The following is a 55,376-nucleotide window of genomic DNA, read 5'->3' as shown; positions in this document are numbered from 1 at the left end:
CAGACGGACCGACCGCGGCGCAGCTCGTGGCGGCTGGGGCGACCCGGATCTCCTACGGCACCAGCCTGCACGGCCACGTAATGGACAGCTTCCGCAAGCTGCTGCCCGAGCTAACGCTGTAGCAACCGCAGGGTCTCCTTGCGGCAGGCGGCCCAGGCGTCGTGCTTCGGGTCGATCAGCTCGAAGTGCCCGACGCCGGGCAGCTCGGTCAGGGCCACAGCTCCACCTGCCTTCTTCGCGGCAGCCAGGTACCGCTGGCTCTGGTCCAGCGGCACCTGGCCGTCGCGAGTGCCGTGCACCAGAGCCACCGGAACCTTCAACGGCAGCTGCTCGTACGGCGATGCTGAGGCGTACCGCTTCTGGTCCTCGGTCGGTGTGGCGCCCATCAGCTGCACTACCGCGTCACCACCGACCTGGGCGTCGTACGCGTTCACCAGGTCGAGCACTCCGGCCTGGGAGACCGCGCCTTTCAACACCACGCGTCCAGTCCGGCCGGCTGCCCAGACGGCGAGGTGGCCGCCGGCCGAGTGCCCCACCGCGACCACCTGATCGACAGCGACCCGCGGCTGATCGGCCAACGCGTCGATCGCCGCCGCGACGTCGTCGAAGGTCATCGGCCAGCCACCACCGTTGCCCACCCGCCGGTACTCGATCGCGTAGCCCGCGACGCCGCTCTTGGCCAGGTCTTCGGCCAGCGGCGTGGCCAGCTCCTTGCCGTACCCACTCATCCAGAAGCCGCCGTGGATCACCACGACCGCGGGGACCTTCTCAGAGCCCGGCGGAAGGTAGAGGTCAGCGACCTGCGAGTCGTCGTCGCCGTACCGGATCTCCTGCGTCCCGCCGGCCGAACGCGAGGACGGCTCCGAGCAAGCAGCCAGTCCGGCGAGCAAGGCGGAGCCACCCACGAGCACGCCTCGTCTGCTGATCATGACGAGGGCTTCGGTACGGCGGCCGATCGGGATGGGTGAGGATGGGACTCATGTACGTCGAGCTGAACCACGTGATCCACGAAGGCATGGTCACCCTGCCGAACCTGCCCCGCCCGGAACTCGGTCTGCACCTGACCCGTGAGGCGTCGAGGGAGCTCTACGCGCCGGGCACCGAGTTCGAGATCGGCAGCATCTCGATGGTCGCGAACACCGGGACGTACCTGGACAGTCCCTACCACCGCTACCCCGACGGGCACGATCTCACCGGCTTCCCGCTCGACCGGCTCGTCGACCTGCCCGCGGTGCTGGTCCGGGTGGACGGCGACCGGTTCGGTGTCGACGCGGCCGTGCTGGCGCCGTACGACGTCGCCGGCAAGGCGGTGCTGCTGCACACCGGGGACGACGCCCGTTTCGGCACCCCGCAGTACGTGGAGGACGCGCACTTCCTCACCCGGGACGGGGCCGAGCACCTGATCGGCGCGGGCGCCGTGCTGGTCGGGATCGACGCGGCCAACATCGACGACATGACCGACGGCACCCGGCCGTCGCACACGCTGCTGCTCGCGGCCGGGCTGCCGATCGTCGAGCACCTCACGGGCCTGGAGCAACTGCCGCCGACCGGTGCGATCTTCACCGCCGCTCCCCCGCGGATCGCCGGGCTGGCCACTTCTACCGTGCGCGCCTTCGCCAAGCTGCCCTCAGGTCAGGCCTAGGCGCAGCGCGTAGACCAGTGCCCAGTCCTGGTCGTTGGCGAGTGGGTCAGCCACGTGGGCGGGCAGGTTGTTGACCGCGCTCGGGTAGACGAACGCGCAGGTGGCCGTGCCGTCGGGGTGGAAGTTGGCCAGGTTGGCCCGGAGGATCGCCTCCCCTGCAGGGCGCAGCTCGTCGGTCGGCCAGGTCAGGTAGACCGCCGCGCTGAGCACGGACCAGTAGTGCGGGAACACGTCACCCCACAGCCTCAGCAGACCGAACCAGTAGCCGTCCCAGTGGCGGATGGGGACGTGCCGCAGGCGTACGTCGGGCTGGTCGGCGGCGAACGCGGTCAGCCAGGGCAGCCGAAGAGTCAGCTCTTCCAGCGGCACCATGCCTTCCTCGTACGCCGCCAGCAGCAGCTCCAGCAGCGGTGCGACCATCGACTGCTCGTAGTTGACCTCGTGCGGCGGCAGGTCGTCGCCGTACTCGATGAAGGCGGCCGCGTGCCGGCGCAGGTGCTCCCGCATCCGCGACGCGGTCTCCGCAGAGGTCACAGCGGCCAACGCACGCAGCAGCGGGCCGAGGTCGAAGGCGAGGAAGTGGTCGCCTCCGAGCGCGTAGTACCGGTCGAGGATGCGGACCGCGCCGTCGACGTCGCCCTGGCCGAGCAGGAAGCGGGCGAACCACGGGAAGTTGTAGAGGCGGGTCCGGCTCTCGTGCAGGCTGTCGTCGGCGACCGTGCCGTCCGCCGCGACCAGGTGCTCGGCAACGAACTCCTGATAGCCGGCGAGAGCCTCGTCCAGCTCGGCGCGCGAGCCCCACCCGCGGTCACGCGCCTCCTGTAGAAGCAGCGCGGTGCCGATCCGCTCCCGCGCGTCGGACCAGTCGCGCCAGCCGCCGGACAGCAGGCGCAGACCCGTGCGTGCGTCGTACGGGACGAAGGAGAAGCGCCGGCTGTCGCTCAGCTCGACCGGACGCTGGTGGTCGAGGACGAACCGGATCCGGCGCTCGACGATCTCGCGCAACGGGTCGTGGAAGAGCAGGCCGACGCGAGAGCGGACCTTGCCGTCGGTGACCTCGGCGTAGACGACCCCCGGCGCGTCACCAACGACAGCTGGAGGCCCGGTGACCCCATCAGCAAGCGACAGCGCCAGCGACGAGCCGACCAGGCCGGCCAGCTCAGGTGCGGAGACCAGCGGCTGCCAGCTCGTCCGGAAGTCGGCCAGTGAGTCGAACCACTCCAGCTGCCAGGTCCACCGGTAGGACTCACCAGGCGCGAGCACCACAGGCTCTTGCCCGCCCAGAGCATGCGGCGCCCGAGCGTGGTCCGTGACGTGCAGGTAGAGGTGCCCGCGACTGTTGCTGCTGGTCTCGGCGTCGCGCGACTCGACCGAGTACGCCCACAGCTCGCCCTCGATCAGCCGCAGGCCCAGACCGGGCCCACTGCCGTCCATCGGCTGCGCCCAGACCCAGGAGTCGGCACCACCGGTCCACACATGAGCGTGTACGGCGCCGCGCAGGCTCTCGCGGCTGGAGCTGTAGAGGTCGCGCCACGGCGTACTGACTGCAATAGAACCAAGGTCCAAGGAGGACGCACCGGTGTTGCGCAGCTCGTACGTCTCGGTCCACCGCTCCCCGAACCGCCTGCCGACCCGCAGCTCCAGCGGCCCGAAGCGGTACAGCAGGTCGATCCCACTCGACCGCCAGCGAGTAAACGAAGGAGCGTCGAAGCGAAAGCTCCCGGCCGACGTGATCACGAACCCCTTGCCCCAGTGGTGCGTCGGGTCGTGCCACGCACCGTCCGAGAGCAGCATCGAGTGCCCGCGCACCGGGTGCTGCACGGCCGAGACCGCCCCGTCGTCGCCGACTTCGACCTGTCCGGCCCCGAGCGCAAAAGTTTCCGGCATTTCCCCAACCTAGCGATGTCGAGAGCCGCCGAGCAGCCTCGTCCCCCTCGTACAAGCGCCGAACAACAGACAAGGAACCACCACGATGAACCAGCAAGAGATCGCCGAGATCCTGGCCAAGCCGTACGCGCAGCAACTGCTGTTCGGCGACCAGCCGGCCCGGTTCTCCTACGTCGCCCTCAACGGCGAGCCGCGGGTGATCCCGATCGGCTTCCACTTCGACGGCGAGAAGCTGCAGAGCTTCACCATCCCGAAGTCCGCCAAGGTCAAGGCGCTGCGCAAGAACCCGCGGGTCGCCCTCACCATCGACAAGGCGGCCTTCCCACCGAAGGTGCTGCTGATCCGCGGCAGCGTCGAGCTGCAGCTCGAGGACGGCGTACCGGAGGAGTACGTCGTCTCCGGCAAGAAGGTGATGACGGACGAGCAGCACGTCGACTGGACCGCCGGCGTGAAGGACCTCTACGACCAGATGGTCCGCATCACCTTGACGCCGGGCTGGGTCAAGCTGCTCGACTTCGAGACCACGCTCCCGAAGGACGTCGAGGACCTGATCAGGGCCAAGCAGGCCCAGGGCTAGAGACCGTGCGCGCGGCGGATGACGTCGACGACGTCGGCCATCATGCCGGTCAGGTCGTAGTCCTTCGGGGTGTAGACGGCGGCGACGCCGGCTGACTTCAGCGCGCGGGCGTCGCCGTCGGGCACGATGCCACCGACCACGACCGGTACGTCGGACAGGCCCGCCGCGCACAGCCCGGCGACCACCTGCGGGACCAGTTCCATGTGGGAGCCGGACAGGATCGACAGGCCGACGCAGTGCACGTCCTCGGCGACCGCGGCGGCCACGATCTGCTCGGGCGTCAGCCGGATGCCCTGGTAGATCACCTCGAACCCGACGTCACGAGCCCGTACGGCGACCTGCTCCGCGCCGTTCGAGTGCCCGTCCAGCCCGGGCTTGCCGACCAGGAACCGCAGCCGCCCGCCGAGCTCCTCGGCCGTCGCCGCGACCTTGGTCCGTACGGCGGCGATCTCGGCTCCCGCACCGGACACCCCGACCGAGCCCGACACCCCGGTCGGCGCCCGGTACTCGCCGAACATCTCCCGCAGTACGCCGGACCACTCGCCCGTCGTCACCCCGGCCCGGACACAGGTCAGCGTCGCCTGCATCAGGTTGTCCGTCCCCTTGGCCGCCTCGCGCAACGACGAGAGCGCCTCGTCGACAGCCGAGGGGTCACGCGAGGAGCGCCACTGCTCCAACGACTTCAGCGCCGCCGCCTCGGCGCCCGGGTCAGCGGTCTGGATCGCGGCGTCCAGGTCGGCGGTCAGCGGCGACGGCTCGGTGTTCTCGAACTTGTTGACCCCGACGACCACGTGCTCGCCGGACTCGATCCGCTGCCGCCGCTCGGCGTGCGACGCGACCAGCGCCTGCTTCAGGTAGCCGCTCTCGACCGCGGCGACCGCACCGCCCATCGCCTGCACGCGGTCGATCTCCTCGCGGGCGCCCTCGACCAGCTCGGCGACCTTCGCCTCGATCACGTGCGAGCCGTCGAAGATGTCCTCGTACTCCAGCAGGTCCGACTCGTACGCGAGCACCTGCTGCATCCGCAGCGACCACTGCTGGTCCCACGGGCGCGGCAGGCCGAGCGCCTCGTTCCAGGCCGGCAGCTGGACGGCGCGGGCGCGCGCGTTCTTCGACAGCGTCACGCCGAGCATCTCCAGCACGATCCGCTGCACGTTGTTCTCGGGCTGCGCCTCGGTCAGGCCGAGCGAGTTCACCTGGACGCCGTACCGCAGCCGCCGGGCCTTCGCGTCGGTCACGCCGTACCGGTTCCGGCAGATCTCGTCCCACAGCCGCACGAAGGCCCGCATCTTGCAGGTCTCCTCGATGAACCGGACGCCGGCGTTGACGAAGAACGAGATCCGCTGCACCACGTCGCCGAACCGCTCCGGCGGCACCTGGCCGCCGTCGCGGACGCGATCCAGGACGGCGATCGCCGTCGACAGCGCGAAGGCCAGCTCCTGCACCGGCGTCGCGCCGGCCTCCTGGAGGTGGTAGCTGCAGATGTTGATCGGGTTCCACTGCGGGACGTCGGTCACCGTGTAGGCGATCAGGTCGGTGGTCAGCCGCAGCGACGCGTCCGGCGGGAACGCGTAGGTCCCGCGGGACAGGTACTCCTTGACGATGTCGTTCTGCGTGGTCCCGGTCAGCTCGTCCGGCGTCGCGCCCTGCTCCTGCGCGGCGACCTGGTAGAGCGCGAGCAGCCACATCGCCGTCGCGTTGATCGTCATCGAGGTGTTCATCCGCGCGAGCGGGATCTGGTCGAACAGCGCCCGGACGTCGCCCAGGTGCGCGACCGGTACGCCGACCTTGCCGACCTCGCCCTTGGCCAGCACGTGGTCCGGGTCGTAGCCGGTCTGCGTGGGCAGGTCGAAGGCGACCGAGAGCCCGGTCTGGCCCTTGGCCAGGTTGCGCCGGAACAGCGCGTTGGACTCGGCCGCCGACGAGTGGCCGGCGTACGTGCGCATCACCCAGGGTCGGTCCTTCGCGGTCATGTACCCGAGAGTAGGACTGTGTGACCTTGTGAGTCCGCAGCTCGTGACGGGTGTCACGGGCGGCTTAGATCACAGCGGTGAGGCCTAGGCAGAGATCGGGAGGGGGGTCCTCTCGACCGCGAGAATCCGGTGCAGCCGGGTGACCGCGAGGATGCGGACCACCGACGGCACCGGGTGCCGCAGGACGAGCCGGCGCCCGAGCAGCTGGGTCCGGCGGTGGGTGGCGACCAGCAGGCCGAGCCCGGTGGCGTCGACCGCGTCGACCGCCTCCAGGTCCACCACGACGTCGCCGTCGGTGCGGTCTATCAGGTCGTTGAGCAGTTGACGAACGACGCCCACCGAGCGGACGTCCAGCAGTCCGGCCAGGCGGACCACGTTGTCGTTGACGGAACCTGCGCTTGGGGTCGGTGCGATCATGTCCGTGCCCTCCGCTCTACCGGCAGCCCCCGAGGCCGCACTGCAGCGTGTGTTGGTAAAGACTCCCCGGCGACCCCGGAGGTTGCCAAGACCTCACGATCTTTTTCTTCGGGAGACACTGTGAGGGTGTTCGCCGACCGGTACTTTCTCTTCCCCGTGGTCGCCATCGCCCTCACCGGCGGGGTGGTGCTGCTGTGCCGCTGGGCGTTCTCACGCCCCAAGGGCGGCTCGCTGGTGCGCCGTACTGACTACTCCCCGGCCGAAAAGGACAAGTTCGGACTGCTCGTCGACGTCCGGACCACGACGTCGTACAACGAGGCCCGGGTCGCGGTGTCGAAGCTGAAGGAGCTCGGCATCAAGGCGACCGCCGCCCGGACCAAGGACGGCTGGTCGGTCTACGTCTGGCCCAAGGACGAGGCGGCCGCCCGGGGGTTCCTCGGCCGGTAGCCCACCGGTTTCCCTCGGCTGTCCTCCGGCCGGCCCGCCCGCGCGTCAACGTCGCGGCAGGCTGTCGGGGTACGAGAAGGGTTCTGGGGACATCGGACAAGAACAGGGTGAGCCGAACGGCAGCACCGCTGCCACGGGTCCCGCAGCGGGACCTGCCCAGGCCGGTCGAGTGAGGAGCTCGATGACCCCCGACCTCGCGCTGGCAACGGTCGCGTTGCCGGCCCGTCCGGCCGCCGTACGAGCTGTGGTGCCCGACGAGGACGCACGTCTGCTGGAGTCGACGGTGCGCAACCCCGACCGGTTCACGCTGATCTTCGACAAGTACTTCCCGCAGGTGCACGCGTACGTCGCCCGCCGGCTCGGGCCGGATCTCGCCGACGACCTGTCCTCGGAGACCTTCCTGATCGCGTTCCGGCAGCGGGACCGGTTCGACAGCCGCAGTGGCGTGGTCCGGGCCTGGCTGTACGGGATCGCCACCAACCTGATCCGCCGGCACCGGCGTGACGAGGTCCGGGCCTGGCGGGCGACCGCCAAGCTGCCCCTCCCCCTGCCGTCCGGCGGGCACGAGGAGCGGGTCGCCGCGCAGGTCACTGCCGAGGGCGCCAGGCGCCAGCTCGCCGCCGGGCTGGCGAAGGTGTCCGGCAAGGACCGTGAGGTGCTCATGCTGGTCGCACTCGGCGGACTGAGCTACGACGAGGTCGCGGCGGCACTGGGGATCGCGTACGGCACGGTCTGCTCGCGGCTGTCGCGCGCCAGACGCGTCGTACGGGAGCATCTGGGCGACACCGACCCGACCAAGCTGGAGGAGGACTGAGATGGACGACCTCGACAAGCTCCGCTCGGCCTTCCCCGAGCCGCCCGGGCCGACGCCTGAGGCGACGGCGAAGGCCCGGCGCGAACTGGAGGCACTGGTCAGGGCTGAGGAGACTCCGCCGAGCCGGGCCAGCCGCTGGTACGCCGCGACGCGTTCTGGCCGGGTGGGGATCGTGCTGACCGCTGCTGCGGCGACGGTGGCGCTGGTTGCGTTGGCGACGCCTGTGCTGCTCTCCCCCGGCTCTGGGCCGGACGCTGCCCCAGTGCCTGGTACGACGTCGGTGCCGCAGCTCAGGACGGCTAGCCAGGTGCTGCTGGACCTCGCGGTGAAGCAGGAGCAGAACGAGAAGGTCTCCGGCAAGTACTTCCGGGTGCGGAGCCTGCAGCTGCGGGGGACGACCACGGTCGGCAAGCCGGCGTACAAGCTGGAGCGGCGGAACATCACCGAGAGTTGGATGCCGATGCAGACCGGTGTCGAGTCCTGGTTCGGCTGGGTCGACCTGGGGGCGCGGCCTGCCACGCCGGCCGACACGGCGCAGTGGAAGGCGCAGGGGTCGCCGCGGTCGTGGCAGCTGTCGTACGAGGTCGACCCGGTGACGATGGCGGCGGGTGAGCCGGTCGTGCGCGAGATGACCTTCGACGAGGTGCCGCCGGGGTACTACCTGAGCGGGATCAAGCCGGTCACGGCGCAGCAGATCCAGGCGCTGCCGACCGACCCGGACAAGCTGCGGGCGGTGCTGGCCGCGGGGGCTGATCCGAGAGCGACCGACAGCGAGATCGACTACCAGATGTTCAGCGCGGCCGGGCGGTTGCTGTTCGAGATGCCGTCGCCGCCGAAGCTGCGCGGCGCGGCGCTGCGGGTGCTGTCGATGCTGCCCGGGACCAAGTACGAGCTGAACGTGAAGGATCCGATCGGCCGGACCGGCACAGCCTTCACCTATGACTGGGCGGGCCCCGGCGGCAAGCCGGGCGCCGAGCCCACCCTGTTCAACGACGGCCGCACCCGGTACGTCGTCGACACCACCACCGGGCGGCTCCTCAGCTCCGAGTCCATCGGCCCCAAGCAGGGCGCGAGCGTGGTCCTCGCCTCGGGCTGGACCGACGAGAACCCCGCTGCCCCGTCAAAAGCAATCCGCTGACCTGGCTCCCTTCTGAACGGATCGATGCCGCGGGCAACAAGCTGGAGCAGACCGTGCAGCGGGCCTACGCGCCGTACTGAAGGCCCCTGGCGGTCCGGAGTCGAGGGGCCCCGGACCGCCGGGCGCGCGGAAAGAAGAGGCGAAGTCCGCCCGGGTTCGGGAGAATGCGTTGCATGCTGCTGGTACCCGGGGACCCGCTGAATCCGCGGCGCGACGATCCGCACTTCGCCGCGCAGGCGGCGGCCGCGCGCGCTCTGGGAATCGCAGTGGCGAGAGTCGATCATGATGCCCTGGTCAGAGGTGACGCGGTTCTCCGCTTGCCTGCTGCCGAGGACGCCGTCTACCGCGGATGGATGCTATCGGCCGATCAGTACGACTCCATGGCCAGTGGTCTCGAAGCCTGCGGTGTTCAGCTGCGGACGGCACCTGACGAGTACAAGGCAGCGCACGAGCTGCCCGGCTGGTACGAGGGCCTGCGCACCGTCACCCCGGAGTCCGTGTGGACCGAGGGCGACGACCTGATCGAGCTGCTGAAGGCGACGCGTGCCCTCGGCGGCGGCGCCGGCGTCCTGCGGGACTACGTGAAGTCGATGAAGCACTACTGGCCCGGGGCCTGCTACCTGCCCGACCTCACCGACGAGGCCGCGGTCGAGCGGATCGGCGCGCGCTTCCTGGAGTTGCGCGACGACGCGTTCACCGGCGGTTTCGTCGTACGGCGGTACGAGCAGTTCACCGGCTCCGAGGCCCGCACCTGGTGGGTCGGTGGCCGCTGCGTCCTGACGACGCCGCACCCGGACACTCCCGACGACCTTCCCACCGGCCTCGACCTGATCGAGATCGAGCCGCTGGTCGCCGAGCTGGCCCTCCCGTTCGTCACCGTCGACGTCATCCGGCGTACGGACGGCGCCTGGCGGGTCGTCGAGCTGGGCGACGGTCAGGTCAGCGACTGGCCCGCGACCGCGGACCCGGCCGACCTCATCTCCGCGCTGTTCCCACAGCTCTGACGACGATCAGCCGCGACTCCGCCGTGAGCGGCTCGCCGTGCCACCCGCCGCTCAGAGCGATCTCCTCGAAGCCCGTCGCCGCCAGGTCGGCCGCGAGCTCCTCGGCCTCCCGGAAGTACAGGACGCTGGTGTAGACCTCCTGGCGCCCGTCCTCGAACACGTTGTACGCGTCGAACGTCACCCGGCCCTGATCGACCGAGGTGACCTCCATCCACTCCCGCAGCGGCCCGAACGCTGTCTCCCGCTCGGTCACCCCGGTGGTCCAGTGCTCCCACGCCCGCCGGGCGGGGTTGCGGGTCTCGAAGCTGATCATCCCGCCCGGGCGCAGCACCGCGGTCAGCCGGTTCAGCGTCGCGCGCAGGTCCTCGACGTGCATGATCGCGTTCCCGCTGCTGATCACGAGGTCCGCCGTCGCGTCGCCGGGCAGCGCCGTGGCGTCGCCGTCGATCCAGGTGACCGCGTCGGCGCCCGGTTGCCGCCGGGCGAACCCGAGCATCGTCGGACTCGGGTCGACGCCGACCACCTGGCGGCCCGGGGTGGCCAGCGCCCGCGTCAGCAGACCGGTGCCGCACCCGAGGTCGATGATCGTCGTCGCCCCGACCTGGTCGGCGAGCGACCGGTAGTACGCATGGTCGTCGCGGGGTTCGTTGTCGGCGTCGTACAGCTCGACGAGCTGCTCGTCACCGTAGGGATCGTCCGGCATGCGCTGCACCGTACGAGGCCCGATTGCCTCCTGCAACGGGTTTAGCTCTCGGTCAAGGAGATCTTCGGGATCGTCAGGGCGACGATCCCACTGACGACGAGCCCGCACGCGACGGCCAGCGTGCCCGCGGTGACCGCGGCCCGAGGACCACCCGAGTCCAGCGCGGCGAAGTAGATCGCGCCGATCCCGGCCACGCCGAGCGCGCCGCCGAACTGCTGGCCGGTGTTGAAGACCCCCGAGCCGGCCCCGGCCAGCTCGGCCGGGACTCCGGCCAGGAACAAGGTCGCCAGGGTCGGTACGACGAGGTTCATGCTGAGGCCCATCACGAACAACCCGGGCACCAACGTCCAGGCACCGACCGGCCCGTCCGCCGCCCGGGCCGCCAGCAGGACGACCAGCGCACCCGCACCCGCCAGCGAGCACCCGACCAGGATGAGCGTTCGGCCGAAGCGGACCAGCAGGCGCCCGGTGAACGGCGACATGGCCACACCACCCACCGCGAACGCAGCCATCAGGACGCCGGCGTCCAACGGCGAGTACTCCTGACTCCCCTGCAGCCACAGGGTGAGGATCAGCAGGAACCCGGAGAAGCTCGCGAAGATCAGCAGCAGGACCGTCAGCCCGCGGGAGACCACCGGAACCCTGAACAGATCGAGCGGGAGCAGCGCGCCGGCGGGGTTCTTCCGGTGCTCGACAAGAGCCAGGCCGGCGAGCGCCACGATGCCGGCGACCAGGCAGAACCAGATCCACACCGGCCAGCCGTAGGTCCGGCCGTCCAGGAGCGGGAAGACGATCGCGACCAGACCCACCGTCAGGAAGGCGGTGGCGAGCCACTTCGGCCGGAGACCACCGACCACCCTGCTCTCGGGCACCAGCCACGCTCCGGCCGCCAGCAGTACGACGGCCATCGGCACGGTCACCAGGAAGATGGCCCGCCAGCCCAGCCCGGCGATGTCCGCGGTCACCACCACGCCACCGAGCAGCAGGCCGCCCGCCTGGGAGACACCGCCCATGATGCCGAAGATCCCGAACACGGCGGCCCGCTCCCGGCCCTGGAACAACGTGTAGAGAATGCTCATCACCTGCGGCGCGAGCGCGGCGGCGGCCAGCCCCTGAGCGGCCCGGGCGATGATCAGCACCTCCACGCTCCCGGCCAGCCCGGACCACACCCCGGTGATCGCGAACACCGCGATCCCGGCCAGGAAGACCCGCTTGCGGCCGGCCAGGTCCCCGAGCCGGGCGAAGGTGATCAGCGCGGCCGCGAACGCGAGCAGGTACGCGGCCGAGATCCACTCCAGCTGGGCCGGCGTCGCGCCGAGATCATGCTGGATCGCCGGCAGGCCGACGTTCACGATCGTGACGTTCACCAGGTCGAGCATGAAGGCCAGGATCAGTACGGCCATCGCGATCCAGCGACGGGGGTACGGCGCCTGGCCGGTGGCGGGTGGGACTGAGGTCTCTGCGGTCACTGCCGTACTCCCGAGGGTCGCGCCGTAAACTGACAGGTGAGCGACAAGGTCGCCGTGACGAGTATGTCGTTGGGACGACACACTCGTTCGGGCGACAGACTAGTGAAGGGATCCGCCGATGACAAGCGAGCCGTCTCCGCTGTGCCGCACGCTCCTGGCCGCCACCGTCCGCCACGCCGCCGCGGCCGCCCGGTTCGACCACGAGGTCGGCGTACAGGCAGGGCTGCCGCTCAGCACGTACGAGGCGAGCTTCGTCAACCTGCTGCGGTTGCACGGTCCGCTCAGCCCGGGCGAGCTCGGCAAGCTGACCGGGCTCAGCTCGTCCGGCACCATCACCGGCGTGATCGACCGGCTGGAGCGCGCCGGGTACGTCGTCCGGGAGCGCTGCATCGAGGACCGCCGCCGCGTCACCATCTCGCTCAACACCGAGTGGCTCGACCAGGAGAACAACCCGCGCCTGCGGGCGCTCGGGGCCCTGATGGAGAGCTACACGGCGGCCGAGCTGGAGACGATCGCGGACTTCGTCACCAAGCTGGCCGACATCGAGGCCGGCATCCTCGACGGGACGACCGCAACGATGCGGGACAATGGAACCGATGACGCTGACCGAGAACCTGCCGGACTCCACCGAACCTGACGCCCTGTACGACGCCTTCGCCACCTGGGTGGGCGCGCAGGGCATCACGCTGTACCCCGCGCAGGAGGAAGCGCTGATCGAGGTGATGACCGGGTCGAACGTGATCCTGTCCACCCCGACCGGGTCCGGGAAGAGCCTGGTCGCGACCGGCTCGCACTTCGCCGCCCTGGCGCACGGCAAGCGCAGCTTCTACACCGCGCCGATCAAGGCGCTGGTCTCGGAGAAGTTCTTCGCGCTCTGCGACGTCTTCGGCGCCGACAAGGTCGGCATGCTGACCGGCGACGCCTCGGTCAACCCCGGCGCCCCGATCATCTGCTGCACCGCCGAGGTGCTGGCCAACGTCGCGCTGCGCGAGGGCTCGGCCGCCGACGTCGGCCAGGTCGTGATGGACGAGTTCCACTTCTACTCCGAGCCCGACCGCGGCTGGGCCTGGCAGGTCCCGCTGCTCGAGCTGCCGAACGCCCAGTTCATCCTGATGTCGGCGACGCTCGGCGACGTCGAGCGGTTCAAGGTCGACCTCAGCCGTCGTACGAGCCGGCCGACCGCCATCGTCTCCTCGGCCGAGCGCCCGGTCCCGCTGGTCTACAAGTACGTCACCACTCCCCTGCACGAGACGCTCCAGGAGCTGCTGGTCACGCACCAGTCGCCGGTGTACGTCGTGCACTTCACCCAGGCCTCGGCGCTGGAACGCGCACAGGCGCTGACCAGCATCAACGTCTGCACGAAGGAGGAGAAGGACAAGATCAAGGAGCTGATCGGGCACTTCCGGTTCAGCTCCGGCTTCGGCAAGACGCTGCAGCGCCTCGTCATGCACGGCATCGGCGTGCACCACGCGGGCATGCTGCCGAAGTACCGGCGGCTGGTCGAGCAGCTCGCCCAGGCCGGGCTGCTGAAGGTGATCTGCGGGACCGACACCCTCGGCGTCGGCATCAACGTGCCCATTCGCACCGTCGTACTGACGGCTCTGAGCAAGTACGACGGCCGCCGGCAGCGCATCCTCAAGGCCCGCGAGTTCCACCAGATCGCCGGCCGCGCGGGCCGGGCGGGGTACGACACCTCCGGCACCGTCGTCGTCGAGGCACCCGACCACGTGATCGAGAACGTCCGGGCGATGTCGAAGGCCGGTGACGACCCGAAGAAGCAGCGCCGGGTGCAGAAGAAGAAGCCGCCGGAGGGTTTCGTCACCTGGGGCGAGGACACCTTCGACCGGCTGGTCGCGGCCGAGCCCGAGCCGCTGCAGTCGAAGATGCGGGTCAGCCACGCGATGCTGCTGAACGTGATCGCCCGCGACGGCGACGCGTTCGCGAGCATGCGGCACCTGCTGCAGGACAACCACGAGGACGCCCGGGCGCAGGTCCGGCTGATCCGGCGCGCGATCCAGATCTACCGCACGCTGCTCACCGCCGGCGTCGTCGAGCGGCTGGACGAGCCCGACGAGTTCGGCCGGTCGCTGCGGCTGACGGTCGACCTGCAGAAGGACTTCTCGCTGAACCAGCCGCTGTCGACGTTCGCGCTGGCGGCGCTGGACCTGCTCGATCCCGAGGATCCCCTGTACGCGCTGGACGTCGTGTCGGTGGTCGAGGCGACGCTGGAGGACCCGCGCGCGGTGCTGATGGCGCAGCTGCACCACGCCAAGGGCGAGGCCGTGCAGTCGATGAAGGCCGACGGCATCGAGTACGAGGAGCGGATGGAGCTGCTCGACGAGATCAGCTGGCCGAAACCGCTCGAAGAGTTGCTCGAGGCAACTTTGGACATCTACCGGCAGACCCACCCGTGGATCGCCGAGGCCGGACTGTCGCCGAAGTCGGTGGTCCGGGACATGTTCGAGCGGGCGATGACGTTCGGCGAGTTCGTCCAGTACTACGGGCTCGCGCGCTCCGAGGGCATCATGCTGCGCTACCTCAGCGACGCGTACAAGGCGCTGCGCCAGACCGTGCCGACGGACAAGGCGAACGAGGACCTCACCGACCTGATCGAGTGGCTCGGCGAGGTCGTCCGGCAGACCGACTCCAGCCTGCTCGACGAGTGGGAGGAGCTGACCAACCCGACGACGTCAGAGATCGTGGCCGCGCCGGTCCCGCTCGGCCCGCGCCGGATCACCTTGAACACCAGGGCTTTCCGCGTCCTGGTCCGCAACGCGATGTTCCGCCGCGTCGAGCTCGTCGCCCTGCACCGCTGGGCCGAGCTCGGCCAGCTCGACACCGAGTCCGGCTGGGACGCGGGCCGCTGGGCAGAGGCCGGTACGACGTACTACGCCGAGCACGAGGTCATCGGCACGGGCCCGGCCGCGCGGGGGCCAGCGTTGTTCATGGTCGAGGAGCACCCGGGCTACTGGGAGGTCCAGCAGATCATCGACGACCCCGAGGGCAACCACGACTGGCGCATCTCGGCGACCGTCGACCTGGGCGCCTCCGACGAAGCCGGCGAGCTCGTCCTCGAAATGGTGTCGTTCAAGCCGCTCTAGGGCCGCAGCAGGTTGTCGACCTCGGCGGCGAACAGCAGGGCGGGGTCGAGCTTCATGCCGGTGAAGTGGCCGGCGAGCTCGAGGGACAGTACGCCGTGCATGCGGGTCCAGAAGGACAGCGCCCGGTGCAGGACCGGGGTTGGCGCGGGATGGTCGCCGATCCAGTCGCGGTGGGTCTCGAGATGGCGGTCGAACGCTGTCTCGGGCCCGGTCGGTAGTGCGCCGGAGGCGTCGAGCAGCGTCGTCATGATCTCGTTCGCGATCTCGGTGACGTCGTCCGGCGCGTGGTAGCCGGGGACCGGCGTGCCGTACATGAGGAAGTACCGCTGGGGGTCGGCGATCGCCCACTCCCGGACGGCGAGCGCCAGACCGGCGAGGTCGGCTCCGCCGTCGTACGCCGTCCGCAGGGTGTCGGCGAGGCTGCGGTACGCGTCGCGGATCAGCTCGGTGATCAGGTCGTCGCGTCCGGCGTAGTACCGGTAGAGGGCCGGTCCGCTCATGCCCATCAGCTTGGCGATCGCGTTGAGCGACAGCGCGGACGGGCCGGCGGTGGCGATCTGCTCGCGGGCGCGTTGCTTGATCTCGTCGCGGACCTGCGTGCGGTAGCGCTCGCGCGGGCTGCTGGTCTCCGGCATCGACCCTCCTTCGTTCTGGTGAGAACCTATCACGAACCCTATTGACCTTCACTCCTTTTGGTTATACCTTCTAACCAGAACGAGATGCCATAACAAACCGAGGAGCAACCGATGATCCGCACCGCCCTGATCGCCCTTCCGCTCGCCGTCGCCGGTCTGCTCGGCGCCACCGCCGTACCGGCGCAGGCGGCAACGCCGCAGCCCGCCCCGCTCACCTGCCAGGGCCAGGGCGTCGATCCGGCCGCGAAGATCCGCTACCGGACCGAGGCCGTCATCGAGGCGCCACTGAGCACGATCTGGAAGCTCCAGACCAAGGTCGAGCGCTGGTCGGCCTGGCAGGCTCCCGTCACCAGCATCCGGCGGCTCGACCACCGCCCGCTCCGGAAGGGTTCGCAGTTCCGCTGGACCACGCCGGCACCGGCGACGCCCAGCACTCCGGCGACGACGCTGAGCATCACGTCGACCGTCCAGCAACTCCGGCACCAGTCCTGCCTGCGCTGGACCGGACCGGCCGTCGGCGAGGGACTGCGGATCGACAACGGCACCCACGTCTGGAACTTCACCAAGGTCCGCGACGGCGTCCTCGTCCGCACCGAGGAGACCTGGACCGGCGCCCAGGTCGAGGCCGACCCGGCCCTGGCCACCCAGATGCTCGGCTACGGCCTCGAAGCCTGGCTCGCCGACCTCAAGAAGGCCGCGGAGAGCCGCGGCTGCTGAACCGCCCGGGCCCGGCCTGGGTCTACCGCCTGGGTCTACGGCCTAGGCCTGGGGCCACTCCACGTCGACCTCGGTCTCGGCGTCGTAGTCGACGCCGTCCACGTCGAAGCCGTACAACCGGCGGACCTCGGCGAAGAACCAGGCCGCGTCGGCGACGGTCGCGATGTTGTCCTGGGTGACGGCGTCCCACTGCTCCTTCACCGCGGCCTGCACGGCCGGGTCGAGCTCCCAGCGGTCGAGGCGCAGACGACCCTCGTCGTCCAGGTCGGGCGTGGTCTCGCCGGTCAGCTGGTCCCACAGCGCGATCGACTGCTGCATCGGGGTCTGCATCTTCTCGCCGAGCACCTTGTGCAGCAGGCTGACGTACAGGCCAATGCCGGGAATGGCCGAGCTCGCCTGCGTGACGGCCGCGCCGTTGACCGAGGTGAAGGCGCGCACGCCGTCGCGCCCGGACAGCGTCTTGGCCGTCTCCTCCAGGTGCGCCTTGGCCGCACCGATCGAGCCCTGCCGGTAGATCGGCCCGGTCAGCTCGCTGCCGATGTAGGTCAGCGCGACCGTGCTGAACCCGTCGTTCAGCAGCTTGCGCTCGGCCAGCGCGTCGACCCAGCGGGTCCAGTCCTCGCCGCCCATCACCTGGACGGTCTCGGCGATCTCCTCGTCGGTCGCGACGTCGAGGCTCGCCTCGGTCAGCAACGGTTCGCCGTCCTCGAACGCGATGCTCTTGGTCGTGTACGGCGCACCGATCGTCTTCAGCGCCGACTGGTACGTCGTACCGGTGCGCGGGTCGACGCGGCGCGGCGCGGCGACGCTGTAGATCAGGTAGTCGACCGCGCCGAACTCCTTGGCGACCAGGTCCAGCACCTCGTCCTTGGTGGTGTCCGCGAACGCGTCGGCGTTGAGGAAGTGGAACTTCCGGCCGACGCTGTCCGCGTACGCGGCGGTCGCCGCCGTGCGGTACCAGCCGGCAGTGGCCGTACGCCGGGCCGGCCCCTTCTCGAAGCTCACGCCGACGCCGTCGACGCCGTACCGCGCGAGCCCGGCGATCGTCGCCGCGAGTCCGTAGCCGGAGCTCGAGCCGATCACCAGGGCTGTCGGGTTCTTGCTCGGCGTCCGGGCCTCGACCTGCGCGGTGAGGTCCCGCACCAGCTGCTCACAACCCGCAGGGTGCGAGTCGAGGAACAGGAACCCACGGCCCACAGGCTTGATCACGCGCTCAGTCATGCGCACGACCCTAACCTGCCCCGGCAGCTACCCGCCGGTCACCGGCAGCTCGTCCGGCGAAGCCGCTTCGGGGGCGCGGGCTCCTCTTTCAGTTCCAGTACAGCTCTGCGTCGTCCGGCTCCACGGTGACGTCCGCACCCAGCCTGCGCAGGTTCCCCGCGAAGTCCGTGTAGCCACGGTGCACGTGGTGCGCTGCCGAGACCAACGTCTCACCCTCAGCCGCCAGACCCGCGATCACCAGCGCGGCACCCGCGCGGATGTCACTCGCGACGACCGGCGCACCCGACAGCCTCGGCACGCCACGGATCACCGCGTGGTGCCCGTCGGTCTGCACCTGCGCGCCGAGCCGCGTCAGCTCCTGCGCGAACGTGAACCGGCCCTCGAACAGGTTCTCCGTCACCATCGCGGAGCCCTCGCTGACCGCGTTCATCGCGATGCAGAACGCCTGCAGGTCGGTCGGGAACCCCGGGTACGGCAGCGTGACGACGTCGACCGACCTCGGCCGGTCGTTCATCTGGATCCGGAAGCCCTGCTCGAGCACGCTGATCTCCGCGCCCGCCTTGTGCAGCTTGTCCAGCGGCAGCTCGAGGTGCTCCGCGTGCCCGTTGGTGATCGTCACGTCGCCCTTGGTGATAGCAGCCGCGAACGCCCAGCTCCCGGTGACGATGCGGTCCGGTACGACGACGTGGTCGACCGGCTGCAGCAGCCCGTCCACGCCGTTGATCTCGATCCGCGGCGACCCGGCGCCGTCGATCTGCGCGCCCATCTCGACCAGCATCGCGGCGATGTCCTGGATCTCCGGCTCACGCGCCGCGTTCTCGATCACGGTCGTGCCCTTGGCCAGGACGGCGGCCATCATGATCGTCTCGGTCGCGCCGACGCTCGGGAAGTCCAGCCAGACCTCCGCGCCGTGCAGGCCCTGCGGCGCCTCGGCGATCACGAACCCGTGCTCGATGTGCACCTTCGCGCCCATCGACTCCAGGCCGGCCACGTGCATGTTCAGCCCGCGGGATCCGATGTTGTCGCCGCCCGGCAGCGCGACCTCGGCCTGACCGCACCGGCCGAGCAGCGGGCCGAGCACCGAGATCGAGGCGCGCAGCTTGCGCACCAGCTCGTAGTCGCACTGGTGCCCGATCTCACCGGGCACCGCGATCGTCGCCGTACCGGCGTCGCCGTCGACCTTGACCGAGCAGCCGAGCGTGTCCAGCAGTTGGGCCATGAAGGTGACGTCGAGGATGCCCGGCACCTGCCGCAGCGTCGTCGTCCCCTCGGCCAGCAGCGCCGCCGCCATCAGCTTCAGCACACTGTTCTTCGCGCCTGCCACCTCGACCGAGCCGTCGAGCCTTGCCTCACCCGAGATCCGAAACCGTTCCACCCGCCGACTGTAGCGTCCTCGTGTTCCGGCCTTGCGTAGAGTGCCTGGACATGGCTGTGAACTTGACGCGGATCTACACCAGGACCGGGGACGCCGGCGAGACCCGCCTGGGCGACATGAGTACGACGACCAAGACCGACCCGCGGCTCGCGGCGTACGGCGAGGTGGACGAGGCGAACTCCACGATCGGTGTCGCGATCGCCGCCGGCCACCTCAACTCGGCGATCGTCGTCCTGCTGACCAGGATCCAGAACGACCTCTTCGACGTGGGCGCCGACCTGTGCAACCCGATCCAGCCGGACCCCGAGTACCCGCCGCTGCGCATCACCCAGGACTACGTCGACCGCCTCGAGTCCTGGTGCGACGACTACAACAGCCGCCTCACCAAGCTGCGCTCGTTCATCCTCCCCGGGGGCACCCCCGGCGCGGCCTACCTCAACGTCGCCCGCACCGTGGTCCGCCGCGCGGAACGCGCCGGCTGGTCGGCCGTGGAAGCCCACGGCCCGTCGGTCAACCTGCTGGCCCTCACGTACCTCAACCGCCTGTCGGACCTCCTCTTCATCCTCGGCCGCGTCGCCAACCTCTCGTCCGGCGGCGACGTCCTCTGGGTCCCCGGCGGAGACCGCGAGAACCAGTAATCACTGCATAGCCCGGCCGTCCACTCAGCGGCCGGGCTACTCGATCCAGGTGTCGATCCGCAGGATCACCCCCAACTGTCCCGCCGCCGACGCCTCGCCTGCGACCTAGAACCGGGCCGGACCCAATGTCGCCGGAAGCCTCCCGGAGCGCTTAGAGCCGGATGGCCTCGGGATCGATCTGATCGGCGGACCACAGCACACCATCGCCGTCCAGGACCCAAAGCGGTGACTTGATCTCAAGAGCCAAGCGTCCAGCCCACGAAGCCAGGAGATCGGCCCAGCGACACTCGACCCAGCACGCAGACGCGGTCCGCGGATCCGGTGGATCGACACCTCCGCGCACCGCGACCGGCGGCTCGTGCAGATCCCGCTCGAAAGTGGCATCCAGCTGGCCGTACACCGTGAGCATTCGCCCGTCGTCGTCCTGGATCTGCACCACGTCGCCCGACCCGGCCACCGCCCCGGCTTCCAGCAGGGCATCCTCGATGTGCGCGTAGAGAGCCGATGTCCGGGAAACGAAGAACACGCCCCTCATCCCAACTCCCGAATGACTTTCAGCAGCTCCTCAGGCGTACGCGCGATGGCGATGCCCTGCCGTGCCGCGTTCAGCCATGCGCCGGCCGGAATGTCCGGCGCATAGCCTATCGCGATTCTTCCGGTGGAGGAGCGGGTGGCCTGCAACTGCCCCGTCAAACCCCGAGCGTTGCCGCTCTTGACCTGCACGACGAGCTTGCCCAGGTCGATGTCGACTTCGCGGCTCAGTCCGTTGGACATCTTCACATTGCTGTTCACTCCGAGGATTCGGCCTGGGAGATTCTTTTCGATCAGGTTAGCTGCATCGGCGACATGGCTGTCGGCCGAGCTGAACAGTCTCGCGACTGTTCCAGCCTTGGCGCCGGCCCTACACGCCGCGATCCCGATGCCCGCTGGTACCGGCGTGAAAAACTCTCCGACCCGGGTGCTGGTCTCGGTCCCGTCGACACCGACTGTTTGGCTGGTCAGGGCGTAGAACAGGTCGGACTGGTCGAGCCCGAACTGCGAGGCCAGCATGTTCAGTTGCTGGTTGCCTGGCGCCAACTCGGCTATGCCGACTCCTCCGCCGAGCATTCCGACGCCGAAATTCTTGTAGGTCTCGCCCTTGCCGAGCGCTCCAATGAAGTTGTCCAGGAACTTCGGGGACAGGCCGCTGGGGTCGGTGTAGAAGGTGGGGCGCTGGTCGGCGTACACGTAAGACGACACGTACGGGTCGGTGATCGCCGGCTGGAGCGGGTCCGGGGCGGTGAACATGCCCCAGAGGTTGTAGTCGCGGGCTCGGAGGTGGTACTCGCCGGTGGTGGATTCGAGGTGGGCGCCGGTGTAGGCGAACTCGGGGACCTCGGCGACGGTTTGGAGCTTCGTCGCCTCCGTGCGGACGCCGAAGGGCTCGTAGGCATAGCGCCAGCGGGCACCGCCGTTGCCGTCGGTCACGTCGACGACCGAACCCATCGCGTCGTGCATCATGATCGAGCTCGCGTAGGACTGGCCGGGGTGTTCCACGGACATCGGCATGCCGTCCGGTGTGTAGCGGTAGCGCCAGTAGCTGTTGTCGGGTTGCGTGATGATGTTGAGCATCGGCAGCTCGTTGTTGACGTCCCACGACATCCGCTTGGTGCCGGCCGTGGTGGTCGCCGTACGGCGAAGGTCGAGCGCGTCGTACGTGAACGTGGTGCCGCTCATCTTCGTCAGGCGGCCGAGGACGTCCCACTCGCGGGAGTCCTGGAGCAGACCGTCCGCGTTGTAGGTGAGGTTGGTGACGCCGCCCGACTGGTTCGTGCGGGTGAGCATCTGATCGGCAGCGTCGTACGTGCTGGTGATCGTGCCGGGGCCGGAGGTGCCTACGCGAGTCTCGGACAACCTGTTGCCCACCTCGTCGTACGCGTAGGTGATCTTCTTGGTCGCCGCAGCGCAGGTCGTGGCCTCGAGACAGTAGTTGGCCAGCCTGTTCACCTGGTCGTACTGCAAGGCCTCGTTGTAGACCGTCGTCCCGCGCGTCCGCTTGATGACCGCCGGGTTGCGCGCCGCATCGCGAACGTAGTCGTACCGGCTCAGCGGCGTCGAGACACCAGCCTTCTGGTTGATCACCGCCGAGATGTCACCGGTACGGTCGTAGCTCCGGGTTTCGGAGTAGCCGCTCGCCGTCGGGTAGGTGACCTTGGTCAGGTTGTCGTCCGCGTCGTACGCGAAGTTGGTGGTCTGGGCCAAGGCGGTCATCGACGAGATCCGGCCGTCGGCGTCGAACGCGTAGTCGGCCTGGCCTCCACCCGGGTAGAGCCGCGACTTCACGGCTCCGAAATCCGTGTAGGTGTACACGTAGTTGCCTTGCGGCTGGGTGACACCCGTCAGCTGGTTCAGGCCGTTCCAGGTCTGGGTCGTGGTCCCGGTTGCGTCCTTGTACGACGTCAGGCGATCGTCGTTGTCGTAGGTGAAGGTCGAGCTGGACGCCGCGGACGCCGTGGTGATCGCGGTGCGCAGTCCACGACCGTTGTAGGACTGCTTGATGGTCCACGCGGCGAGATCACCCGACGCGTAGCCTCGAGCCTTGACGATCTCGACGACATTCCCGTCCTCGTCGTAGCCGTAGGTCTGTTTCCGGTCCAGCGGATCGATGGTCGACACCAGGTCACCTCGGGCGTTGTACCCGTACTTCGTCACCGCGTCCTTGGCGTTCTTGCGCTCCACCAGATCGCCGTACGCGTCGTAGGTGTACGACGTCGCCGCGCTCGCCGCCGACGTCACGGTCGTCAGTCGCTGCAGCCCGTCGTACCCGTACGACGTCGTGAATCCGCGAGGGTTGCGCTCGGTCAGCCGGTTGTTGCGGCCGTCGAAGGTGCTGGTCGTGATCCGGCCGAGCTGGTCCTTCACGGTCGTCTGGTTACCGGCCGCGTCGTAGGTGAAGGTGGTGGTGTAGTCGGTCGGCGTACTGCCGGATACGTGGCCCCGGGGACTGACCTGAGTGAGCTGCCGCCCATCGCCGTCGTAGGTCCAGCGGGTCGCGGACCCACCGCTCGGCGACGTTGTACTGAGTCGCGCGCCGTCCGGGTCGTAGGTGTACCGCGTTGCCTGCAGTCCGGGTTGCGCTTCGGTGAGCGCACGGTTCGCGCCGTCGTAGGTGTAGGTCGTGACCTTGCCCGCATCGTCGACGGATGTCAGAACGTTCCCGTTGCCGTCGTACGTGTGGTCGGTCGTGTTGCCGAGCGGCGTCCTCTTGCGAGTGACCCGGTTGAGCACGTCGTAGGTGAACTGGGTGTACCCACCGTTCGGCGCAGGCTGGTACTCGTACTCCCGGTTGCCGTTGGCGTCGTACCGGTACTCCCACTTGTACAACGACTCGGTCGCACCCGCGACGTTGCCCCGCGGCGTCGTCGTCGCCGTCAGTCGCCCGACCCGGTCGTACTTGAACGTGGTCTTGGCGCCGGTGGCGTCGGTGGACGAGTCCTTGTTGCCGGCCGCGTCGTAGGTGAGGGTCTCGACGATCCGGTCCCGGTTCTTGGTCTGCAGCGGGCGGTTCTCCGCGTCGTAGCTGTAGGTCTCGTTCTTGAGGACTGTGCCGCCCGCATTCGTGACCTGCAGCGTGGTGAGGTTCCCGACGGCGTCGTAGGTGTTGCTCGCGACTGTTCCATCAGGTGCCGTGGTGCTTGCGACCTTGTCACCCGGTTCGTAGGTGAGCTTCGTGGTGAACGGTTCGGCCTGGGCGCCACCGGCGCTCCCGCGCGGGTCCGTTCTCGCCAGAAGCCGTCCGCTGCCGTCGTACGTCATCGTGGTGGTAAGCCCAGCCGGCGACGCCTCGGAGGTCAGGTTACCGTCAGCGTCGTACCCGTTCGTCCAGACGTACCCACGCCCGGTGCTCCTCGTCTTCAGCTGACCGGTTGCCGTGTAGGTGAAGTTCTTCGTCCCCTGGTCAGGGGCGACCAGTTTCGTGAGCCGGTTAGCGGTGTCGTACGTGTTCGTCGTGACCTTGCCGCGGCCATCGGTGTAGGTGAGCATGTTGTCGGCCGCGTCGTACGTCCACTTCTCGACCGTCGACACAGGCGCCGGAGCCGTCCGGGTCAGCATGTTGCCGCGGGCGTCGTACGTCATTGTCGTGGTGTTGCCGCGCGGGTCCGTCGTCGACGTCATGTTGAGCTTGGCGTCGTACCCGTACGAGGTGTGACCGCCTTGCGCGTCGGACGTGCCCACCAGGACGTTGCCGAGGTAGTGGTCCGTCCACTGCCCACCATCAGGACGGATCGTGGTGGTCCCCAGCAACGGGTCGTAGACGTACTGGGTGACCTTTCCCCGCGGATCGGTCTGCTTGACGACTCGCCCTTCCGCGTCGTACTCGTTGACGACGCTGTGCCCGAGCGGATCGGTCACGTTGTTGAGGCGGCCGCCTGCGTCGTAGGCGTACGTCGTGTTCCCGCCCCGCACGTCGCGGACGCCGGTGAGCAGGCCTGCCGTGTAGGTGTACTGAACGAATCGCCCGTCGGGGAGTTCGACCTTCTGCAGCCGGCCTTCGGAGTCGTGCGTGAACCGAACAACACGACCGGCCGCGTCTGTGACCGTCGACAGCGATCCACCGGAGTGGGCGAGTTGAAGGCCGGCTCCGGAGTTGTCGAGCAGAGCCTCGAGCTGCCCCGTGGAGGTGAAACGTGCGACGCTGTGGTTCGGCTGGCGGACCTCGAACCTCCCATCGGCGAACTTGACCAGATCGGCCTCGACGCCGGTTCCCTTCGTGTAGGTGCCATCCGTCGCGCGGGTGTACCCAGCCTGTTGTCCGTCGATTCCGACGTACACGACCGACGCCCCACCGCCGGCGATCTCCAGGCGGCCTTCATAGGCGTGGTTCCAGCCCCTCCCGAGCGCGCCGACGTGATCGCTGGCGGAGTTGTAGCTGCGGAGCAGGACGAACGCCGTCCCTGATCCGGCCAGCTGGAGATCCGTGACCGACTTCGTCTCGTTTCCAGTGGCGGTGTTCACGGGGTATCCGCGGGACACCGTCGGGTTCTTCGAGCAGAGGTCGCAACCCGACCCCAGGATGGCCAGGTCGGAAACCTTCGTGGTCACCGGTACGACGTACATCGGATCGGCACTCGCGTAGGCGCCGCAGCCGTCGCGCAAGATGAACCGCACGTTGTTGTCACCGGGCTCCAGAACGCCGGACAGGTGCAACGGTCCGGCCGGCGTGACCCAGCCGATGCAACCATCGCTGAAGTCGAGGGTCTTGCTGACGGTGGAGCCGTCCGCATGGGTCACCTCGACCGTCAGGACGTCGTCGACCGAACCGCGCCATAGCCTGTCGCGGCTCGGGAGATCGCCAGGGTCTCCGTCGCGTTCTGGTTGATCGTCAGCGTCTTGTCGAGGATCACCTCGCCGCGGACGACACCCCGCTCCGGGATGGCGGGGGTGACCTGGACCGCCGCCTGCCGATTCCCCGCGACGCCCGCGAAGCGGTAGTCGTAGCTCGTCCCCTTGCCGGTCGGGATTGCTTCGGGGATCTTGCTCGAGGACTGCGGAGTCGAAGGGCGCGAGCTCGGGCTCGGAGTCGGCTGATCGCGGCCGACGCCTACCGCTGGAACCGCGAGGCCGGACAAAAGCAGGCTGATCCCGCTGAGCAGCAGGACGGAACGACGTACGAACGACATGTGATCCCCCACACGACACGGACGGCTGTCCCCAAAAGTCTGTGGGCGGAACCTCACCTCTGCGTATGGCTGGGAAGTGTCAAAAGCTGCAATTCCGAGCGCGTTCGACAGGGCGACAGGAACACATCGTGTGTGGTTCCTGTCTGGTTCAGTCCGTGCTTACCTGGCTGGCGCGGTACTGGCTTGGTGTCAAACCCATCAGCGTGCGGAAGCGGCGGGCGAAGTACGTCGGGTCGGGCCAACCTACGGCGGCGCCTACTCGGGAGGCGGGGAGGGCCGATTCGGTGAGGAGGAGGGCGGCTTGTTCGGCTCTCAGGCGGGCCAGGTAGGCGAGGGGGCTGAGGCCGGTGGCTTGTTTGAAGAGGCGGCTGAGGTAGGCGGGGTTGAGGTTGGTGAGGGCGGCCAACGCTTCGAGGGTCCAGGGGTGGGACAGGGATGACTCGAAGTGGGTGATGGTGGTGGTGACGGCCGGGTGGACAGCTGGGGTCGCGGGCGCTGAGGGGCGGCCGTCGGCGAGGGTGGCAAGGACGGTGACCAGGCGGGCCAGAGCGAGGCCGGGGCTCACCGGCGTGGTCAGCTGCGTGATCTCGGCGATGGCGGCGTCCGCGGCTTCGGTGGTGACCTGGATGGTGGCTACGCCGTGATGAGTGATGGTCGGGGTGGTCCAGAGCAGGTCGCGGAAGAGCGGGATCTGTTGCAGGGCTGAGAGTTCGGTACGGAGGCCTCGGGGTGAGATGCAGCAGTTGGCCACCGTCAGGTCCTGGCAACGGGTGAAGGCGTGCCAAGGGCCGGGGCGAAGGATCAGCACCTGGCCGTGCCGGACGGCGTCCGAGCCTTGGCTGGTCTGGTGGAAACCCGCGCCTCGGCCGATGACGGCGAGCTCGAGGAAGTCGTGCGCGTGCGGAGCGACGCCCGACGTCAGCACGTGAACACCGCCCCAAACCGGCCCGCCCTGGAACAGGCTGGCCTCGTGCAACGTTTCGCGCATGTCAGGATCGTACGACGGTCGGTCGGGATCGGTCTGGTCTCCCGGCCCAGGAAACGCGACCGTAGAGGCATGACAGACATCGTTGCGGAGTACCGTACGAACGGATTTGTCCGAGTCCCCGGGGTGCTCACCCCCGACGAGGTCGAGCGCTACCGAACCCGCGCCACCGGCTACCTCGAGGAGCACCGCGCCGACCGTCTCCAGCAGGACGCGATCTTCAGCCAGCTCGTCAACGTCTGGCGCCACGACGACGTGCTGAAGGAGCTCACCCTCCACCCGAAGATCGCCGCCACCGCCGAGCGGCTCGCCGGGTTCCCGCTCAGGATCTGGCACGACCAGATGCTGGTGAAGGAGCCGAACAGCAACGCCGCCACGCACTTCCACCAGGACCGGCCGTACTGGCCGCACGCCAGCGACCGGCTCCCGCTGTCAGCCTGGATCGCGCTGGTCGACGTACCGCCTGAGCGTGGATGCATGACGTTCCTGCCCGGCACCCAGACCGTCACCGACCTGCAGCCCCAGGACCTCTCCAACGAGGAAGACCTCTTCACCCGAGCGCCGGACCTCCGCTGGGCGCCCCGCGTGACGCTCCCCCTCAAGGCCGGCGACTGCACCTTCCACAGCGGCTTCACCGGCCACATGGCGCTGCCCAACACCACCGCCCAGGCCCGCTTCGCCCACGTCAACATCTACATGGACGCCGCCGCGACCTACACCGGCGCACCCCACCCGGTGACCGACCCGCTGCAGCTCGAGACCGGCGCCGCGTTCGACCACGAGGCCTTTCCCAGGGTCACACCACGGACCAGTTGAGCGGCATCGTCAGTACGCCGTACGGCGGCAGGCCGAGCGCTGTGTAGACCGACGTGGCCAAACCGTCGAGCGTGAGGGGCTGGGCGGTGACGGCCAGGTCCTCCGTCGACGTCGGCGGGCGAAGGCGGTCCACGAACGACCGGTTGGGGACAGCCGCGACGGCGATCTCGTCGCGGTTGAGGCCGGCTCGGTCGCAGGCGAGCTGGAGGGCGTGCTCGAAGCCGCCCAGCTCGTCGACGAGGCCGTGCTCGTGGGCGTCGGCGCCGGTCCAGACGCGGCCGCGGGCCAGGGCCTCCAGCGCGTCCACCGCGAGGCCGCGGTCGTCGGCGGCCTTGGCGACGAAGTCGGTGTAGATGCGGTCGAGGGTCTCCTCCAGCCGCTCCCACTGGGCCGGGGAGAACTCCTCCTGCGCGGAGTACATCCGGGCGTTCTCGCCCTCGGAGACGGCCTGCTGGGTGATGCCGACCCGGCCGAGCGCGTCGCGAACGACGCCCTTGCCGGACAGGACGCCGATCGAGCCGGTGATCGTGCCGGGCTGCGCGACGATCACGTCGGCGGGCATCGCGACGAAGTACCCGCCGGACGCGGCGACGCTGCTCATCGACGCGATCACCGGCTTGCCGGTCGAGCGCAGCCGCAGGACCTCGTGGCGGATCGCGTCGGAGGCGACGTACGAGCCGCCGGGGCTGTCGATCCGCAGGACGACGGCCTTGATCTTCTCGTCGTCGGCCGCGGCGCGCAGCGCGGCCGTGACGGTGTCCGAGCCGGTCCGGGGACCGCCGAGCGGCCCACCTCCGGAGTTGCGGCCGACGGTGATCCCGCCGGTGACCCGGATGACGGCGACGGCCGGCTTCGGCGGCCACGGGAGCTGATCGAGCACGTCGTGCACGGTGCGCGGGCCGCGCCGGTGGTACCGCTCGACGAGCAGCGCGGTCGTTTCGTCGCCGTACCGCTTGTGCAGCTCGTCGTACACGTCGGAGCGGTACCCGAGCCGATCCACCAGCCCGGCCTCACGCCCCGCCTCGGCGCTCAGCGGCGCCTGGTCCACCAGCGCCCGGACCTGCTCGGCGGTCAGCTCCCGCCCCTCCGCGATCCCCGCGACGATCTGCCCGTACGACGACTCGGCCAGCCGCGACGCCATCTCGCGGGCGGGCCCGGTCATCTCCTTCTCGGTGAAGGTGTCGACCGCGGTCTTGTACTCCCGGCGCTTGCCGAACTGCGGGATCACTCCCGCCTTGTCCAGCGCACCCCGGACGAACGTCGCCTGTACGGAGACGCCGGTGATGCCCAACTCCCCCGACGGCTGCACCCACACCTCGTCGAACCCCGACGCCAGGTAGTACGGCACGGTCCCGCCGCCGACCTCGCCGAACGACTCGGTCCACGCGACGGCCCGCTTCCCCGCCGCCCGGAACCCCGCGACAGCGGCCCGCAGCTCCTGCACCTTGGCCAACGACAGCGGCGGTCCACCCACGTGCGCGACCAGCCCGACGACCTGCTCGTCCCGCGCCGCCTTCCGGAGCCCGACCACCAGCTCCCGCACCGTCGGCAGGTGCCGCGCCCTGAACGCTGCCAGCGGCGAACCAGGCGCCGTCTCCAGCACACCCCGAGTCAGATCCAGCTCCAGCAAGATGCCCGTCATACAAAGACCCTAGTCGCCCGACCGAAACGCACCAGGCCGAGCCGTGCCGTGAGTACGGTGAAGGATGCGTCCAGACCAGGAGGAACTCATGGCCGGCCCGACCGAAACCACATTGGGACCGTTCTCCGCCCCCGGAGCGACGGCGATCCCGTGGGAGCTGACCGTCGAGGCGCTCCGACGGACGCAGAAGTTCTCCCTCACGACAGTGCGCACCGACGGGCGGCCGCACGCGACGCCGCTGCTGGCGGTCTGGGCGTACGGCGCGTTGTGGTTCGCCACCGGGGGGAACGAGCAGAAGGCGAAGAACCTCGCGGCCAACCCGCACTGCATCCTCAGCACCGGCACGAACACGCTGACCGGCACGGACTACGTGATCGAGGGCAAGGCAGCCCTCGTCACCGACCCGGACGACCGGACCGCCGCCGCGGAGGCGTTCGAGCAGGCGTACGGCTGGCACCTGACCCGCGAGGACGGGACCTGGTACCGGATGGGCGACGCGCTGCGGTCCGGTGAGGTGCAGCTCTACCGTGTCGGGCCGACCCTGGCCTTCGCGTACGGGAACGGCACCGAGTTCTCCCAGACGCGCTACAGCTGGGGCTAGTGGTACGTCTGGCTGCTGGGTGGAGCAGATTCCATCCAGGCCAGTACGCCGGTCAGCGCCTCTTCGGTCATCGCGAAGTGCACCGTCCGGTCGCGGAGCTCGGCGTCGACGATCACGTGCCCGGCGTACGTGACGAGGGGCTCGTTGCCGACGGGGCGGCGGGTGGTGACGCCCTGGAGCTGGCGGCGGTTGACGACGAGCTTGGGCCACCAGGCCAGGCTGAAGACCCGGAACCACTGGAGGTCGTCACCGACGTACCGGGCCAGGCCGAGGGCCCAGCCGCGGCCGTGGTCCTTCTCGGCGAGCTGGAGGCTGCAGTCGAACGTGCCGCCGTCCCTGGACAACCAGCGACGACGGCACGCGAAAGCGACTACCAGCAGTACGGCAGCAAGGAAACAGACCCCGACCACATCGAGGACTGTCCTCATATGCCGACCTCATTCCTGATGCCGGCGACTGAGCGGCACCTACTCCGAACCAGCTGGCCCAGAACCGTACTGACTGTGACGATGTTCAATTATTGCAGGTGCGGTCAGGACACCTGTTCGGCGGCCCGGACTCTGGCCTCGGCCACCCGGACCTGCTCCTGCTCGTCGGCACTGTCGGTGCCGGCGGCCTGAGCCTGCTCGAGGGCGCGCTTGGCTTCCTCGAGATCGATGTCGTGACCCATCTCGGCGTTCTCGGCCAGGATCGAGACCCGGTCGTTCGCCACCGAGATGAACCCGTCCGGCGCGGCGGCGACGAAGTACTCGTCGTCGAGGGTCCGCACCTGGACGGTACCGCCCTGCAGCAGTCCGAGCAGCGGGGCGTGGCCCGGGAGGATGCCGACGTCGCCGTCGGTGGTGCGGGCGATGACGATCTTCGCCTGCCCCTCCCAGACCACCCGCTCGGCCGCGACCAGCGCGACCTCGAGGTGCTTGCCGGAGTCTTCTGCCATCAGATGGTCAGAGCTCCTTCTGGAGCTCGGCCCAACGCCGCTCGACGTCGTCCAGCGAGCCGGTGTTGAAGAAGGCCTGCTCGGCGATGTGGTCGGTCTCGCCCTCGGTGATCTTCTTGAACGACTCGATGGTCTCCTTCAGCGGGACCGTCGAACCCGGCGTGTTGGTGAACTTCTCCGCCATGTAGGTGTTCTGCGAGAGGAACTGCTCGATCCGGCGCGCGCGGGCGACGGTGATGCGGTCCTCCTCGGAGAGCTCGTCGACACCGAGGATGGCGATGATGTCCTGCAGCTCCTTGTTCTTCTGCAGGATCTGCTTCACCCGGACGGCCACGTCGTAGTGCTCCTGGCCGATGTACTGCGGGTCGAGGATCCGCGACGTGGAGGTCAGCGGGTCGACGGCCGGGTACAGACCACGCGACGCGATGTCACGCGACAGCTCGGTGGTCGCGTCCAGGTGCGCGAACGTGGTGGCCGGCGCCGGGTCGGTGTAGTCGTCGGCGGGCACGTAGATCGCCTGCATCGAGGTGATCGAGTGGCCACGCGTCGAGGTGATCCGCTCCTGCAGCACGCCCATCTCGTCGGCGAGGTTCGGCTGGTAACCAACGGCCGACGGCATCCGGCCGAGCAGCGTGGAGACCTCGGAACCGGCCTGGGTGAAGCGGAAGATGTTGTCGATGAAGAGCAGCACGTCCTGCTCCTTCACGTCGCGGAAGTACTCCGCCATCGTGAGGGCCGACAGCGCGACGCGAAGCCGCGTGCCCGGCGGCTCGTCCATCTGACCGAAGACCAGCGCGGTGTCCTTGAAGACGCCGGCCTCCTCCATCTCACCGATCAGGTCGTTGCCCTCACGGGTGCGCTCACCGACACCGGCGAACACCGAGGTGCCACCGAAGTTGTGCGCGATCCGGTAGATCATCTCCTGGATCATGACGGTCTTGCCGACACCCGCACCGCCGAACAGGCCGATCTTGCCGCCCTGCACGTACGGCGTGAGCAGGTCCAGCACCTTGATGCCGGTCTCCAGCATCTCGGTCTTGGACTCGAGCTGGTCGAAGGCCGGGGCCTTGCGGTGGATCGGCCAGCGCTCGGCGATCTCGAACTCGGACTCGTCCTGGTTCAGGCACTTGCCCGTGACCGACCAGACGCGGCCCTTGGTGACGTCGCCGACCGGGACGGAGATCGCCGCACCGGTGTTGCGCACCTCGGCACCGCGGACCAGGCCGTCGGTGGGCTTCATCGAGATCGCCCGGACGATGTTGTCGCCGACGTGCAGCGCGACCTCGAGGGTGATCGTCGTGGTGACGTCGCCCAGGGTGATGTCCACCTCGAGCGCGTTGTACATGTCCGGCATCGTGTCCGCAGCGAACTCGACGTCGACGACCGGGCCGATCACCCGGGCGACGCGACCGACGCCGCGGGCGCCCGCCTCGTTGTTGTTCTCGGTAACCGTGGCAGTCATCTCTCTCACTCGCTCCCGGCGTTGGCATCGGCCAGCGCGCCAGCGCCACCGACGATCTCGCTGATTTCTTGGGTAATTTGGGCCTGACGCGCCTGGTTGGCCTCACGCGTCAGGCGCTCGATCAGGTCCTGCGCGTTGTCGGTCGCGGACTTCATCGCGCGCTGCCGGTTGGCCAGCTCGGAAGCGGCCGCCTGCAGCATGCAGTAGTGGATCCGGCTGGCGACGTACTTGGGCAGCAGTCCGTCGAGCACGTCCTCGGCGGACGGCTCGAACTCGTACAGCGGCAGTACGTCGTCGTCGGCCAGTGCTTCCTCGCCCTCGACGACCTCCAGCGGCAGCAGCCGGATCACGTCCGGGCGCTGGGTCAGCATCGACACGAACCGGGTGAAGACGATGTGGATCTCGTCCACGCCGCCTTCCTCGGTCGGGGTCAGGAAGGCCTCGATCAGCGCGTCGGCGATCTCCCGGGCCCGGGCGAACGACGGCGCGTCGGAGTCACCGCTCCACGACTGCGCGACCTCGCGCTGCCGGAAGGTGTAGTAGGCGATCCCCTTGCGGCCGCTCAGGAACGGCACGATCTCCTTCTCGTCCTCGCGCAGCAGCTGGCTCAGCCGCTCCCCCTCGCGGATCACCGAGGTGGAGTAGGCACCGGCTTGACCGCGGTCGGCGGTGATGAGGAGAACCGCTGCCCTCTTGGGGTTCGGCTTCTCGGTGGTCAGCGGGTGGTCGACGTTCGAGAACGTCGCCACCGCCGACACGGCACGGGTGAGCTCACGCGCGTACGGACCGGCCGCCTGGGCGCGTTGCTGCGCCTTGACGATCCGGGACGCCGCGATGAGCTCCATCGCGCGGGTCAGCTTCTTGATCGTCGAGACCGAGGCCCGACGCTCACGAAGCTGCCGCAGACTGGCTGGCATGGGTTGATCAGCCCCGCTTCTGCCGGACGATCTGCTCCTGCTCGACGTCCTCTTCGTCCATGGCCTTCGTCTCCTCACGACCGACGAGCAGCTCGCCGCCGGTGGTCTGGAAGGTCGGCTTGAAGGCTTCCAGCGCGGACTCCACGGCCTGGGCCGAGTCGTCCTCGAACTTTCCGCTCTCCCGGACGGCGTCGAGGACCTTGGAGTCCCGGCGCAGGTAGTCGAGGAACTCACGCTCGAAGCGCAGCACGTCCTCGACCGGGACGTCGTCGAACTTGCCCGTCGTACCGGCCCAGATGGAGACCGTCTGCTCCTCGACCGGGTACGGCGAGTACTGCGGCTGGCGCAGCAGCTCGACGAGACGCTGACCGCGGTCCAGCTGGCGGCGCGAGGTCGCGTCGAGGTCGGAGGCGAACATCGCGAAGGCCTCCATCGCGCGGAACTGCGCGAGGTCGAGCTTCAGCGAGCCCGACACCTTCTTCATGCCCTTGACCTGCGCGGCACCGCCGACTCGCGACACCGAGATACCGACGTCGATGGCGGGCCGGATGTTGGCGTTGAACAGGTCCGACTGCAGGAAGATCTGGCCGTCGGTGATCGAGATGACGTTGGTCGGGATGAACGCCGAGACGTCGTTGGCCTTGGTCTCGATGATCGGCAGACCGGTCATCGAGCCGGCGCCGAGCGCGTCGCTCAGCTTCGCGCAGCGCTCGAGCAGACGGCTGTGCAGGTAGAAGACGTCACCCGGGTACGCCTCACGGCCCGGCGGGCGACGCAGCAGCAGCGACATCGAGCGGTAGGCCTCGGCCTGCTTGCTCAGGTCGTCGAACACGATCAGGACGTGCTTGCCCTGGTACATCCAGTGCTGGCCGATCGCCGAACCGGTGTACGGCGCGACGTACTTGAAGCCGGCCGGGTCGGACGCCGGGGAGGCCACGATGGTGGTGTACTCCATCGCGCCGGCCTCTTCGAGCGCGCCGCGCACGGAGGCGATCGTCGAGCCCTTCTGGCCGATCGCGACGTAGATGCAGCGAACCTGCTTCTTCGGGTCGCCGGAGTCCCAGTTGGCCTTCTGGTTGATGATCGTGTCGATCGCGATCGCGGTCTTGCCGGTCTTGCGGTCGCCGATGATCAGCTGACGCTGGCCGCGGCCGATCGGGATCATGCCGTCGATCGCCTTGATACCGGTCTGCAGCGGCTCGCGGACCTCCTGGCGGTCCATCACGCCGGCCGCCTGGAGCTCCAGGGCGCGGGTGCCCTCGAGGTCCTTGATCTCGCCGAGACCGTCGATCGGACGGCCCATCGGGTCGACGACGCGACCCAGGTAGCCCTCACCGACGGCGACCGACAGGACCTGTCCGGTCCGGCGGACCTGCTGGCCCTCCTCGATGCCGTCGAACTCACCGAGAACGGCGACACCGATGTTGCGGACGTCCAGGTTCAGGGCGATGCCCCGGGTGCCGTCCTCGAACTCGAGCAGCTCGTTCGTCATCGCCGAGGGCAGGCCCTCGACGTGCGCGATGCCGTCACCGGCGTCGACAACGGTGCCGACCTCTTCGCGGGTCGCCGTCTCCGGCTCGTAGCTGGAGACGAAGCGATCCAGGGCGTCCCGGATCTCCTCCGGCCTGATCGTGAGCTCCGCCATTGTGCTTCCCTGCTTCCTTGACCTTGCTGGCCTGTTGTGGCTCTAAAGGCTTTGCCGACCCTTAGCGCCTGCTAATCGTTAAGGGGTCAGCCCGCGATGCGCCGCTGCGCCTCGTCGAGGCGGGCCGCGATGGTCCCGTCGATCACTTCGTCACCGATGTCCACCCGGACGCCGCCGACGACGCTGGGGTCGACGATGACGTTCAGCTGGATCTGCCGTCCGTACTGCCGGCCGAGCAGCTCGGCCAGGCGGTCACGCTCGGCCTCGGTCAGGTCGGTGGCGGCGCGAACGGTCGCGATGCTGGCACTGCGCCGGGCCGCCGCGGCGACCTGGTAGGCCCGCATCGCACCGGCGAAGCCACGGCCCCGGCCGTCCACCGCGCGCTCGACCAGCCGCACCGTGACGTCGTCGGCCTTGCCCTGCAGCAGTCCGCCGATCAGTTCCTGCCGGGCCTGCAGCGGGATGGTGCGATCGCTCAGCTTGCTCGCCAGCGCCCGCTCGACCGCGACCACGCGGTCCAGGCGGAACAGCTGGTCCTCCAGCTCGTCGAGCTTGCGCTGCCCGTCGGCGAAGGCGACCTCGGCCTGAACACTGAGGTCGTCCAGCGCGTCCCCGAGGTCCCGGCCGCTGACCCAGCGGCCGACCGCGGCGGCGGTGAGGATCTCCAGCGCCTGGTCGGAGATCTTGCCGCCGAACAGCTGCCGGACCAGGCCGGTCCGGCTCTCGGTCCCGCGGGCCGGGTCGGTCAGCGCCCGGCGCAGCGACCCGTTGGTGTCGAGCACCTTGGCGACCGAGAACAGCTCGGCGCCGAGGCCCTCGGAGACGGTGACACCCGCCAGGGCCTCTTCGGCCCGGGCGAGTGACTCCTTCGAAGCGCCGCGCATCAGCCGTCCGTTCCGACAGCCTGACGGGCGGACTCGCTCGACTCGAGCTCCTCGAGAAAACGCTCGACCGTACGACGCTGACGCGCCTCGTCCTCGAGCGACTCCCCGACGATCCGGCCGGCCAGCGAGGTGGCCATCGAGCCGACCTCGCTGCGCAGCGAGGCGACCGCCTGCGTGCGCTCGGCGTCGATCTGGGTCCGGGCGTGGGTCACGATCCGCTCGGACTCGACGTTCGCCTGCTCACGCATCTCCGCGATGATCTGCGCACCCTGCTCACGCGCGTCCTCGCGGATCTTCGCAGCTTCCGAGCGAGCCTCGGCCAGCTGCGCGTTGTACTTGTCGAGGGCCGCCTTCGCCTCGGCCTGGGCCTGCTTGGCCTCGTTCATCCCGCCTTCGATCGCCGCGGTCCGATCGGCGTACGCCTTCTCGAACTTGGGAACGACGATCTTGGCGAAGGCGATGGCCAGCAGGATCAGGAAGACGAGGCCGAAGACGATCTCGGCCGTGTGCGGCATCAGCGGGCTCGGACCTGCGCCGGGCTCGCTGAGCGGGAGCACTAACGTCATCATGTCTGAATCCTGTCAGTCGATGGAGAAGGCGATCAGGTACGGAAGACGAAGGCGAGCGCGATACCGATGATCGCCAGAACCTCGGTCACACCGAAGCCGATCCAGGCGATCGACTGCAGCTTGCTCTGCGCCTCGGGCTGACGCGCGGTGCCGTTGATGACAGCAGCGAAGATCAGACCGACACCGACGCCCGGGCCGATCGCGGCAAGGCCGTAACCGAGGACGGCGATGTTGCCGGAGATCTCGAGAGCGTTCATTGCAGTGTGTTCCTTTCGGTACGGATAGGGAGCTATCCGGGTTTCCGTTGCTACGGGATCTGGGGGGGTGCCGATCAGTGTTCGTCGGCGATCGCGCTGCCGATGTACTGCGCGGTCAGCACGACGAAGATGTAGGCCTGGATGCACTGGACGAACAGCTCCAGTGCGGCGATCGCGAGACCCATCAGGAAGGTCACGATGCCGACGCCACCGAGCAGGATGTTGCCGGTCTCGAACACCATGTACTCGCCGCCGAGCACGAACACCAGCAGCAGGATGTGACCGGCGAACATGTTCGCGAACAGCCGCAGGCTGAGCGAGACCGGCCGGACCAGGATGTTGGAGATGAACTCGATCGGGATCATCAGCGGCATCAGCCAGGCCGGCACGCCGGCCGGCATCGTCTGGTGCTTGAGGTAGCCGCCGAGACCCTTCTTCTTGATCCCGACCGCGTTGTAGATGATCCAGCTCAGCGCGGCCGCGGCGTAGGCCCAGCCGATGTGGCTGAACGTCGGGAACTGGATGAACGGGATCGACGCGGCGACGTTGTTCAGCAGGATGAAGAAGAACAGACCGAGCAGGAAGGGCACGTACTTCATGTGCTCGGCGCTGCCGATCGCGTCGCGGGCGATCGAGTTGCGGACGAAGTTGTACCCGAGCTCGCCGGCGAACTGCAGCTTGCTCGGCACGACCGCGGCTTTGCGGGAAGCGCCCCAGAAGAACCAGACGATGACGATCACCGTCAGCGTCGCCACCAGGACGGGCTTGGTGAACCACTCCACGCCCGAGAAGATGGGCGGCAGCTGGAAGTCTTCGGGACCGGGTGGGTTGAACTCGGTCGAAACGCCGGCGATCACCGGGTCTCCTCTCGCGTCGTGCTCAAGTCGTTCGCCCTGTGGCTGGGACGTGCGGCAGGGCGGCTCAGGGCAAGGCGGTCAACAACGTCAGACCCGGCAGAGCTCAGGAGCGCCCGTACCGGAAGTGCAACATCAGAATCGTGAGTCCGGCGCCGAGGACGATGCCCACCGGCAGCAGGAACTGCGTACCCAGCCAGCGATCCAGCCCGAAGCCGATGCCCCCGTACACCAGGACACCGCCGATCAGGTAGGACAGGACCCGCCAGCCGTCGCCCGAGGTGTCGGGTGTCGGCTTCGGATCGCGTTGCTGGCTCATCGGCACCCGAAAGGTACCAGTCGGCGACACGCCGGGTCACATCGGTGCCCGTGCGGTGCGCCACACCCTTTGTCACGAACGGGAAACGGCTTACCCGAGCACTACGGACGGTGCTCATGCCGTTACCTCGTGGTCGAGGTCGTAGATCGGGATGCGCAGCCGCGACCAGGCCCAGATCTCGCCGGCCATCCAGCCCATCACGACCACCATCGCGCTGACACCCAGCGCGGTGAGGTTGACGTTGGCGGCCAGGCTCTCGGAGTTCAGGGCGACGGCCAGCAGACCGCCGAAGATCGCGATCCGTCCGGTGTAGGAGGCCATCGCGATGCCGAGCTGGGCGGTCGGGCTGGCCCGCCGCGACAGGTGCAGCGCGAACAGGCCGGCGCCGGAGAAGATCATCACCATCAGCAGGCCGAGCAGTGCGCCCCACAGCCCTTCGACGCCGGCGGCGACGGTGGCGATCGCGGCCGCGTTCACCCCGACGACGACGGCGGCGACAACCGCGCCGCGCAACATCGCCAGAGCCGGGTGCCGAGTGGCTTGGCCGGCTGGTTCGTCGGTGCTTCGATGGGGAGCCATCTGGTGGTTCCGTCCTGCTGGCGACCGGGATTCTTGCCCTCGGTCGTCGGGTGGGCGGGGTCAGGGGTCACGCTGTACTTTGCTGGTGCTTGTGAAAACTAGCACAAAGTCTGCACCGTCAGCAAAACGAGTCCCTGCCCCTGTACGCGCACACCCTATCGGTAGCCCACACAGGCGACTGGTCTGGTCCCCGGTTGGACCGCTCAGACCTTCGCGAGCTTGCGGCTCGAGCGGCGTGGGAGGCCGGTCGTCAGGACGATCGCGGTGATCGTCACGGCCAGCACGATGAGCACCGTCCACCAGTCCAGCAGCAGGCCCAGAACGACCACACCGAAGGCGATCAGGGCCGTCCAGAGGTACATCAGCAGGACGGCCCGGCGGTGCGAGTGGCCGCGTTGCATGAGGCGGTGGTGGAGGTGGAGCTTGTCCGCGGCGAACGGTGACCGGCCTGCCTTTGTACGCCGTACGTAGGCCATCGTCAGGTCGAGCGCGGGGATCGCGAGCACCGCGATCGGCAGGATCAGCGGGAGCAGCGCGGGCAGCAGGCTCGAGCCGCCGACCTCGTACGGGACGGCGTTCGGGTCCATCTGGCCGGTCAGGCTGATCGTCGACGCGGCCAGCATCAGGCCGATCAGCAGTGAACCGGAGTCGCCCATGAAAACCCTGGCCGGCCAGAAGTTGTGCGGCAGGAACCCGAGACAGGCACCGGCCAGGGCGACGGTGATCAGGGTCGAGGTGGTCGCGCGGTCGAGGTTCTGCTCGACGTTCAGCAGGTACGAGTAGGTGAAGAACGCACCCGCGCCGATCGTGGTGACGCCGGCGGCCAGGCCGTCGAGGCCGTCGACGAAGTTCACCGCGTTGCAGGAGACCAGCAGGATGCCGGCGGTGACGACCGCGAGCTGGGCCGGCGGCGGCGAGAGGATGCCGCCGGGCAGCGGGAGCCAGAACAGCTGGATGCCCTGGACGATCATCACGCCGACCGCGAGCACCATGCCCGCGAGCTTGGTGATCGGGTCGAGCTCGTACAGGTCGTCGATCACGCCGACCGCACAGATCACCACGCCGCCGATCAGGATCGCGCGGGCGTCGTGCGCGACCTGCAGGCTGTTGCCGAGGAACGGCAGGCTGGAGGCGACCAGGTAGCCGGCGATCAGGCCGCCGAGGATCGAGACGCCACCGAAGTACGGGATCGGAACCTTGTGCACGTCCCGCGCCCGGACCTTCGCGACCGCTCCGTAGCGCAGCGCGATCTTGCGGGCCAGTCCGGTCAGCAGGAAGGTCGTGGCCATCGCCACGAAGAGAACGAGCAGATACTCGCGCACTAGTCCGCAGGCCTCACATCGGTTTTGCCGTCGGTCGGCTTCTCGTCGTCGGCCGGCTTACCCGGCTCCTCTGTGGACGCCGCAACGGCTTCTTCAGTTGGCTTGTCCTGAAGATCTTCTTCTTTTGCTTCCAGGTCGGTGGTGGCCTCGGGGACGATCTTGCGGATGTCGTCCATCGACAGCGCACCGATCCGCACCACGTGCGGCACCTCGCCGGTCAGGTCGACGATCGTGGACGGCTGCCCGCCGGTCACCTCGCCGCCGTCCAGGTACACCGCGACCGACTCCGCCAGCTGCGCCTCGGCGTCGTACACGTCGAGCGCCGCCGGCTGACCGCTGAGGTTGGCCGAGCTGACCGCGAGCGGTCCGGTCCGGGACAATAGCTCGCGGGTGTTCTCGTGGTCGGGCACCCGCAGCGCGACCGTGCCCTGGGTGTCGCCGAGGTCCCACATCAGCGAGCCCTGCGCGTGGCAGATCACCGTCAGCGGTCCGGGCCAGAACTCCTCGCACAGCTTCCGCCCGTCCTCGGGGACGTCGGTCGCCAGCGCGTCCAGCGACTCGACCACCGAGATCAGCACCGGCGGCGGCATGTCCCGGCCGCGGCCCTTGGCGTCGAGCAGCCGTTGCACCGCGTCGGCCTTGAAGGCGTCCGCGGCCAGGCCGTACACGGTGTCGGTCGGCAGGACCACCAGGTCACCGGCCTCGATCGCGTCCACGGCGGCGCGATAGGCCGGCGCCAGTTCGTCTCCGGTGAAGTCAAAGCGCTCGCTCACGGAGTGAATCGTGCCACTCCCCCGGTCACCGACCCGCATCGGGGCAGCGCCAGGTTTTCTCTGACAATTGATTGTCAGGAATGCGGGTGGGCCGAGGACTTTCCTGTAAAGATTCCGGCCATGACTGTATTGATGCCTCGCTTCGCTCGGCGGGTCATGGGGCTGGAACTCCCGTCCTTCCCTCGTCGCTCCAGTCGCTTCGCTCCTTTCACTCCTCAGTCCAGGCCGGGAGGCCCCATGACCCTGTCCCGCGACTTCCTCACCGGCCTGCCGAAGGCCGAGCTGCACGTCCACCACGTCGGGTCCGCGTCGCCGCGGATCGTCGCCGAGCTGGCCGCCCGGCACCCGGGCTCGCCGGTGCCGGCCGACCCGGCCGCGCTGGCGGAGTACTTCACGTTCACCGACTTCGGCAAGTTCATCGAGGTCTACCTGACCGTCGTCGACCTGATCTCGACCCCGGACGACGTCCGCCTGCTCACCTACGAGATCGCCCGCGAGATGGCGGCGCAGAACATCCGCTACTCCGAGCTGACCGTCACGCCGTACACGTCGGTGGTCCGCGGGATCGCCGCCGAGGCGTTCTGCGAGGCGATCGAGGACGCCCGGACGGCGGCCGAGAAGGAGCTCGGCGTCACGCTGCGCTGGATCTTCGACATCCCCGGCGAGGCCGGGCTGCCCGCCGCCGAGGAGACGCTGCGGATCGCGACCAAGATCCGCCCCGACGGCCTGGTCGCCTTCGGGCTCGGCGGCCCGGAGATCGGCGTACCGCGGCCGCAGTTCGCGCCGTACTTCGAGCAGGCGCTGGCCGCTGGGCTGCACAGCGTCCCGCACGCCGGTGAGACCACCGGCCCGCAGACCATCTGGGACGCGCTGCGCGACCTGAAGGCGGAGCGGATCGGCCACGGCACGTCGGCGATGCAGGACCCGGAGCTGGTCGCCTACCTGGCCGAGCACCGGATCCCGCTCGAGGTCAGCCCGACCTCGAACCTGGCCACCCAGGCGGTCGCCTCGTACGCCGAGCACCCGCTGCCGGCGATGGTCGACGCCGGCCTGGTCGTCACGATCAACTCCGACGACCCGCCGATGTTCGGCACCGACCTCGTCACCGAGTACGGCGTCGCCGCCGACCTGCTGAAGCTGGACGAGGCCGGCGCCGCCGAGCTCGCCCGCACCGCCGTCCGGGTCTCGTTCGCCGAGCAGTCCGTCAAGGACTACCTGCTCGCCGAGATCGACGCGTACGTCGGCTAGTCGACCTGCCGGAGCTGCCAGGTCTGGTTGGCAGCTCCGGTGAAGGTCTGCTGGGTCACCCGTTGGTTGCCCCCGGCATCGGTCACGGCGAGGCCGGTCAGCGTGTTGAGTACGCCGTACAGGTCTCCGCCCAAAGGATGCAGCGTCCAGCGCATACCGTCCTGGCCGTTGCAGGTGTACTGCAGGACCGCCGTACCCGGTGTGGTGCCGCTGTAGGCGCTGTCGGCGCACTTGCCGCTGCTGACGTTCTGCAGCTGCCACCCGGTCGCGTACTGGAACCGCCACTGCTGGCTGGTCGCGCCGGTCGCCGGCTGCCTCGACACGAAGGCCAGGTTGTCCGCGGAGGCGACTCCCAGCGCACCGCCGGTCGCCGGGTTCACGAACTCGTAGACCTGCCCGTGGCGTGGACCGGGCCGAGCGTCCGGTACGGCGTTCTTGATCAGCCAGTCGCTGTTGGCGACGTTCCAGTGCGTCGCGAGGTAGCTGCCGGGCGTCGGGTCGGTGCTGAAGTAGTCGTCCTTGTTGCAGTCCAGCAGCCGGTCGTTGTCCTTCTCCGGGCAGACGACCGTCGTACCGGAGCCGTAGCACATCAGGTCCCACTCGTCGTTGCAGTGGCCGTTGTAGTGCGGTGCCGAGCTCTGGACCGCTCCGAAGGTGTGGCCGAGCTCGTGGGCGGCGGCGTTGAAGCCCCAGCAGTTCGCCGACGCGTCCACCCGGGCGTAGCCGGTGTTGCGGTTGTTGGCGTTGTCCGGGCCGGGCCGGTCGTCGCCGTACAGGGTGCCGAGGCCGCAGGCCTTCTTGGCGTCGGCGAAGACCAGGTACTTGCGGTTGGGGTCCTTGTACCCGAGCTTCTGCAGGGCGGTGATCATCGTGTCCCAGGTGTCCAGGCTGCCGGTCGGCAGGACCACCTCCTGCACGGTGATCCGGCAGTCACCACTGGCCGCCTCGGTGACGAAGCGTACGTGCCGGCTGGCGCCGGTCTGGGCGGCGCTGTCGTTGTACGCCGCGTCGATCTCGTGCGACCAGGCACGGAACGACGATACGAACAGCGCCAGCCGCGACGCCTGCGGTGCCTCCCGCGCGTACATCACCTGGACCCGCTTGCCGGCCTTGCCGTCGCCCTCGCAGACGATCGGGTTGGCGGCGATCGTCGCGTCGGCGATGTCCGCCTTCAGCGGCTTGGCCTCGCCCTCCAGGGTCAGGCCCGGCATCGTCTCGGTCGGCGCGAGCGGGGACAGCGGAACAGCACCGGCAGCCAGTACGGCGATCAGTGTCGTGAGCAGCGACATCGGCAGGGCTCCTCAAGGACGGATCTCACGGAGGGCGACTTCATGATGACAGTGCGCCGGCTGTGACACGCCGGGGCCTTGTTCTGACGGCGGCGCGTGGTTCCCTTGACCGGTGCGCAAGCTACCCGTCCTGAGCGCGACCGCAGTGTTGCTCGGCCTTCTCACCGGCTGCAGCGACGACCCTGCCGACGCGGGCCCGACGCCGGCCAAACCTCCGGCGACCACCCCGAGCAGCACGTCGACGACCCCGACCCCTGCTCCACCGACCGAAGGTGAGCTGCCTCGCGGCGGGCGGACGATCTTCCCCCAGCACCAGCTCGTCGGGTACGTCGGCCTGCCCGGCTCCCCCGCGCTGGGTCCGCTCGACAAGAACATCGACGCCAAGGCCGCCCAGCTGGAGAAGCTCGCGACGCCGTACGCCGGTGGCCGCACGCCGCTGCCCGTGATGGAGCTGATCGTCGTGATCGCCAACGGGCACGCCGGCAAGGACGGCCAGTACCGCAGCCGCCTCAGCGACGAGAAGATCCAGCCCTACCTGGACACCGCGCGCAAGCACAAGATGCTGCTGCTGCTCGACGTCCAGCCCGGTCGCGCCGACTCGCTGGCCGAGATCAAGCGGCTGGAGAAGTGGCTCAAGGAGCCCGACGTCGGGCTGGCCTTCGACCCCGAGTGGGCGGTCGGTCCCGGCCAGGTCCCCGGCCGCGTCTTCGGCCGGACGACGGGCGCCGAGCTGACGTCGATCGCGACGTACCTGTCCGGGCTGGTCAAGGCCAACAACCTGCCCGAGAAGGTCTTCGTCTTCCACCAGCTCTCGTCGCGCATCCTCAGCGACGAGAAGGGCTTCCGGCAGCAGCCCGGTGTCGTCACGATCAAGTCCGTCGACGGCATCGGCAACCGCGCCGACAAGGAGTCCACCTGGCGCAAGCTCACGCCGACGATGGCTCCCGGCGTGCACGCGGGCTTCAAGCTCTTCTACCAGGAAGACACCCGGCACGGCCCGCTGATGACGCCCGCCCAGGTGATGGCGTTGAAGCCCCGCCCGGAGTTCGTCGTCTACGAGTAGCCCCCGCCCGAGGCTGCCGACCCACCGTGTCCGTCCGGCACTAGGCAGCTGCCGCCCAGAGCCGATCCGCCAGGCAGTGCCCGTGCCGGATCCGGCCCTGGCGAGCCGGTGGCCCCACCACCCGCTTGTGCCTCATTCCCACCACCCGCCTGCGCTTCCTCCCCACCACCCGCCCGCGCGTTCCTCCTCACCACCCGCCCAGGTGTCCCTCCTCACCACCCGCCCGCGCCTCCTTCCCCCACCACCGCCTGCACGTCCTTCTCCGGTCGCCAGCAGTGCGCCCACCGGCGCGGGGTCTGCGCGGCGTACGGAGTACGCGCGGGGTTCGTCCAGAGCCCACTTTGAGCACCGCCCAGCCACAGTCTGCGGCCCGCACTGACCGGCCAGTGCACAAAGTGCGGGTATGGCTGGATAGGCGGACTCTGCCGGGCGGGGTGGCACGGCTGGCTGGGGTACCGAGCGACAGGAGGTGTCCCGGCGGAGGCGGCCGGCGCGGGGGATCTCAGGCGTGTGGCGGACGTCTGGCGGTCCCGAGAGACCCGAAGAGGTCATGACCTCCTGTCGGTCGGTACCGCCTGCGGGTCAGGCGCGGCGGCCGGTGTCCTGGGTCAGACCCGGCGGCCGGTGGCGAAGCGGGGGCCGGCGTCCTGGGTCAGACGCGGCGGCTGGTGTGTTGGGTCAGATCCGGCGGCCGGTGGCGAAGCGGTGGCGGGCGGCGAGGTCGAGCTGGTCGCGGACCTCGGTGAACTGGCCGGTCGCGGCGAAGATCGCCGGAGCGGAGTCACCCTGGACGTCGGCGTGCTCGCAGCCGAACCAGCCGCCAGGCTTGAGCAGGCGGGCCGCGGTCGCCGCGACGACCTTGATCTCGTCCAGGCCGTCGTCGCCGGACCATAGCGCGAGCGCCGGGTCGTGGTCGCGGACCTCGGCCGTGACGGACTCCCACGCGGTCAGCGGGATGTACGGCGGGTTGGCGATCACCGCGTCGACCTGCCCGTCGAGCTCGGGCAGGCAGCCGTCGATGTCGCCCTCGTGCAGGGTCGCGCCCGTGCCGGCGAGGTTGCGGCGGGCCCAGACGCACGCCTCCGCGGACAGCTCGACGGCGTGCACCGTGCTGTCCGGGCGCTCGGTCGCGACCGCCCCGGCGATAGCACCCGAGCCGCTGCACAGGTCGACCACGAGCGGCGCCTCGACGTCCTTCAACCGGTCGAGCATCCAGCCGACGAGGACCTCGGTCTCAGGACGCGGGACGAACACACCGGGGCCGACGACCAGCTCCCGGTAGCGGAAGGCCGCCGTACCGGTCAGATGCTGGAGGGGTTCGCGCTGGGCGCGACGGTCCACCAGTACGTCGTACTGCTCGAGCTGGTCGTCGGTGAGGTCGGCCAGGCCGAGCTGGAGCCGGGAGACGCCCGCCACGAAGGCGAGCAGCTCGGCGGCGTCGTATTCGGGTGAGGCGATACCGGCCTCGGTGAGCCGCTCGGTGGCGGCGGCGATCAGCTGGCGAGCGTTCACTGGTGGGTGTCGACCGCGTCCAGCCGGGCGGCCATGTCCGCGTCGGTGAGGGCCTGGATCACGGGCGCCAGCTCGCCGCCGAGCACCGCGTCCAGGTTGTGCGCCTTGTAGCCGACTCGGTGGTCGGAGAAGCGGTTCTCCGGGAAGTTGTAGGTGCGGACGCGCTCGGACCGGTCGACTGTGCGGATCTGCAGCCGGCGGGCGTCGGAGGCCTCCTGGTCGGCCGTCTCCTGGGCCGCGGCGAGCAGGCGCGACCGCAGGACGCGCATCGCCTGCTCGCGGTTCTGCAGCTGGGACTTCTCGTTCTGCATCGAGACCACGATGCCGGTCGGCAGGTGGGTGATCCGCACCGCCGAGTCGGTCGTGTTGACGCTCTGCCCGCCGGGGCCGGACGAGCGGAACACGTCGATGCGCAGGTCGTTCTGGTCGATCTCGACGTCGACGTCCTCGGCCTCGGGCAGCACCAGGACGCCGGCCGCGGACGTGTGGATCCGGCCTTGCGACTCGGTCACCGGCACCCGCTGGACCCGGTGCACGCCACCCTCGAACTTCAGCTTCGCGTACGGCGCCTCGCCCGGCTCGGGCGTGCCCTTGGCCTTCACGGCGACCGTGATCGACTTGTACCCGCCGAGGTCGGACTCGGCGGAGTCGAGCACCTCGGTCTTCCAGTTCTGCGTCTCGGCGTACTTGAGGTACATCTTCAGCAGGTCCCCGGCGAACAGCGCCGACTCGTCGCCGCCCTCACCGGCCTTGATCTCGAGGATCGCGTCCTTGTCGTCGCTCGGGTCGCGCGGCACCAGCAGCATCCGCAGCTTCTCGGTCAGCTCGTCGTGCCGGGCCTCCAGCTTGACGGCCTCGTCGGCGAACGCCGGGTCCTCGTGGGCAAGTTCCTTGGCGGCCTCGATGTCGTCGGCGGTCTGCAGCCACTCGTCGTACGCGCGCACCACCGGCGCCAGCCCGGCGTACCGCTTGCCGACCCGGCGGGCGTTGGCCTGGTCGGAGTGCAGCTCGGGGTCCGACATCTGCCGCTCGAGCTCGGCGTACTCCGCCTTGAGGCTCTGCACCGCTTCGAACATCGGTCACTCCTTCCGTGGGCCTTCGGGTGGGGACAACACAAACCGCGCGCCGGTTCGCGGACCCCACGAAGGGGTCGCGAACCGGCGCGCGGTGAGGTAACTACTTCTTGGCGTACCGCTTCTCGAAGCGGGCGACCCGGCCGCCGGTGTCGAGGATCTTCTGCTTGCCCGTGTAGAACGGGTGGCACTGCGAGCAGACGTCGGCGTGGATCGAGCCCGTCTCGGACGTCGAGCGCGTGTCGAAGCTCGCGCCGCAGGTGCAGGTCACCTTGGTGTCGACGTACGTCGGGTGGATGTCGCTCTTCATGGATCTCCTAGGTCTCAGGTGCTCCGGGTCGCCCGCACGGTGCTGACGTGAACCGGAACCAACAGACAAGTCTGCCATCTGTGGTGACGACGGCCAAAACGGGGGTGGAACGGCAGTCGGCCCGGGAGGCGCTGGCGCGCACCCCGGGCCGGCCGGTTGCCGCTAGTTGCCGTCGTCGGTGTTGCGGCCGTTGCCACCGGTGCTCGGGGTGGTTTTGTTGACCTGGAGCAGGAACTCGATGTTCGACTTGCTCTCCTTGAGCTTGCCGATCAGCAGCTCCAGCGCCGCCTGGCCGTCGAGCGCGGACAGCACCCGGCGCAGCTTCCAGACCACCTGGGTCTCGTCCTTGCTCATCAGCAGCTCCTCGCGGCGGGTGCCGGAGGCGACGACGTCGATGGCGGGGAAGATCCGGCGGTCGGCGAACTCGCGGCGCAGCCGCAGCTCCATGTTGCCGGTGCCCTTGAACTCCTCGAAGATGACCTCGTCCATCTTGGAGCCGGTCTCGATCAGGGCCGTGGCCAGGATCGTCAGCGAACCGCCGTCCTCGATGTTGCGGGCCGCGCCGAAGAACCGCTTCGGCGGGTACAGCGCCGAGGAGTCGACACCGCCGGACAGGATCCGGCCGCTGGCCGGGGCCGCGATGTTGTACGCCCGGCCCAGGCGGGTGATCGAGTCGAGCAGGACGACCACGTCGTGGCCGAGCTCGACCAGGCGCTTGGCCCGCTCGATCGCCAGCTCGGCGACCGTGGTGTGGTCGTCGGCCGGACGGTCGAAGGTCGAGGCGATGACCTCACCCTTGACCGTGCGCTGCATGTCGGTGACCTCTTCGGGCCGCTCGTCGACGAGCACGACCATCAGGTGCACTTCGGGGTTGTTCGTGGTGATCGCGTTCGCGAGCGCCTGCAGCACCATCGTCTTGCCGGCCTTCGGCGGCGAGACGATCAGGCCGCGCTGGCCCTTGCCGATCGGGCTGACGATGTCGACGATCCGGGTGGTCAGGATGTTCGACTCGGTCTCGAGCCGCAGCCGCTCGGTCGCGTACAGCGGCGTGAGCTTGTTGAAGTCCTGGCGCTGCTTGGCGATCTCCGGGTCCGACCCGTTCACGGTGTCGATCCGGACCAGCGGGTTGAACTTCTCCTTGCGCTCACCGTCGGACGGCTGCTTCACCGCACCGGTGATCGCGTCGCCCTTGCGCAGGCCGTAGCGCTTGACCATCGACAGCGCGACGTACACGTCGTTCGGGCCCGGCAGGTAGCCGCTGGTCCGGACGAACGCGTAGTTGTCCAGTACGTCGAGGATGCCGGCCGCGGGGACGAGCACGTCGTCCTCGCTGATCGTCGGCTCCGCCTCGAAGCGCTCGCCGCGGCCGCGGTTGCGGGTGTTCGTGTCGCGGCCACCGGTGTCGCGGCCGTCGCGGCTGCGGTCCCGGTCGCGGCCCCGGCGACGACGCCGCCGGCCGTCGCCGTCCTGGTCGTCGGCGCCACGGTTGTCGTTGCGGGCGTCGTTGCGCGAGTCCGTGCGGCCGTCGGTGCGGTCCGCCCGGCTGTCGGTGCGGCTGTCGCCCCGGCCGTCGGTGCGGCTGTCCGTACGACCATCAGTCCGGCTGTCCGTACGGCCCTCGGCGCGGCTGTCGGCGCGGCCATCAGTCCGGCTGTCCGTACGGCCCTCGGCGCGGCCATCAGTGCGGCTGTCCGTACGACCTTCGGTGCGGCTGTCGGCGCGACCGTCGGTGCGGTTGCGGCCGCCGTCGCGGTTCTGCTGACCGTCGCGGCCACCCTCGCGGGCCTGCTGGCCCTCGCGGTTGCCGTCACGGTTCTGGTTCTCGCGGGTGCGGGTGCGCTCGCGGCCACCGTCGCGGGTGCGGTCCTCGGACCGGCCCTCGCGCTCGTCGGCACCGGCTGCGCCGTTCGAGGCCGGGGCGGTGCCGTTCTGCGCGGCGGCGCGGTCGGTGACCTGCGGCGCGCTCTCGGTGACCGGGGCCTGGACCTCGTTGCTCCGGGCGGCACCGTTCTTGGCGGCGGCACCCTTGGCCTCGTCGGCCTTGGCGTCAGCGGCCTTGACGGCACCGGCCTTGGCGTCAGTGCCCTTGGCGTCGGCGGCCTTGGCGTCGGCGGTCACGCTCGGGGCCGCGGCCCCGTTCTGCTCGGCGGCCGTCTCGGCCGCGGCGGCGCGGGCCCGGCGACTGCCGCCCTCGCGCACCGGAGCCTCGGCGGGCGCGCTCTTGGCACGCGTCACCACCGGCTCCGCGGCCGCCTCGTCCAGGGTCGGCTGGCTCGACCGGGCGCGGCTCGCGCCACCGGTCGAACTACCGCCCTGAGCGGCCTTGATCGCCTCGATCAGCTGGCCCTTGCGCAGCGCGCCGGTGCCCTTGATGCCGAGCGTCCCGGCGAGCTGCTTGAGCTCGGGGAGCAGCATGCCTTCGAGGCCGCCTCCGGTCTTGCGGCGCCGCGTGCTCGCGCTCGCTTCGGGCGCGGTAGCGCCGTTGGAGGCTTCAACAGTTTCTGTCACGTGAGGTCCTTCCCACACGGATGAACGATGTCCTGACCGGCTCATCGCCCGGAATCAGCTCCCACGGCCGGCGGACGGCATCGTGGGTACAAGAGGTTCTCGCTGGATCCGGTCCCCCGAAATTCTCCGGCGCAGGCGGCGCAGGTCATTCATCGGGAGATCGCCACGGACACCTGAGTGCCGGGAACACAGCCCGGAAGCGGCGAGAGTTCACCGATCACCTGGAGGGGATCGGGTGAGTCGAGACTAGCACCACAGAGGGTCCTTCTGCTGCCTCGTGGGGTACAACGCGTGTCCGGTTCTGATCATTCCGCCCTGGGCGAACTCTCGCCGTCGAGGGCGGTGGACCAGACCTGTACGCCGGCTGGATCGATCGCCAGGTCGAGCCGTGTCCAGCCGTCCGGCGCGGCCGGCAGTACCGGAATCTTCTTGCCCGAAAGGGCATCCAGCACCAGAACCGTAGGACCGGCTCCGCTGACGACGGCCGCCAGACCACTGCCTCGCAGCTTGTGCACGAGCGCCAAGGTCTCCGGCATCACCGGTTCCCGGTGCTCCTGGTGCAGCCGATCCTCGGTCGCCGTCATCAGCAACCCGGGCCGCGACGTGATCGCCGTCACCAGCAACGCGGCCCGTCCGGCGTTCGCCGCGGCATCCGCATGCGGTACGACGTCCGGCAACAGCCCGCGTGCCTGCTTCGTCAGCACTCTGACCTCGGGCACGTAAACCGTCGCCCGCAACCCTTCCACCGGCTCGGCCCGCACCGCCCGCCCGACTCCCCCGTCGACCCACGCCGTCGTGAACCCACCCAACGCAGCCGCCGCCACGTTGTCCGGATGCCCCTCGAGCTCGTTGGCCAGCGCGACGATGTGCTCCCGATCGAGCGCCACCCCCGCCAGCCCGTACGCCGCGGCGATCCCGCCGACGATCGCCGCCGAAGAAGACCCGAGCCCCCGCCCGTGCGGCACCCGGTTCGTGCACTTCAGCACGAACTCCGGCACCGAAACCCCAAGAGCATCCAGCCCAGCTCGAAGAGCCCGCACCACCAGATGCGACTCGTCGAGAGCAACCTCCCCGGCTCCAGCTCCGCTGACTTCAACAGAAACCCCAGAACCACCGGGGAGCACCGTCAGTTCGTCATACAGAGCAAGCGCCAGCCCGAAGGCGTCAAACCCCGGCCCAAGGTTGGCGCTGGTCGCCGGCACCCGGACCCGCACCTCCTCCGGCCCTGCGGGCCGGGGATCGGTGGGGAGAGGACAGTCAGCCGCCGAAGCACGTTCGCCGCGAAGCAGTACGGGCTCGCGGGCTTCGCCCGCCTCGCCCCCGGATGGGGGTGAGGGGAGGGCAGGCCGCCCCGGAACGCCAGTCGGCTTCGCCGACGGCGGTGCCCCGAAATCACTCGACTCCACCGACAGCGGTCTCCCGGTATCGCTCGCCTCCACCGACGGCGGTGCCCCAGTATCGCTCGACTCCACCGACGGCGGTCTCCCGGTATCACTCGGCTTCACCGACGGCGGTCTCCCGGTATCACTCGCCTCCACCGACGGCGGTGCCCCGAAATCACTCGGCTTCACCGACGGCGGTGCCCCGAAATCACTCGACTCCACCGACGGCGGTGCCCCGAAATCACTCGGCTGCGCCGCCAACTCAGGCCAGTCCGGCAACTCGGGCGACCGCGTCGGTGTCGGCTGGGGTGACTACTGCTTCTGCCGGTGGGGCCGACGACAGTGCTGTGTCGATGTCCTTCAGGCCGTGGCCGGTGACGGTGATGACGATGGTCTGGCCGCCGTCGACTCGGCCGGCGGCCTTCAGGGACAGGAGGCCGGCGACACCGGCGGCGGAGGCTGGTTCGACGAAGACGCCTTCGCGGGCGGCGAGCTCGCGTTGGGCGGTGAGGATCTGGTCGTCCGTCACGGCCTCGATCAGACCACCCGACTCGTCGCGGGCGTTCTCGGCCAGGGTCCACGACGCCGGGTTGCCGACGCGGATCGCGGTCGCCAGGGTGTCCGGCTTCGCGACGATCGCGCCGTTCACGATCGGCGCCGCGCCCTCGGCCTGAAACCCCCACATCCGCGGCCGTCGTGTCGCCAGCTTGTCCTTGGCGTACTCGCCGTACCCCTTCCAGTACGCCGCGATGTTGCCCGCGTTGCCCACCGGCAGCACGTGCAGGTCCGGCGCGTCACCCAGCGCGTCGACCACCTCGAACGCGGCGGTCTTCTGCCCTTCCAGCCGCACCGGGTTGACCGAGTTCACCAGCGCGACCGGGTAGTGCTTGCCGAGCTCGCGCACGATCCGCAGGCAGTCGTCGAACCCGCCGTCGACCTGCACCAGCTGCGCGCCGTGCACGATCGCCTGCGCGAGCTTGCCCTGCGCGATCCGCCCGGCCGGGATCAGCACCAGCGGGATCAGCCCGGCCCGCACCGCGTACGCCGCGGCGGACGCCGAGGTGTTCCCGGTCGAGGCGCAGACGACGGCCTTGTCCCCGGCCTGCGCGGCCAGCGAGATCGCGACCGTCATGCCGCGGTCCTTGAACGAGCCGGTCGGGTTGTTGCCCTCGACCTTGAGCCAGACCTCGCAGTTGGTCTGCTCGGACAGCCACTGCGCGGCCACCAGCGGCGTACCGCCCTCGCCGAGCGTGACCACCGGAGTATCCGTGGAGACCGGCAGCCGGTCGCGGTACTCCTCGATCACGCCACGCCACTGATGAGCCATCCGAATCAATCCCCTTCGACCCGCATCACACTGCTGACTTCACGAACGATGTCCATGTCGCGCAGGGTCTCCACGGTGGCCGACAGCGCGGCGTCGGTGGCGGTGTGGGTGACGACCACGAGTTGCGCGTCACCTCCCCGGCCCTCCTGGCGGACGGTCTGGATCGACACGTCGTGCTCGGAGAACGCGTGGGCCACCGCCGACAGCACGCCGGCCTTGTCGGCCACGTCCAGCGACACGTGGTAGCGGGTCATCGCGTCGCCCATCGGCCGTACGGCTCGCTGGGTGTACGACGACTCGCCGACCCCCGGCACTCCCTTGAGCCGGTTGCGCGCGGCGGACACCAGATCCCCGAGGACAGCACTGGCCGTCGGGGCGCCGCCGGCACCACGACCATAGAACATCAGCTGGCCGGCCGCTTTGGATTCCACGAACACGGCGTTGTACGCGTCGCGGACCGAGGCCAGCGGGTGGTTCAGCGGGATCATCGCCGGGTAGACGCGAGCACTGACCGAGTCGGTCGTTTCGTCGAGCTCGCAGATCGCCAGCGACTTCACCACGCAGCCCATCTCGCGGGCCGAGGCGATGTCGGTCGCGGACACGTCGGTGATGCCCTCGCGGTGCACGTCGGCGATCGACACCCGGGTGTGGAAGGCCAGGCTGGCCAGCAGCGCGGCCTTCGCGGCCGCGTCGAAGCCCTCGATGTCGGCGGTCGGGTCGGCCTCGGCGTACCCGAGCGCCTGCGCCTCGGCCAGCGCCTCGTCGAACCCGGCGCCGGTGGAGTCCATCTTGTCGAGGATGTAGTTCGTCGTGCCGTTGACGATGCCCATCACCCGGGTCACGTCGTCACCGGCCAGCGACTCGCGCAGCGGCCGCAGGATCGGGATCGCGCCGGCCACGGCGGCCTCGAAGTACAGGTCGCGCTCGTACTTCTCGGCGGCGGCGAACAGCGTCGGCCCGTCCTCGGCCAGCAGCGCCTTGTTCGCCGTGACGACCGAAGCGCCGTGCTCGAGCGCGGTCAGGATCAGCCCGCGGGCCGGCTCCAGGCCCCCGATCACCTCGATCACGAGGTCCAGGTCGTCGCGGCTGACCAGGGCCTGCGCGTCGGTGGTGATCAGCGACGGGTCGACGGCGATGTCACGCTCACGCCCACCACGCCGTACGGCGATGCCGGCGATCTCGAGCGGTGCGCCGACCCGCGCGGCCAGGTCGTCGGCGCGCGTGGTCAGGATCCGGACCACCTCGGTGCCGACGACGCCGCACCCCAGCAGCGCCACCTTCAACGGCTTGTCTGATGGCATTACTCGGCCCCCATGTCCAGCAGCAGCAGGTCGTCCTCGGTCTCACGCCGGATGACGACGCGGGTCTGCCCGTCCTTGACCGCGATCACCGGTGGCCGCGGTACGTGGTTGTAGTTGCTCGCCATCGAGCGGCAGTACGCGCCGGTGCCCGGTACGGCGACGAGGTCGCCGGGGACGATGTCGCCGGGCAGGAACTCGTCCTTGACCACGATGTCGCCGGACTCGCAGTGCTTGCCGACCACGCGCGCCAGCGCCGGAGTGGCGCCCGAGTACCGGTTCACCAGCGTGCAGGAGTAGTCCGCGTCGTACAGGGCGGTGCGGATGTTGTCGCTCATCCCGCCGTCGACGGAGATGTAGGTGCGGGAGGCGCCGGCCTCCAGCGAGACCTCCTTGACGGTGCCGACCGAGTAGACCGTGCAGACCGCCGGCCCGACGATCGCGCGCCCGGGCTCGATCGAGATCTTCGGCACCTCGACCTCGTAGGCCCGGCACTCGTGCTCGACGATCTTGGTCATCTCGGTGGCCAGCTGCGCGGGATCGGCCGGGTCGTCCTGGGTGGTGTAGGCGATGCCGAAGCCGCCACCCAGGTCGAGCTCGGGCATGTCGACACCGAGCTCGACGGAAACCCTTGCGTGCAACGCGATCAGCCGCTTGGCGGCCAGCTCGAAGCCACCCGTGTCGAAGATCTGCGACCCGATGTGCGAGTGCAGGCCGAGCAGCCGCAGCTCCGGCGCTTCGTTGACCTTGGCAACGGCTTCGAAGGCCGCGCCGGAGGTGATCGAGAAGCCGAACTTCTGGTCCTCGTGCGCGGTCGCGATGTACTCGTGGGTGTGCGCCTCGACGCCGGCGGTGACCCGGACCATCACCGGCGCGACCAGGTCGCGCTCGGCGGCCAGCGCGATCAGCCGGTCGATCTCGTACAGCGAGTCGACGATGATCCGGCCGACCCCGGCCTCCAGCGCGCGGGTCAGCTCCCGCACGGACTTGTTGTTGCCGTGGAAGCCGAGGCGTTGCGGGTCGGCGCCGGCGCGCAGCGCGACCGCGAGCTCGCCGCCGCTGCAGATGTCGAGGTTGAGCCCCTCCTCCATCACCCAGCGCACGACCGTCGTACAGAGAAAGGCTTTGCCTGCGTAGTACACGTCCATGTCCTTGAACGCGTTCTTGAACGCCCGCGCCCGGCCGCGGAAGTCGTCCTCGTCCAGCACATACGCCGGGCTACCGTGCTCGGCAACCAGGTCGCGGAGGTCGACACCGCCGACGGCCAGCGACCCTTCGGCGGTCTTCTTCGCCGTGCCGGACCACAGCGCCGGGACCAGGTCGTTGACGTCGCGGGGCGCCCGCAGCCAGGGCGGTGCCTTGTGCCCGATGTCGGCGTGCAGCGTGCCCGCCTCGTGCGCCCTCACATCCGCTCCGGAGCGGAGACGCCGAGCAGGTCCAGCCCGTTGGCGAGCACGGTCCTGGTCGCACCGACCAGGGTCAGGCGAGCCTTGTGCACCGGCTCCACCTCCTCGTCGCCGCGCGGGAGCACCCGGCAGCTGTCGTAGAACTTGTGGAACGCGGACGCGGTGTCCTCCAGGTAGCGCGCGATCCGGTGCGGCTCGCGCAGCTCGGCCGCCGTCGCCACGACCCGCGGGAAGTCGGCCAGCGCGCGGAGCAGGTCGCCCTCGCGCTCGTGGCTGAGCAGGCCGGGCTCGAACTCGTCCAGCTTGATGCCGAGGTCGCCGGCGTTGCGCAGGATCGAGGCCAGCCGGGCGTGCGCGTACTGCACGTAGTAGACCGGGTTCTCGCTGACCTGGCGGGTCATCTCCTCGATGTCCAGCGTCAGCGGCGAGTCGACCGGGTAGCGGCACAGCGTGTACCGCAGCGGGTCGACACCGCTCTCCTCGACCAGCTCGGCCAGCGTGACGATGGTGCCGGCCCGCTTGGACAGCTTCATCTCCTCGCCTCCTCTGATGATCTTCACCAGCTGGCCGATCAGGATCTCGATGTTGTTTTCGGGGTCGTCGCCGGCGCAGGCCGCGATCGCCTTCAGGCGGTTCACGTACCCGTGGTGGTCGGCGCCGAGCAGGTAGATCGCGACCTCGAAACCGCGCTCGCGCTTGTTCACGTAGTACGCCGCGTCCGAGGCGAAGTACGTCGGCTCGCCGTTGGACCGGATCAGCACCCGGTCCTTGTCGTCGGTGAAGTCGGTCGTCCGCATCCACAGCGCGCCGTCGTCGTCGTACAGGTGGCCCTGGGCGCGGAGCTTCTCGATCGCGTGACCGACACCGTCCTGCTCGTGCAGGCTGCGCTCCGACATCCAGACGTCGAACTTGGTCCGGAAGTGCTCGAGCTGGTCCTGCTGCTCCTTGAGCTGCCGCTCGTACCCGGCCTCGCGGAAGGC

The 55,376-nt window shown here is 69.3% G+C and carries 52 protein-coding genes (2 of these 52 cut by a window edge); 15 read left to right on the top strand and 37 right to left on the bottom strand.

The annotated features are described in order from the left end of the window. Window positions 1-122, top strand: partial view of an isocitrate lyase/PEP mutase family protein gene (locus ACLQ2O_RS17690; protein WP_425832546.1) — the 3' end only. Its footprint begins 586 nt before the window's first position; 122 of the gene's 708 nt are visible here — the last part of the coding sequence; the start codon falls outside the window, past its left edge; it ends in the stop codon at window positions 120-122. Here the strand turns inward: ACLQ2O_RS17690 and ACLQ2O_RS17685 are convergent. Continuing rightward, complete coding sequence (locus ACLQ2O_RS17685; RefSeq protein ID WP_425832544.1) at window positions 111-929, bottom strand: alpha/beta hydrolase family protein; 819 nt, start codon at window positions 927-929, stop codon at window positions 111-113. The two genes, ACLQ2O_RS17690 and ACLQ2O_RS17685, sit on opposite strands and share 12 nt — an antisense overlap. Window positions 930-979: 50 nt before the next feature. Between ACLQ2O_RS17685 and ACLQ2O_RS17680 the strand changes: the two genes are divergently transcribed. Continuing rightward, window positions 980-1,642: a cyclase family protein gene (locus tag ACLQ2O_RS17680; RefSeq protein ID WP_425832542.1), complete on the top strand. Its 663-nt coding sequence runs from the start codon at window positions 980-982 to the stop codon at window positions 1,640-1,642. Here ACLQ2O_RS17680 and ACLQ2O_RS17675 read toward each other — a convergent pair. Further along, complete coding sequence (locus ACLQ2O_RS17675) at window positions 1,628-3,529, bottom strand: hypothetical protein (RefSeq protein WP_425832540.1); 1,902 nt, start codon at window positions 3,527-3,529, stop codon at window positions 1,628-1,630. The genes ACLQ2O_RS17680 and ACLQ2O_RS17675 overlap by 15 nt on opposite strands. Window positions 3,530-3,614: 85 nt before the next feature. Here ACLQ2O_RS17675 and ACLQ2O_RS17670 point away from each other — a divergent pair, with 85 nt between their 5' ends. Continuing rightward, a complete protein-coding gene (locus ACLQ2O_RS17670; RefSeq protein ID WP_425832538.1) occupies window positions 3,615-4,106 on the top strand; it encodes a pyridoxamine 5'-phosphate oxidase family protein in 492 nt (163 codons plus the stop codon). On the opposite strand, the gene ACLQ2O_RS17665 is transcribed toward ACLQ2O_RS17670, so the two are convergent. Next, on the bottom strand, window positions 4,103-6,079 hold the full coding sequence (locus ACLQ2O_RS17665; protein WP_425832536.1) for a protein meaA: 1,977 nt from the start codon (window positions 6,077-6,079) through the stop codon (window positions 4,103-4,105). The genes ACLQ2O_RS17670 and ACLQ2O_RS17665 overlap by 4 nt on opposite strands. A gap of 84 nt (window positions 6,080-6,163) precedes the next feature. After that, on the bottom strand, window positions 6,164-6,496 hold the full coding sequence (locus ACLQ2O_RS17660; protein ID WP_425832534.1) for an STAS domain-containing protein: 333 nt from the start codon (window positions 6,494-6,496) through the stop codon (window positions 6,164-6,166). Window positions 6,497-6,622: 126 nt separating this feature from the next. Here ACLQ2O_RS17660 and ACLQ2O_RS17655 point away from each other — a divergent pair, with 126 nt between their 5' ends. The 4 genes from ACLQ2O_RS17655 to ACLQ2O_RS17640 all read left to right on the top strand — a co-directional run bounded on the left by ACLQ2O_RS17655 (window position 6,623) and on the right by ACLQ2O_RS17640 (window position 9,899). Beyond that, a complete protein-coding gene (locus tag ACLQ2O_RS17655; RefSeq protein WP_425832532.1) occupies window positions 6,623-6,943 on the top strand; it encodes a hypothetical protein in 321 nt (106 codons plus the stop codon). A 181-nt stretch (window positions 6,944-7,124) separates the two neighbouring features. Further along, window positions 7,125-7,757, top strand: a complete 633-nt coding sequence (locus ACLQ2O_RS17650; protein WP_425832530.1) for an RNA polymerase sigma factor — start codon at window positions 7,125-7,127, stop codon at window positions 7,755-7,757. Between the two features lies 1 nt (window position 7,758). Further along, window positions 7,759-8,895, top strand: a complete 1,137-nt coding sequence (locus ACLQ2O_RS17645) for a CU044_5270 family protein (protein WP_425832528.1) — start codon at window positions 7,759-7,761, stop codon at window positions 8,893-8,895. Window positions 8,896-9,068: 173 nt separating this feature from the next. Next, window positions 9,069-9,899, top strand: coding sequence for an ATP-grasp domain-containing protein (locus ACLQ2O_RS17640; RefSeq protein ID WP_425832526.1), 831 nt, complete (start codon window positions 9,069-9,071; stop codon window positions 9,897-9,899). Here ACLQ2O_RS17640 and ACLQ2O_RS17635 read toward each other — a convergent pair. Beyond that, complete coding sequence (locus tag ACLQ2O_RS17635; RefSeq protein WP_425832524.1) at window positions 9,871-10,602, bottom strand: class I SAM-dependent methyltransferase; 732 nt, start codon at window positions 10,600-10,602, stop codon at window positions 9,871-9,873. The two genes, ACLQ2O_RS17640 and ACLQ2O_RS17635, sit on opposite strands and share 29 nt — an antisense overlap. Window positions 10,603-10,643: 41 nt before the next feature. Continuing rightward, window positions 10,644-12,071 carry an MFS transporter gene (locus ACLQ2O_RS17630; RefSeq protein WP_425832522.1) on the bottom strand — a complete coding sequence of 476 codons (1,428 nt, stop codon included), beginning with the start codon at window positions 12,069-12,071 and terminating at the stop codon, window positions 10,644-10,646. Window positions 12,072-12,189: 118 nt separating this feature from the next. Between ACLQ2O_RS17630 and ACLQ2O_RS17625 the strand changes: the two genes are divergently transcribed. Then, window positions 12,190-12,708, top strand: coding sequence for a MarR family winged helix-turn-helix transcriptional regulator (locus ACLQ2O_RS17625; RefSeq protein ID WP_425832520.1), 519 nt, complete (start codon window positions 12,190-12,192; stop codon window positions 12,706-12,708). Next, window positions 12,668-15,172: a DEAD/DEAH box helicase gene (locus tag ACLQ2O_RS17620; protein WP_425832518.1), complete on the top strand. Its 2,505-nt coding sequence runs from the start codon at window positions 12,668-12,670 to the stop codon at window positions 15,170-15,172. The genes ACLQ2O_RS17625 and ACLQ2O_RS17620 overlap by 41 nt, the downstream gene beginning before the upstream one ends. On the opposite strand, the gene ACLQ2O_RS17615 is transcribed toward ACLQ2O_RS17620, so the two are convergent. Continuing rightward, a complete protein-coding gene (locus ACLQ2O_RS17615) occupies window positions 15,169-15,807 on the bottom strand; it encodes a TetR/AcrR family transcriptional regulator (RefSeq protein ID WP_425832516.1) in 639 nt (212 codons plus the stop codon). The genes ACLQ2O_RS17620 and ACLQ2O_RS17615 overlap by 4 nt on opposite strands. Window positions 15,808-15,918: 111 nt before the next feature. On the opposite strand from ACLQ2O_RS17615, the gene ACLQ2O_RS17610 reads away from it, so the two are divergent. Next, on the top strand, window positions 15,919-16,524 hold the full coding sequence (locus tag ACLQ2O_RS17610) for an SRPBCC family protein (protein ID WP_425832514.1): 606 nt from the start codon (window positions 15,919-15,921) through the stop codon (window positions 16,522-16,524). 42 nt (window positions 16,525-16,566) lie between these two features. Here ACLQ2O_RS17610 and ACLQ2O_RS17605 read toward each other — a convergent pair whose 3' ends face one another. Further along, entirely contained in the window at window positions 16,567-17,745 is a 1,179-nt protein-coding gene (locus ACLQ2O_RS17605; RefSeq protein ID WP_425832512.1) for a trans-2-enoyl-CoA reductase family protein, read from the bottom strand. A gap of 88 nt (window positions 17,746-17,833) precedes the next feature. Further along, window positions 17,834-19,120, bottom strand: a complete 1,287-nt coding sequence (gene murA / locus ACLQ2O_RS17600; RefSeq protein WP_425832510.1) for a UDP-N-acetylglucosamine 1-carboxyvinyltransferase — start codon at window positions 19,118-19,120, stop codon at window positions 17,834-17,836. A gap of 50 nt (window positions 19,121-19,170) precedes the next feature. On the opposite strand from murA, the gene ACLQ2O_RS17595 reads away from it, so the two are divergent. Continuing rightward, window positions 19,171-19,758, top strand: coding sequence for a cob(I)yrinic acid a,c-diamide adenosyltransferase (locus ACLQ2O_RS17595; RefSeq protein ID WP_425832508.1), 588 nt, complete (start codon window positions 19,171-19,173; stop codon window positions 19,756-19,758). Window positions 19,759-19,909: 151 nt separating this feature from the next. Here ACLQ2O_RS17595 and ACLQ2O_RS17590 read toward each other — a convergent pair whose 3' ends face one another. From ACLQ2O_RS17590 to ACLQ2O_RS17575, 4 genes are all read right to left on the bottom strand, one after another. Continuing rightward, window positions 19,910-20,284, bottom strand: coding sequence for a hypothetical protein (locus ACLQ2O_RS17590; protein WP_425832506.1), 375 nt, complete (start codon window positions 20,282-20,284; stop codon window positions 19,910-19,912). Between the two features lie 5 nt (window positions 20,285-20,289). Beyond that, window positions 20,290-25,029, bottom strand: coding sequence for a DUF6531 domain-containing protein (locus tag ACLQ2O_RS17585; RefSeq protein ID WP_425832505.1), 4,740 nt, complete (start codon window positions 25,027-25,029; stop codon window positions 20,290-20,292). Between the two features lie 8 nt (window positions 25,030-25,037). Beyond that, window positions 25,038-25,418, bottom strand: a complete 381-nt coding sequence (locus ACLQ2O_RS17580; RefSeq protein ID WP_425832503.1) for a hypothetical protein — start codon at window positions 25,416-25,418, stop codon at window positions 25,038-25,040. 148 nt (window positions 25,419-25,566) lie between these two features. Further along, complete coding sequence (locus ACLQ2O_RS17575) at window positions 25,567-26,406, bottom strand: AraC family transcriptional regulator (protein ID WP_425832501.1); 840 nt, start codon at window positions 26,404-26,406, stop codon at window positions 25,567-25,569. A gap of 69 nt (window positions 26,407-26,475) precedes the next feature. Here ACLQ2O_RS17575 and ACLQ2O_RS17570 point away from each other — a divergent pair, with 69 nt between their 5' ends. Beyond that, entirely contained in the window at window positions 26,476-27,219 is a 744-nt protein-coding gene (locus ACLQ2O_RS17570) for a phytanoyl-CoA dioxygenase family protein (protein WP_425832499.1), read from the top strand. Here ACLQ2O_RS17570 and sppA read toward each other — a convergent pair. Then, the gene (gene sppA / locus ACLQ2O_RS17565; protein WP_425832497.1) at window positions 27,200-28,861 is read right to left on the bottom strand and encodes a signal peptide peptidase SppA; all 1,662 of its coding nucleotides are present in this window, start codon (window positions 28,859-28,861) and stop codon (window positions 27,200-27,202) included. The two genes, ACLQ2O_RS17570 and sppA, sit on opposite strands and share 20 nt — an antisense overlap. 88 nt (window positions 28,862-28,949) lie before the next feature. On the opposite strand from sppA, the gene ACLQ2O_RS17560 reads away from it, so the two are divergent. Next, window positions 28,950-29,462 (top strand): pyridoxamine 5'-phosphate oxidase family protein, encoded by a 513-nt coding sequence (locus tag ACLQ2O_RS17560; RefSeq protein WP_425832495.1) that lies wholly within the window; start codon window positions 28,950-28,952, stop codon window positions 29,460-29,462. Here the strand turns inward: ACLQ2O_RS17560 and ACLQ2O_RS17555 are convergent. The 13 genes from ACLQ2O_RS17555 to ACLQ2O_RS17495 all read right to left on the bottom strand — a co-directional run bounded on the left by ACLQ2O_RS17555 (window position 29,459) and on the right by ACLQ2O_RS17495 (window position 39,980). Beyond that, window positions 29,459-29,890 (bottom strand): DUF2550 domain-containing protein, encoded by a 432-nt coding sequence (locus ACLQ2O_RS17555; protein WP_344179057.1) that lies wholly within the window; start codon window positions 29,888-29,890, stop codon window positions 29,459-29,461. The genes ACLQ2O_RS17560 and ACLQ2O_RS17555 overlap by 4 nt on opposite strands. A gap of 104 nt (window positions 29,891-29,994) precedes the next feature. Next, the gene (locus ACLQ2O_RS17550) at window positions 29,995-30,399 is read right to left on the bottom strand and encodes a F0F1 ATP synthase subunit epsilon (protein ID WP_425832493.1); all 405 of its coding nucleotides are present in this window, start codon (window positions 30,397-30,399) and stop codon (window positions 29,995-29,997) included. Window positions 30,400-30,406: 7 nt separating this feature from the next. Continuing rightward, window positions 30,407-31,861 (bottom strand): F0F1 ATP synthase subunit beta, encoded by a 1,455-nt coding sequence (gene atpD, locus ACLQ2O_RS17545; protein WP_425832491.1) that lies wholly within the window; start codon window positions 31,859-31,861, stop codon window positions 30,407-30,409. Window positions 31,862-31,866: 5 nt separating this feature from the next. Continuing rightward, window positions 31,867-32,778 (bottom strand): F0F1 ATP synthase subunit gamma, encoded by a 912-nt coding sequence (locus ACLQ2O_RS17540; RefSeq protein WP_425832489.1) that lies wholly within the window; start codon window positions 32,776-32,778, stop codon window positions 31,867-31,869. A 7-nt stretch (window positions 32,779-32,785) separates the two neighbouring features. Beyond that, window positions 32,786-34,423: a F0F1 ATP synthase subunit alpha gene (gene atpA / locus ACLQ2O_RS17535; RefSeq protein WP_425832487.1), complete on the bottom strand. Its 1,638-nt coding sequence runs from the start codon at window positions 34,421-34,423 to the stop codon at window positions 32,786-32,788. Window positions 34,424-34,509: 86 nt separating this feature from the next. Beyond that, window positions 34,510-35,307 (bottom strand): F0F1 ATP synthase subunit delta, encoded by a 798-nt coding sequence (locus ACLQ2O_RS17530; RefSeq protein WP_425832485.1) that lies wholly within the window; start codon window positions 35,305-35,307, stop codon window positions 34,510-34,512. Continuing rightward, window positions 35,307-35,876 carry a F0F1 ATP synthase subunit B gene (locus ACLQ2O_RS17525; protein WP_425832483.1) on the bottom strand — a complete coding sequence of 190 codons (570 nt, stop codon included), beginning with the start codon at window positions 35,874-35,876 and terminating at the stop codon, window positions 35,307-35,309. Before ACLQ2O_RS17525 ends, ACLQ2O_RS17530 begins: the two co-directional genes overlap by 1 nt. 32 nt (window positions 35,877-35,908) lie before the next feature. Beyond that, on the bottom strand, window positions 35,909-36,133 hold the full coding sequence (gene atpE / locus ACLQ2O_RS17520; protein WP_425832481.1) for an ATP synthase F0 subunit C: 225 nt from the start codon (window positions 36,131-36,133) through the stop codon (window positions 35,909-35,911). 74 nt (window positions 36,134-36,207) lie between these two features. Continuing rightward, on the bottom strand, window positions 36,208-36,990 hold the full coding sequence (gene atpB / locus ACLQ2O_RS17515) for a F0F1 ATP synthase subunit A (RefSeq protein ID WP_425832479.1): 783 nt from the start codon (window positions 36,988-36,990) through the stop codon (window positions 36,208-36,210). Window positions 36,991-37,093: 103 nt separating this feature from the next. After that, a complete protein-coding gene (locus tag ACLQ2O_RS17510) occupies window positions 37,094-37,306 on the bottom strand; it encodes an AtpZ/AtpI family protein (protein WP_425832477.1) in 213 nt (70 codons plus the stop codon). Between the two features lie 114 nt (window positions 37,307-37,420). After that, the gene (locus ACLQ2O_RS17505) at window positions 37,421-37,885 is read right to left on the bottom strand and encodes a hypothetical protein (protein ID WP_425832475.1); all 465 of its coding nucleotides are present in this window, start codon (window positions 37,883-37,885) and stop codon (window positions 37,421-37,423) included. Between the two features lie 203 nt (window positions 37,886-38,088). Then, window positions 38,089-39,207 (bottom strand): glycosyltransferase family 4 protein, encoded by a 1,119-nt coding sequence (locus ACLQ2O_RS17500; protein WP_425832473.1) that lies wholly within the window; start codon window positions 39,205-39,207, stop codon window positions 38,089-38,091. After that, complete coding sequence (locus ACLQ2O_RS17495; protein ID WP_425832471.1) at window positions 39,207-39,980, bottom strand: L-threonylcarbamoyladenylate synthase; 774 nt, start codon at window positions 39,978-39,980, stop codon at window positions 39,207-39,209. The genes ACLQ2O_RS17500 and ACLQ2O_RS17495 overlap by 1 nt, the downstream gene beginning before the upstream one ends. A 237-nt stretch (window positions 39,981-40,217) precedes the next feature. On the opposite strand from ACLQ2O_RS17495, the gene ACLQ2O_RS17490 reads away from it, so the two are divergent. After that, a complete protein-coding gene (locus tag ACLQ2O_RS17490) occupies window positions 40,218-41,228 on the top strand; it encodes an adenosine deaminase (RefSeq protein ID WP_425832469.1) in 1,011 nt (336 codons plus the stop codon). Here ACLQ2O_RS17490 and ACLQ2O_RS17485 read toward each other — a convergent pair. Next, window positions 41,225-42,517 carry an RICIN domain-containing protein gene (locus ACLQ2O_RS17485; protein WP_425832467.1) on the bottom strand — a complete coding sequence of 431 codons (1,293 nt, stop codon included), beginning with the start codon at window positions 42,515-42,517 and terminating at the stop codon, window positions 41,225-41,227. The genes ACLQ2O_RS17490 and ACLQ2O_RS17485 overlap by 4 nt on opposite strands. A 112-nt stretch (window positions 42,518-42,629) precedes the next feature. Here ACLQ2O_RS17485 and ACLQ2O_RS17480 point away from each other — a divergent pair, with 112 nt between their 5' ends. Continuing rightward, complete coding sequence (locus ACLQ2O_RS17480) at window positions 42,630-43,580, top strand: hypothetical protein (RefSeq protein WP_425832465.1); 951 nt, start codon at window positions 42,630-42,632, stop codon at window positions 43,578-43,580. Window positions 43,581-44,258: 678 nt separating this feature from the next. On the opposite strand, the gene prmC is transcribed toward ACLQ2O_RS17480, so the two are convergent. The 9 genes from prmC to argS form a co-directional block, all read right to left on the bottom strand. Next, a complete protein-coding gene (gene prmC, locus ACLQ2O_RS17475; RefSeq protein WP_425832463.1) occupies window positions 44,259-45,092 on the bottom strand; it encodes a peptide chain release factor N(5)-glutamine methyltransferase in 834 nt (277 codons plus the stop codon). Then, the gene (gene prfA / locus ACLQ2O_RS17470; protein ID WP_425832461.1) at window positions 45,089-46,168 is read right to left on the bottom strand and encodes a peptide chain release factor 1; all 1,080 of its coding nucleotides are present in this window, start codon (window positions 46,166-46,168) and stop codon (window positions 45,089-45,091) included. The genes prmC and prfA overlap by 4 nt, the downstream gene beginning before the upstream one ends. 100 nt (window positions 46,169-46,268) lie before the next feature. Continuing rightward, window positions 46,269-46,475, bottom strand: coding sequence for a 50S ribosomal protein L31 (gene rpmE / locus ACLQ2O_RS17465; RefSeq protein WP_425832459.1), 207 nt, complete (start codon window positions 46,473-46,475; stop codon window positions 46,269-46,271). 162 nt (window positions 46,476-46,637) lie between these two features. Further along, window positions 46,638-48,983 (bottom strand): transcription termination factor Rho, encoded by a 2,346-nt coding sequence (gene rho / locus ACLQ2O_RS17460; protein WP_425832457.1) that lies wholly within the window; start codon window positions 48,981-48,983, stop codon window positions 46,638-46,640. 305 nt (window positions 48,984-49,288) lie between these two features. Beyond that, window positions 49,289-50,185, bottom strand: coding sequence for a homoserine kinase (gene thrB / locus ACLQ2O_RS17455; RefSeq protein ID WP_425832455.1), 897 nt, complete (start codon window positions 50,183-50,185; stop codon window positions 49,289-49,291). A gap of 442 nt (window positions 50,186-50,627) precedes the next feature. After that, a complete protein-coding gene (thrC, locus tag ACLQ2O_RS17450; protein ID WP_425832453.1) occupies window positions 50,628-51,692 on the bottom strand; it encodes a threonine synthase in 1,065 nt (354 codons plus the stop codon). A gap of 5 nt (window positions 51,693-51,697) precedes the next feature. After that, window positions 51,698-52,993: a homoserine dehydrogenase gene (locus ACLQ2O_RS17445; RefSeq protein WP_425832451.1), complete on the bottom strand. Its 1,296-nt coding sequence runs from the start codon at window positions 52,991-52,993 to the stop codon at window positions 51,698-51,700. Beyond that, entirely contained in the window at window positions 52,993-54,396 is a 1,404-nt protein-coding gene (gene lysA / locus ACLQ2O_RS17440; protein ID WP_425832449.1) for a diaminopimelate decarboxylase, read from the bottom strand. The genes ACLQ2O_RS17445 and lysA overlap by 1 nt, the downstream gene beginning before the upstream one ends. Further along, a protein-coding gene (gene argS, locus ACLQ2O_RS17435) for an arginine--tRNA ligase (protein WP_425832447.1) crosses the window boundary here: on the bottom strand, window positions 54,393-55,376 show its 3' portion. 675 nt of this gene lie beyond the right edge of the window; the window shows 984 of its 1,659 coding nt (coding positions 676-1,659); its start codon lies off the right edge, out of view; it ends in the stop codon at window positions 54,393-54,395. The genes lysA and argS overlap by 4 nt, the downstream gene beginning before the upstream one ends.

Origin of the sequence: Kribbella sp. DT2 (assembly GCF_049844575.1) — a bacterium.
Taxonomy (GTDB): Bacteria; Actinomycetota; Actinomycetes; order Propionibacteriales; family Kribbellaceae; genus Kribbella.
The sequence above is the reverse complement of the archived record's forward strand: the minus strand, read 5'-3'. Positions and strand labels throughout refer to the sequence as shown.

Excerpts from the sequence above, each read along its gene's own strand:
- ACLQ2O_RS17445 (WP_425832451.1), bottom strand. The coding sequence starts at position 52,993 with ATGCCATCAGACAAGCCGTTGAAGGTGGCGCTGCTGGGGTGCGGCGTC.
- atpA (WP_425832487.1), bottom strand. The coding sequence starts at position 34,423 with ATGGCGGAGCTCACGATCAGGCCGGAGGAGATCCGGGACGCCCTGGAT.
- rpmE (WP_425832459.1), bottom strand. The coding sequence starts at position 46,475 with ATGAAGAGCGACATCCACCCGACGTACGTCGACACCAAGGTGACCTGC.
- ACLQ2O_RS17530 (WP_425832485.1), bottom strand. The coding sequence starts at position 35,307 with ATGCGCGGCGCTTCGAAGGAGTCACTCGCCCGGGCCGAAGAGGCCCTG.
- ACLQ2O_RS17595 (WP_425832508.1), top strand. The coding sequence starts at position 19,171 with ATGGCTGTGAACTTGACGCGGATCTACACCAGGACCGGGGACGCCGGC.
- ACLQ2O_RS17570 (WP_425832499.1), top strand. The coding sequence starts at position 26,476 with ATGACAGACATCGTTGCGGAGTACCGTACGAACGGATTTGTCCGAGTC.
- ACLQ2O_RS17675 (WP_425832540.1), bottom strand. The coding sequence starts at position 3,529 with ATGCCGGAAACTTTTGCGCTCGGGGCCGGACAGGTCGAAGTCGGCGAC.
- atpD (WP_425832491.1), bottom strand. The coding sequence starts at position 31,861 with ATGACTGCCACGGTTACCGAGAACAACAACGAGGCGGGCGCCCGCGGC.
- ACLQ2O_RS17685 (WP_425832544.1), bottom strand. The coding sequence starts at position 929 with ATGATCAGCAGACGAGGCGTGCTCGTGGGTGGCTCCGCCTTGCTCGCC.
- sppA (WP_425832497.1), bottom strand. The coding sequence starts at position 28,861 with ATGACGGGCATCTTGCTGGAGCTGGATCTGACTCGGGGTGTGCTGGAG.
- ACLQ2O_RS17640 (WP_425832526.1), top strand. The coding sequence starts at position 9,069 with ATGCTGCTGGTACCCGGGGACCCGCTGAATCCGCGGCGCGACGATCCG.
- ACLQ2O_RS17625 (WP_425832520.1), top strand. The coding sequence starts at position 12,190 with ATGACAAGCGAGCCGTCTCCGCTGTGCCGCACGCTCCTGGCCGCCACC.
- ACLQ2O_RS17560 (WP_425832495.1), top strand. The coding sequence starts at position 28,950 with ATGGCCGGCCCGACCGAAACCACATTGGGACCGTTCTCCGCCCCCGGA.
- ACLQ2O_RS17540 (WP_425832489.1), bottom strand. The coding sequence starts at position 32,778 with ATGCCAGCCAGTCTGCGGCAGCTTCGTGAGCGTCGGGCCTCGGTCTCG.
- ACLQ2O_RS17525 (WP_425832483.1), bottom strand. The coding sequence starts at position 35,876 with ATGATGACGTTAGTGCTCCCGCTCAGCGAGCCCGGCGCAGGTCCGAGC.
- ACLQ2O_RS17615 (WP_425832516.1), bottom strand. The coding sequence starts at position 15,807 with ATGCCGGAGACCAGCAGCCCGCGCGAGCGCTACCGCACGCAGGTCCGC.
- ACLQ2O_RS17620 (WP_425832518.1), top strand. The coding sequence starts at position 12,668 with ATGACGCTGACCGAGAACCTGCCGGACTCCACCGAACCTGACGCCCTG.
- ACLQ2O_RS17575 (WP_425832501.1), bottom strand. The coding sequence starts at position 26,406 with ATGCGCGAAACGTTGCACGAGGCCAGCCTGTTCCAGGGCGGGCCGGTT.
- ACLQ2O_RS17555 (WP_344179057.1), bottom strand. The coding sequence starts at position 29,890 with ATGAGGACAGTCCTCGATGTGGTCGGGGTCTGTTTCCTTGCTGCCGTA.
- ACLQ2O_RS17610 (WP_425832514.1), top strand. The coding sequence starts at position 15,919 with ATGATCCGCACCGCCCTGATCGCCCTTCCGCTCGCCGTCGCCGGTCTG.
- ACLQ2O_RS17580 (WP_425832503.1), bottom strand. The coding sequence starts at position 25,418 with ATGTCGTTCGTACGTCGTTCCGTCCTGCTGCTCAGCGGGATCAGCCTG.
- ACLQ2O_RS17485 (WP_425832467.1), bottom strand. The coding sequence starts at position 42,517 with ATGTCGCTGCTCACGACACTGATCGCCGTACTGGCTGCCGGTGCTGTT.
- ACLQ2O_RS17605 (WP_425832512.1), bottom strand. The coding sequence starts at position 17,745 with ATGACTGAGCGCGTGATCAAGCCTGTGGGCCGTGGGTTCCTGTTCCTC.
- ACLQ2O_RS17490 (WP_425832469.1), top strand. The coding sequence starts at position 40,218 with ATGACCCTGTCCCGCGACTTCCTCACCGGCCTGCCGAAGGCCGAGCTG.
- ACLQ2O_RS17645 (WP_425832528.1), top strand. The coding sequence starts at position 7,759 with ATGGACGACCTCGACAAGCTCCGCTCGGCCTTCCCCGAGCCGCCCGGG.
- ACLQ2O_RS17510 (WP_425832477.1), bottom strand. The coding sequence starts at position 37,306 with ATGAGCCAGCAACGCGATCCGAAGCCGACACCCGACACCTCGGGCGAC.
- ACLQ2O_RS17635 (WP_425832524.1), bottom strand. The coding sequence starts at position 10,602 with ATGCCGGACGATCCCTACGGTGACGAGCAGCTCGTCGAGCTGTACGAC.
- ACLQ2O_RS17550 (WP_425832493.1), bottom strand. The coding sequence starts at position 30,399 with ATGGCAGAAGACTCCGGCAAGCACCTCGAGGTCGCGCTGGTCGCGGCC.
- ACLQ2O_RS17505 (WP_425832475.1), bottom strand. The coding sequence starts at position 37,885 with ATGGCTCCCCATCGAAGCACCGACGAACCAGCCGGCCAAGCCACTCGG.
- ACLQ2O_RS17650 (WP_425832530.1), top strand. The coding sequence starts at position 7,125 with ATGACCCCCGACCTCGCGCTGGCAACGGTCGCGTTGCCGGCCCGTCCG.
- thrC (WP_425832453.1), bottom strand. The coding sequence starts at position 51,692 with ATGGCTCATCAGTGGCGTGGCGTGATCGAGGAGTACCGCGACCGGCTG.
- ACLQ2O_RS17670 (WP_425832538.1), top strand. The coding sequence starts at position 3,615 with ATGAACCAGCAAGAGATCGCCGAGATCCTGGCCAAGCCGTACGCGCAG.
- ACLQ2O_RS17680 (WP_425832542.1), top strand. The coding sequence starts at position 980 with ATGTACGTCGAGCTGAACCACGTGATCCACGAAGGCATGGTCACCCTG.
- prfA (WP_425832461.1), bottom strand. The coding sequence starts at position 46,168 with ATGTTCGAAGCGGTGCAGAGCCTCAAGGCGGAGTACGCCGAGCTCGAG.
- ACLQ2O_RS17660 (WP_425832534.1), bottom strand. The coding sequence starts at position 6,496 with ATGATCGCACCGACCCCAAGCGCAGGTTCCGTCAACGACAACGTGGTC.
- atpE (WP_425832481.1), bottom strand. The coding sequence starts at position 36,133 with ATGAACGCTCTCGAGATCTCCGGCAACATCGCCGTCCTCGGTTACGGC.
- ACLQ2O_RS17665 (WP_425832536.1), bottom strand. The coding sequence starts at position 6,079 with ATGACCGCGAAGGACCGACCCTGGGTGATGCGCACGTACGCCGGCCAC.